Below are 56,412 nucleotides of genomic sequence, written 5' to 3'. Positions count from 1 at the left end.
GAGGAAGAGCAGTTCCACTGAGGTTGCCTTCAGACTCCCGCTGTCCGCGCGGTTTGCGACACCGTGCCTGTGGAAGTTCTCGCGGGGACCCGCTCTGGTCGGGTCCCCGCTCCGCTATAATGCGAGGCTGTTCAGAAATCAGCGCGCCCGCAGCGCATTTCCTTCGAACCTTCCCTCACCAAAAGCAGCACAGCCAGGCCAAGTGTCCTGGAGATGCCCAGGGCGCGCCCGTAACCAACGGAGTCCCCAGTGCTTTTGTCTCTCCAAGGCGCGCAACAACCGCAGCCTCCCGCCATCCTGGCGCTAGCAGACGGCACGGTCTTTCTCGGTAATTCCATCGGCGCTCCGGGTGCCACGATCGGCGAGGTGGTGTTCAACACCGCCCTCACCGGTTACCAGGAAATCCTCACCGACCCGAGCTACTGCCGCCAGATCGTCACGCTGACCTATCCGCACATCGGCAACTATGGCATCAATCCCGAGGATGTCGAAGCCGACAAGGTTCACGCCGCGGGCCTGATCATCAAAGACCTGCCACTTTTGGCGTCCAACTTCCGAAGCACGGAGACGCTGTCCCAGTACCTGGTGCGCGAGAAGACCGTGGCGATCGCCAACATCGACACGCGCAAGCTCACGCGCATCTTGCGCGACAAGGGTGCGCAGAACGGTGCCATCGTCGCGCTGAAGTCGGGCGAGTCCGTCACCCAGGCGTTGATCGACGACGCGATCGCGCGTGCCAAGGCCGCGCCCAGCATGGCGGGGCAGGACCTGGCGCAGGTGGTTAGCGTGGCGCGGCCCTATGAATGGACGCAGACCGAGTGGCAGTTGGGCTGCGGCTATGGCACGCTGGAACGACCCAAGTTCCATGTCGTTGCCTACGACTTTGGCGTGAAAAAGAACATCTTGCGCATGCTTGCATCGCGAGGTGTCAAGGTCACGGTGGTGCCCGCGCAGACCTCCGCCGCTGACGTGTTGAAGTACCAGCCCGATGGTGTTTTCCTTAGCAATGGCCCTGGTGACCCTGAGCCTTGCGACTACGCGATCGCTGCGACGACAGAGTTTTTGTCGCTCGGCCTGCCGACCTTTGGAATCTGCCTAGGACACCAGATCCTCGGACTTGCGCTTGGCGCAAAGACCTTCAAGATGAAGACCGGCCACCACGGTGCCAACCATCCGGTGAAGAACTTGGACACGGGCCGCGTGAGCATCACCAGCCAGAACCATGGCTTCGCCGTGGACCCCAAGACGCTGCCCGCTGCCAGCCGCGAGACCCATGTGTCGCTGTTCGACGGCACCTTGCAAGGTTTCGAGTGCACGGACAAACCGGCCTTTGGATTCCAGGGGCACCCTGAAGCCTCGCCCGGTCCGCACGACATCGCCTATTTGTTCGATCGCTTCGTCAAACTGATGGAAGCCCGCGCATGAGTTTCTATGGCGTCACCGACCTCTGGACCTATGTGCTGGGGGCGATCGGCATCGTCTTGCTGCCCGGTCCGAATTCGCTGTTCGTGTTGTCGGTGGCCACGGCGCGCGGCGTGCGTGTCGGCTACCAGGCCGCTTGCGGTGTGTTCCTGGGCGACAGCATCTTGCTGCTGTTCACGGCGCTGGGCGCGGCCAGCTTGCTGCGCAGCTATCCAGCACTGTTCATGGTGGTGAAGTACGTCGGCGCTGCTTACCTGGTCTGGGTGGGCGTGAACTTGGCCTGGTCGGCTTGGCGCAAATGGCGCGCGGTAGGTGCTGTCACCCCGACCTCTGACACGAAAGCGGAGACGGCAACGCAGCCAGCGCATTTGCGGGCACCTTTCCGGCGTGCGCTGGTCATCAGCCTGCTCAACCCCAAGGCCATCTTGTTCCTGCTGTCGTTTTTCGTTCAGTTCATCGACCCTGAGTACGACACTCCCGCGATTCCATTCTTGATTCTCAGTGCCATCGTGATGGCTTTCAGCGCCGTCTATCTCTCCGTGCTGATCGTCGCGGGGGCGCGCCTGGCCGATGCATTTCGCCAGCGTCGGCGCATCTCGGCCGGTCTCTCCGGCGCCGTGGGTGCCTTGTTCCTGTGGTTCGGCTCCAAGCTGGCCACGGCCAGCCTGAACTGAATTCTGAGTAAGCCATGCCCAAACGTACAGACATCCAAAGCATCCTCATCATCGGCGCCGGCCCCATCATCATCGGGCAGGCCTGTGAGTTCGATTACTCCGGCGTCCAGGCCTGCAAGGCCTTGCGCGAGGAGGGCTACAAGGTCATCTTGATCAACAGCAATCCCGCGACGATCATGACCGACCCGGCCACGGCCGACGTGACCTACATCGAGCCCATCACCTGGCAGACGGTCGAGAAGATCATCGCCAAGGAAAAGCCGGACGCCATTCTGCCCACCATGGGAGGTCAGACCGCATTGAACTGCGCGCTTGACCTGTGGCGCCATGGCGTGCTTCACAAGTACAAGGTGGAACTGATTGGTGCGACGCCCGAAGCCATCGACAAGGCCGAAGACCGCTTGAAGTTCAAGGAAGCGATGACGCGCATCGGCCTCGGCTCTGCGCGTTCTGGGATCGCTCACAGTCTGGACGAAGCGTGGGCAGTGCAGAAGACCGTGGGTTTTCCCGTGGTGATCCGTCCGAGCTTCACCTTGGGCGGCACGGGTGGCGGCATCGCCTACAACCCCGAGGAGTTTGAGACCATCTGCAAGCGAGGCCTTGAGGCCTCGCCGACGTCGGAGCTGCTGATCGAAGAGTCGCTGGTGGGCTGGAAAGAGTATGAGATGGAAGTCGTGCGCGACAAGGCCGACAACTGCATCATCGTCTGCTCGATCGAGAACCTGGACCCGATGGGCGTGCACACGGGCGACTCGATCACCGTCGCGCCTGCGCAGACCTTGACCGACAAGGAATACCAGATCATGCGCAATGCCTCCCTGGCGGTGCTGCGCGAGATCGGCGTGGACACCGGCGGCTCCAACGTGCAGTTCTCAATCAATCCGGCGGACGGCCGCATGATCGTGATTGAAATGAACCCGCGCGTGTCCCGCTCCTCCGCGCTCGCGTCCAAAGCGACGGGCTTTCCGATCGCCAAGGTCGCTGCCAAACTGGCCGTCGGTTACACGCTGGACGAGCTCAAGAACGAAATCACGGGCGGCACCACGCCCGCGTCCTTCGAGCCCTCGATCGACTATGTGGTCACCAAGATCCCACGCTTCGCCTTCGAGAAGTTCCCCACGGCCGATAGCCGCCTCACCACGCAGATGAAGTCAGTGGGCGAGGTCATGGCCATGGGTCGCACCTTCCAGGAATCCTTCCAGAAGGCCTTGCGCGGCCTTGAGGTCGGCGTGGATGGCATGAACGAGAAGACCAAGGACCGTGAGCTGCTCGAGAAGGAACTGGGTGAACCCGGTCCCGAGCGCATCTGGTACGTGGGCGACGCCTTCGCGGCTGGCTTCACGTTGGACGAGGTCCATGACCTGACCAAGATCGACAAGTGGTTCCTGGTACAGATTGAGCAGATCGTGAAGATCGAGCTGGACATCGACAAGCTGGTCGAAGCCAAGGGTGCGGGCGCCCTGGCTGCGCTTGATGCGAACACCCTGCGCGATCTGAAGAAAAAGGGCTTCTCTGACCGGCGCTTGGCCAAGCTGCTCAAGACGAACGAGCAGGCCGTGCGCGAAGCACGCCGCAAGCTGAATGTCCGCCCGGTCTACAAGCGCGTGGACACCTGCGCGGCGGAATTCGCGAGCAAGACCGCCTACATGTACTCGACCTACGAGGACGAGTGCGAGGCCGAGCCGACCAACAACAAGAAGATCATGGTGCTGGGCGGTGGCCCCAACCGCATCGGCCAGGGCATCGAGTTCGACTACTGCTGCGTCCACGCGGCGCTCGCCATGCGCGAAGATGGTTACGAAACCATCATGGTCAACTGCAACCCGGAAACGGTCTCGACCGACTACGACACCAGTGACCGCCTCTATTTCGAGCCGCTCACGCTGGAAGACGTGCTGGAGATCGTTGACAAGGAAAAGCCGCTGGGCGTGATCGTGCAGTACGGCGGTCAGACGCCGCTCAAGCTCGCGCTCGGCCTGGAAGCCAACGGCGTGCCCATCATCGGCACCAGCCCGGACATGATTGACGCGGCCGAGGATCGTGAGCGCTTCCAGAAGTTGCTGCACGAACTCAAGCTGCTGCAGCCGCCGAATGCAACTGCCCGCACCGAGGCCGAGGCGCTAGAGAAGGCCCAGGCCCTGGGCTATCCGCTGGTGGTGCGCCCGAGTTATGTGCTGGGTGGCCGCGCCATGGAAATTGTCCATGAGCAACGCGACCTCGAGCGCTACATGCGCGAAGCGGTGAAGGTCAGCAACGATTCTCCCGTGCTGCTGGATCGCTTCCTGAACGACGCCATCGAATGCGACGTGGACTGCGTGCGTGACAAGACGGGTCGCACCTACATCGGGGGCGTCATGGAGCACATCGAGCAGGCCGGTGTGCACAGTGGTGACTCCGCGTGTTCCCTACCGCCGTATTACCTGTCCAAGGCCACGGTGGACGAGCTCAAACGCCAGACGGCCGCCATGGCCCATGGTTTGCAGGTCGTGGGTCTGATGAACGTGCAGTTCGCGATCCAGCAGATCGAGGAAAACGGCACGACCAAGGACGTGATTTACGTGCTCGAGGTCAACCCGCGCGCCAGCCGCACCGTACCCTTCGTCAGCAAGGCCACGGGCGTGCAGCTGGCCAAGGTAGCGGCCCGCTGCATGGCTGGCCAAACGCTGGACCAGCAGGGTATTGGCGCTGAAGTCACGCCGCCTTATTACAGCGTGAAGGAGGCAGTGTTTCCCTTCGTCAAGTTCCCGGGTGTTGACACGATTTTGGGACCGGAGATGAAGTCGACCGGCGAGGTCATGGGCGTGGGCAAGACCTTCGGCGAAGCCTTCGTCAAGAGCCAGCTTGGCGCCGGCACCAAGCTGCCCAAATCCGGCCCTGGGGCCGGCAAGGCCTTCATCTCGGTAAAAGGCAGTGACAAGCCGCGTGCCGTCGAAGTGGCCCGTGGCCTGATCGAACAAGGCTTCACGATCGTGGCCACCAAGGGCACGGCGGCTGCCATCCAGGCGGCGGGCCTGGCTTGCGAAGTGATCAACAAGGTGACCGAGGGCCGGCCCAATATCGTGGACATGATCAAGAATGAGGAAATCGCCTTGGTCGTCAATACGGTGGAGGAGCGACGCAACGCGATCGCGGATTCTCGCCATATCCGCACCTCTGCGCTGCTGGGTCGCGTCACCACCTACACGACGATTGCCGGCGCGGAAGCGGCGGTCGAAGGCATGAAGTACATCGATAACCTCGACGTGTATTCCGTGCAAGAACTGCACGCTCAGCTGGGCTGATCGAACGGCTGGCCTGCACCTTGCGCTGCAGTGAGGACAACAGCCTGTAGCAGGCAGGGTTTGTCCGTCCTGCAAGCTTGCGCGCTGCCCTGGTTGGGGCATATGTGGGGCTTGTTTCGTTGGTCATTCGCGGCATAATCCCGCCTCGACACCGCCGAGTGGCAACGCCCGGCGGTTTGCTTTTTTCTTGATGAAAACGGAGTACGACGTGGCCACCATTCCGATCACCCTGCGCGGCGCGGAAAAGCTCAAGACCGAATTGCATCGCCTGAAGACCGTCGACCGCCCCGCCGTCATCAATGCGATTGCCGAGGCCCGTGCTCAGGGCGATTTGAGCGAGAACGCAGAGTACGAAGCCGCCAAGGACAGGCAAGGCTTCATCGAGGGCCGCATTCAGGAAATCGAGGGCAAACTTTCAGCCGCTCAGGTGATTGACCCAACGGGCTTGGATGCCGGAGGCAAGGTGGTTTTCGGTGCCACCGTGGAGCTGGAGGACGAAGCTTCAGGCGATAGCGTGACCTATCAGATCGTTGGTGAGGACGAGGCGGACCTCAAGCAAGGCTTGATCAACGTCAGCAGCCCGATCGCACGTGCGCTCATCGGCAAGGAGGAGGGCGACACGGCGGAAGTCCAGGCGCCTGGAGGCGTGAAGCGCTACGAAATCGTGGCGGTTTCGTACCGCTGAGTTCGTTCATAAGTCCCAACTCTCACGACATGCAACGCTTTCTGTCGTCCCTTCCGGTCTGGGTGGCTGCCCTGTGGTGGGGGAGTCTGACCACGATAGGTTTTCTGGTCGTTCCCCTGTTGTTCTTGCATCTCGACACGCCCGCGATGGCGGGACGCATGGCCGCGCATCTGTTCACGGCTCAGACTTGGTTATCCGTGATCTGTGCGCTTCTGCTACTGATAGGGTCACGGACCCCGGGACATGACAACGTGCCGCAATCACGGTCGGCACTCTTTTCCGCTCGTCAGCCCATCCTGGCCGGCTTGCTTCTTGCGCTGCTTGTTGAATTCGTGGTGGCTCCGCGCATCGTCGCTCGAGACAATCTGGCGGTCTGGCATCGCTTGGGGAGCGCTTTCTATTTCCTGCAATGGCTGTGTGCGGGATGGGCGTTTTGGCGACTGACCCGATCAGCGCCGTCCCGCGACTGAGACGACTGATCACCTTTGGCATCCTCGTGGAGAAGGTGCCCGCTTTAGCCTCAGGCAGCAGCTGACGTTCAGGCTTGGCTGCGCTTCTTGATGCTGGCGGGGCGGGGTTTCTTCGCCCGTTTGACCTTGCCGCCGGGAGTCAGTCGTTGGTTGCCGAGCACGCGCAGCACTTTCACTTCAGGACGCTGCCCGCCCTTTTTGCTGAACTTAAGCACTTTGACGTCGCGGGGGCCAGGCCGACGGTCTTCGTCAAGGGTTCTTTCTTTCTCAGGAATGGGGCGCCAGAGCACCAGCAGCTTCCCAATGTGTTGGATGGGGGCCGCATTCAGTTCCTCTGCCAAGGTGGTCAGCATGGTTTCGCGCTCAACACGCTCGTCCGAAAAGACCCTGACCTTGATCAGACCATGAGCCTTCAGCGCGGCATCGACTTCTTTTTTGACCGCAGGCGTCAATCCGTCCCCACCAATCATGACCACGGGGTCCAGGTGGTGGGCTTCGGCCCGGTATTCCTTGCGCTGCGAAACGGTGAGTTGAATGGCTGACATGGGGCTATTATCCCCCGGATATGAAAATACAGACCAAGAGCAAAAAGGTCAACAAGGCGTGGCTCAACGACCATGTGAACGACCCCTACGTCAAGCTCGCGCAGAAGGAGGGCTACCGCGCGCGCGCGGCTTACAAGCTCAAGGAAATCGACGAAACGTTGCGGTTGGTCAAGCCAGGTCAGGTCATTGTCGATTTGGGTTGCGCGCCTGGAGCCTGGAGCCAATATCTGCGGCGCCGCCTAGCGCCTCAAGGGGCTGCTGTGGGTGAGCTCAATGGCAGTGTGATCGGTCTTGATCTCTTGCCCATGGAGCCGATTGAGGGCGTCCAGTACATCCAAGGGGATTTCCGAGAAGCCGCCATCTTGGCGGAATTGGAGGCTCTCCTGCAGGAGCGACCTGTGGATCTGGTGGTTTCCGACATGGCGCCGAACTTGTCGGGCGTGGCCTCAGTCGATACCGCACGTGTCGAGGAACTTGTGACCCTGGCCATTGAATTCTGCCGAGCACATCTCAAGCCCACGGGCACATTCGTGGCCAAGGTGTTTCATGGCAGCGGGTACAACGAGTTGCTGACTTTGTTTAAAAACAACTTCAAAACCGTGAAGCCCCTCAAGCCCAAGGCTTCTCGTGACCGGTCATCCGAGACTTTTTTGATCGGTTCGGGTCTGAAATTGCATTGAACTACCCTAAAGGCACCTCTAACGCCCGGGGTAGCGCGCCATCGCTGAAAAAATGGGGAAATGAAGCCCCTGCGTTGCCAATGGCCGTCACAGGCACAGACTATCGGGCGACGGCTTGAAAGCCCTAAAATGAAACCAAAGTAAGTCTGCGCAGAATATCCCTCTCAGGAGTCACACTTGAACAATCAATGGTTTTCCAAACTTGCCGTCTGGCTGGTGGTGGCACTGGTGCTTTTCACCGTGTTCAAGCAGTTTGACTCTCGCGGCTCCGGCGCAGCGGCTTCGATGGGCTACTCTGATTTCCTTGAGGAAGTCAGGGCCAACCGCATCAAGAGTGCCATCATCCAAGAAGGTCCCAGTGGGACCGAGATCCTCGCCACCACGACCGATGACCGCAAGGTTCGCACCACGGCGACCTACCTTGACCGTGGCCTGATCGGTGACCTCATCAACAACGACGTCAAGTTCGACGTCAAGCCTCGCGAAGAGGGCTCCTTGCTCATGACCCTCCTCGTGAGCTGGGGCCCCATGCTGTTGCTGATTGGCGTATGGATTTACTTCATGCGACAGATGCAGGGCGGAGGCAAGGGCGGTGCCTTCAGCTTCGGCAAGAGCAAGGCTCGCATGCTCGACGAAAGCAACAATCAGGTGACTTTCGCCGACGTGGCTGGGTGCGACGAAGCCAAGGAGGAGGTGACCGAGGTGGTGGACTTCCTGAAGGACCCGCAGAAGTTCCAGAAGCTGGGCGGGCGTATTCCCCGCGGACTGCTGCTCGTCGGCCCTCCTGGCACGGGCAAGACGCTGCTCGCCAAAGGCATCGCGGGTGAGGCCAAGGTGCCGTTCTTCAGCATTTCTGGCTCGGATTTCGTGGAAATGTTTGTCGGCGTTGGCGCGGCCCGCGTGCGCGACATGTTTGAAAATGCCAAGAAGAATGCGCCCTGCATCATCTTCATCGACGAAATCGATGCGGTGGGTCGTCAGCGCGGCGCGGGTCTGGGTGGTGGAAATGACGAGCGCGAGCAGACTCTGAATCAGATGCTTGTGGAGATGGATGGTTTTGAAACCAACCTGGGTGTCATCGTCGTTGCTGCGACGAACCGCCCGGACATCCTTGACTCCGCTCTGCTACGGCCTGGCCGTTTTGATCGACAGGTGTATGTGACGCTGCCCGACATCCGCGGCCGCGAGCAGATCCTGAACGTCCACATGCGCAAGATTCCGATCGGTTCTGATGTGAAGGCTGAAGTGATCGCACGTGGCACCCCTGGCATGAGTGGCGCTGACCTCGCGAATTTGTGCAACGAGGCCGCGCTGATGGCTGCACGCCGCAACGCACGCACGGTCGAGATGCAGGATTTTGAGAAGGCCAAGGACAAAATCCTCATGGGGCCTGAGCGCAAGAGCATGGTCATGCCCGAGGAAGAGCGTAGGAATACGGCTTACCACGAAAGCGGCCATGCCTTGATAGGCAAGTTGCTGCCGAAGTGCGACCCCGTGCACAAGGTCACCATCATTCCCCGCGGCCGCGCACTGGGCGTCACGATGAGCCTCCCCGAGAAGGATCGCTACAGCTACGACCGCGACTACATGCTGAACCAAATCAGCATGCTGTTTGGTGGTCGCATTGCCGAAGAGGTCTTCATGAACCAAATGACCACGGGCGCCAGCAACGACTTTGAGCGGGCCACCCATTTGGCTCGTGACATGGTGATGCGCTATGGCATGAGTGATGCCTTGGGCCCCATGGTCTATGCCGAAAACGAAGGGGAAGTTTTCCTGGGACGCTCAGTCACCAAGACCACCAATATCAGCGAGCAGACCATGCAGAAGGTCGATGCTGAGGTGCGCCGCATCATCGACGAGCAGTACAAGTTGGCGCGCAAGCTGATTGAGGACAACAGCGACAAGATGCACGCGATGGCCAAGGCTCTGCTGGACTGGGAAACCATTGACACCGAGCAACTGGACGACATCATGGCTGGAAAAGAACCACGTCCGCCCAAGGATTGGACGCCCCGTGCGCCCAAGTCAGATGGTGGCGGTGACGCCGGGGGTAGTGCTGCGGTGGGTCAGCAGCCGGCGCCTACAACCGCCTGAGTTTCCTGTCCAGTATTTCTCCTGCCTGATCAGGCAGGGGGTGTCGGTCCAACGGCGATAATCGCAACGGGGCGGAGAACTTAGGTTCCCGCCCCGTTCATATTTCTCTCGCTATGTTTTGGCAGACTTCCCGTTTTCGCATTGATCTGTCCCGTCCGCTGATCATGGGCATCGTCAATGTAACGCCCGATTCGTTTTCAGATGGCGGTCGGCACGTGGATGCTCGCGCGGCACTCTTGCATTGCGAGCGCTTGCTGAAAGAGGGTGCTCATATCCTGGACATTGGTGGAGAGTCCACTCGGCCGGGCAGTCCTCCCGTTTCCTTGGAGCAGGAGCTGGCGCGCGTGCTTCCCGTATTGCGAGGGGCCGTGACTTTGGGTGTGCCTCTGTCCATCGATACCTACAAACCGGAAGTAATGCGGTTGGCCCTGGATCTGGGGGTCGACATTCTTAACGACATCTGGGCCTTGAGGCAGGATGGCGCCGAGGACTTGGTGGTGCAGCACCCCTCCTGTGGCGTGTGCCTGATGCACATGCACCGCGAACCCCAAACCATGCACACCACACCCATGCAAGGAGATGTTGTGCCTCAGGTGCGCGACTTTCTCGAGGGCGTTACTCGGAAGTTGCGCGCGCGTGGGGTGGCTCCTGATCGCATCGTTCTTGATGCGGGCATCGGCTTTGGCAAGACGGTCGAGCAGAACTTCGCGCTTCTGGCGCGGCAAGATGAACTACGGGAGCTTGCTTATCCTTGGCTCGCGGGCTGGTCGCGCAAGTCTTCCCTGGGTTCAGTGACCGGGGTGGAATTGGCGGCAGAACGTGTGGTCCCCAGTGTTGCAGCGGCCTTGTTGGCGGTGGAGCATGGTGTTGCCATCGTTCGCGTGCACGATGTGAAGGAAACAGTTCAGGCTTTGCAGGTTTGGAATGCGATGCGGGCGCAAAAAAACAAGGACATCAATGAGCAGTAGAAAATATTTTGGCACCGATGGCATTCGTGGCACGGTGGGTCAAGAGCCCATCACGCCAGATTTTGTCTTGAGACTGGCCCATGCCGTGGGTCGTGTGCTCAAGCGCCATGAGCCTGAAGCGGCCGCGCGCCCCGTGGTGCTGATCGGCAAGGACACCCGGGTCTCGGGGTACATGCTAGAAAGCGCGCTGGAGTCAGGGTTCAATTCCGCGGGCGTCGATGTGCTTCTACTCGGGCCTTTGCCTACGCCGGGCGTGGCTTATTTAACCCGTGCGCAGCGTGCGAGCCTGGGCGTGGTCATCAGCGCGAGCCACAATCCTTATCCTGACAATGGCATCAAGTTCTTCAGTGCCGCTGGTTCGAAATTGCCCGACGAGTGGGAGGCTGAAGTCGAGGCGGCTTTGGAAGAGCCGCCTCAATGGGTTGATTCTTCCCGCCTGGGGCGGGCGCGTCGTCTGGCGGATGCTGCCGGGCGTTACATCGAGTTCTGCAAAAGCACCTTTGCGGGCGATCTCACGCTCAAGGGCGTCAAGATCGTCGTGGATGCCGCAAACGGTGCGGCTTACCAAGTCGCGCCCAAGGTCTTCCATGAACTCGGTGCTGAAGTCATCACCATTGGTGTCAATCCCGATGGTCTGAACATCAACCAAGAAGTGGGGGCGACGCATCCGAAAGCACTGATCGCCGCCGTGCGGGCGCAGGGGGCGCAATATGGCGTCGCACTGGACGGAGACGCCGACCGCTTGCTGATGGTTGATGCGCAAGGTCGCTTGTACAACGGCGACGAATTGCTTTACCTGATGGTCAGCGAACGTCTGAGCCGTGGGGAACAAGTGCCTGGCGTCGTGGGAACGCTCATGACGAACATGGCGGTCGAGGTTGCTCTCAAGAGACGAGGAGTGCAATTCGTTCGCGCGCAAGTGGGCGATCGGTACGTGCTTGAGGAATTGCTTGCCCGTGGCTGGCTGCTCGGTGGAGAGGGCTCCGGCCATTTGCTGGCCCTCGACAAACAGACCACCGGCGATGGATTGGTCAGTGCCCTTCAAGTACTGCAGGCGTGCGCTCGCGGCAAGCAGCTTGCTGAGCTGTTGTCGGATGTGACGTTGTTTCCTCAGACACTCATCAATGTCCGGATGGACTCTGATCGCATGCCAGATTGGAAGACCGCATGGAAAGCCAACCCTGGCTTGTTGGCCACGCAGCGTTCGGTTGAGCTTGAATTGGGTGATTCAGGGCGCGTGCTCATCCGCGCAAGCGGAACCGAACCCCTGCTGCGCGTGATGGTTGAAGCCCGTGACGCCGCGCAAGCTCGCTCCTGCGCTGAGCGCATCGCGGCTGCGTTTCAGGTTTAACGGGCATCCACGCCATCGCTGAGTTTGATCGGCGAGGCGTCGGTGTCTGTCCGAGATGGCCGACAAGACGCATTCAGTCATGGGTCGGCTGCTCGGCACTCTTATGGAAGTTCCCGAAGAAAGCCGCACTGAGTTCGTCGCTCTTGAACGAACGGACGGATAACATGGTCTGCATTTCCGTCAGCCAGGAACTGATGTACTTGTAAGTGGAAACCTTGCCGTAGTCCTGTGCCATTTTCAGCAGTCCATGTCCATCGAACTTGTGGATCAATGCCCGGATGTCGCGCTGGATTCGGCTGCTGTCTTCGGTGAAAAAATCCATGTTGTTCAGCAAATCCACCAGCAGGAACTCGGGGGTGATCTGAGCAGGATACCGTGAGCGTCGACGGACATCAAAGGTCACCTCGCCCAAACGAAAAATGCCATGTCGTTTGCGGTTGTAGACCAAGTGCATGTCGAACTTGGGGGTCAGATTCAAACCCAGCGACAAATACTCTTGCCAAGGTAGCAACAGAAAATCGCCCATCCCCAGAAAGCCCTCCAGCAGAGATTTGCTGGTCAGTGGGGAGTAGTTTCGAGGAGATGTGCCTCGGTAGTGGTAAAGGCCCTGGGTGATTTTTTCCAAAGAGCCTTGTGCAACGAGCTGGCGAATACGGTGATCAGTGAAGACCAGATCACAAACAAGGTCTTCCCGACGGTAGACCTTGCCGGGTTCCAGTTTCTCTTCCACGTTTTTTTCGCTTCTGTCCATGGTGTGACGCTCCTTTCCCTGCGTGCAATGAAGTCGCGTGCCTGATGAAAGACACACGGCGGACACCAACGAACGACCTGCGAAAACTGTGGGCCAGTTTTTTGAGTATTCAGTTTATAAAACAGATGGGCATATCTGTTATCGATAGAGTAGCTGCGTGAGAACTTTTTAGCAACAACGCGGATGAATAACCCCCGGTCATCCGAATTCATCAGGATTGCGGAATTGTTTTTTGCCCTAATAGAAGATTTTTTCCGCAACTGATTCAGTTGTCTTTTTCTGATTCAGTGTTCGGTCGAAATTGTTTGGATGGGGCTGATCAGCTGACTGGAAAATGGGTACACCCGGGAATCGAAAACGGCATCGTTCCAATGCAGATCGAGGTGTCGATACCCCCTAGGGATAGCCCCTGACGGGGGACCGGTCAGCGAGGTGGCTGACCTGCGAACACCCGAGGTCAGGAGAGGGCTAAAACGTCAACGCATTCCGCGACGATGGCCAGAAGCGCTCAGGAAAGCTGTTTTTTTGCAACTCTGAGCTGAGCAATTTGGCCGCAGAGATAGGTCCAGACAAAGCTCGCGGCTGCTTGACTACTGAGCTCCGCATGGTCGTAAGGCGGGGATACCTCCACGCAGTCCATCCCGACGAAAGGCAGGTCAGCCAGTTCCTCCAGGATGCTCAAAACCTGTCGGCTGCTCATGCCGCCAGGCTCGGGCGTCCCCGTGCCAGGGGCGTAGGCAGGGTCGAGGCAGTCGATGTCCAGCGTCAGGTAAAGCGGAGGCTGGCCGTGCCGCTGCAGCCTCTCTCGGATGGCAGTCAGCAGAGGCGCCAACTGGTTTGGGCTTTCCAGCCCTCGCACGTCCCGTCCCGTGAAGATCAGTCCGCCTTGTTCACGTACGTATTCACGAGCGGCACGCTCGCCGGACGAGCGGATGCCGATCTGCGTGAAGCATTCGGGGATCACCAGACCTTCCTGTATCGCTTCATACACCCAGGTGCCATGACCGCTGGGTTCCCCAAAATGGTCTTGCCAAGTGTCGCAGTGAGCGTCGAAATGAATCACGGCCAGCGGTTGTCCCAACCACTCGCGGTAGGCGCGCAGCAAGGGCAGCGTGATGGAATGGTCACCTCCCAGCCAGCACATGTGGTGGGCGCGCAGCAGGGGCGCGACCAGCGGCATCATCGCCGCGCGCATGCCTTCCAAACTGGTGTTAGGCAGGGGCAAGTCACCCGCGTCTCCCAATGTGCCCAGCGGCGTGACATCGAAGTGGGGGTGGATCGCGTCACACAACATGTGGCTGGCTTCGCGTATGGCGCGGGGGCCAAAGCGGGCGCCAGGGCGGTTCGTTACCGCGCCGTCCCAGGCAATCCCGGCGATCGCGTAAGGGGTGCTCGCGTCGGCGGGCACCGCTTTCAAAAACGAGGTGTTCGAAAGAAAAGCAAAGTTCATGCTTGGGATTTTCGCAGCGTTCATGACTTCCGCAGACGTGCGATTCAAGATCTCAGCCTCGAAGGGCGGACGCAAAAAAGGCCACCGTTTGGTGGCCTTCTTGCTCAATCCAGTCGAGAGAACGTGCCGTGTCAGGCAGCTTGCTTCGCCTGCGCCTGGTTAGCCGCGAGCGTGGGCTTGATGCTGGCCTGAGCGTCAGAGATGGCCTTGGCCTTGACTTCAGGGCCCATGTTCACGCCCTCGGCACGCACGAAGCGCACATCGGTGATGCCGAAGAAACCGAACACGGCTTGCAGATAGCTCTCTTGGTGCTCCAGGGCACGGCCCATTTCACTGTTGGAATAGAAACCACCGCGGCTGGAAGCCACGATGACCGTCTTGCCTTTGGCCAAGCCCTCGGGACCCTTTTCGGTGTAGCGGAAGGTGCGGCCTGCCTGAGACAGTCGGTCGATCCAGGCCTTGAGCTGGCCGGGGATGGAGAAGTTGTACAGCGGCGCGCCCACAACGATCACGTCCGCAGCCAGGAACTGGCTCACCAGACGTTCGGAGACTTCGTCTTTGAAGCCGCCGCTCAGCACCTGTCCGTCCAAATGGCCGGGGGCGTTGACGGCCAAGTCCAGGTAGTCCACCGTGGTGGAGGGCTTGGCAGCCTTCCATTCGGCGACGATGGCCTGGGTCAGTTGGCGGGAGACGGAGTTCGCGCCGGTGATGGCGGAGTCGACATGCAGCAGTTTCATGATGGTTTCCTTGCGATGACGGGGGTAGCTAAAGGGGAGAATTGACGAGAGGTATTCTGCTGGTGTTGCCAATAATTGATAAGAAGGCAAAATCGCGATGGATTGTTCTGTAATTGAGACAATCAGATGAGAATTCGGTGGGGCAAGCGTCCGAACAACCCAAGAGGCTGTCCATGCAAGATCTGAACGACATGCTGTATTTCGCTGAGGTGGTCGAGCGCGGCGGTTTTGCCGCTGCCGGACGGGTGCTCGGTATTCCCAAATCAAGGCTGTCACGTCGCATTGCCGAACTGGAGTCGCGCTTGGACGTGCGTCTGCTGCAGCGAACGACCCGCAAGCTGTCGCTTACCCAGGCGGGCGAGCTTTATTTGCGTCATTGCGCAGCCGTCCGCGACGAGGCGCAGGCGGCGCAAGACGCATTGGCTGCCGTGCAGGTGGAGCCGCGCGGCGTGATCCGTGTGGCCTGCCCCATCACCCTCGCTCAGACCACGGTAGGGCATTTGGTGCCGCATTTCATGGCCCAGTACCCGCAAGTGAAGGTGGAAATGCGCGTGAGCAACCGAGTGGTCGATTTGGTGGAGGAGGGGGTCGATGTGGCTCTGCGCGTGCGCGCTTCACTCGAGGACAGTGGCAGCTTGGTGGTCAAGCACCTGGGAGAAAGCCGCTCGATATTGGTCGCTTCACCCGAGTTGTTGGCCCGGCAAGGACAGCCAAGGATGGTCCAGGACTTGGAGCGCCTGGACACCGTGGCCATGTCTGCCGTGGAGGGCCGAGCCAGCTTGCGTCTGTTGGGGCCCGAAACCAACGGAAAGAAAGCTGAGTATGTGTTGACCCACCAGCCGCGCTATGTCGCGGACGATTTGGTTACCCTGCAATACGCCGTACAGCGCGGCATCGGCATGACCGCGTTGCCGGATTACCTCTGCCATGCCGCGCTGTCCGATGGCCGTCTGGTTCAAGTGCTGCCCGGCTGGGCGCCGCAGGCGGGTATCGTTCACGCGGTATTTCCATCCAGGCGCGGCCTGAATCCAGCGGTCCGACGATTTTTGGATTTTCTTGGGGCCCATTTGAGGGGGCATGAGATCGTGATGGGCAATGAGGTCTGCGTGCCCTCAGTCGAGCATTCTTTGCCCCCCGACGCTGCGGCGCTGGACGCTGCAGCAGTCAGCCCCGATTGAGGTCGATCACGTTTTGGCAAACCTCTGGTCGCAGCAAGGTCTGAGCGCCTCGATTCAATCGCTCACAACCACGAAGGTAGTCCCTGTCCCGCCGAGGGCGTTGCATACCAGACCTGTTTGGCGGCAGCCACGACGCTGTCGATGAGTGGCACCTCGATGTGCTCTTGCAGCGAGGCCGCCAGGCCGCCCAAACCCGCGCCGCCCAAGATGATGGCGTCCACCCCGTGCTCAGACCGAGCTTTGCGACAGGCTTGCACCAGCAGCGCCTGGGCCGCAGCAGGGTCCGCACGAAGTTGCGCGCCCGTCAGTGCGACGGTTTCGATGGCGGTCACACGATCACCGCCATTCAGCGCGGGCAGCAGTTTGCGCAGCATGGGTCCCCAGGCCGCGCCTCCCGTCACGATGGCGCACCGAGCCTTGCCCGAGGGCACCTTGGCATCCATCAGGCGAACCGCTTCCTGAATCGAAGCTTCCGCCAAGCCCGTGACGGGGCAGTTGGCTGCTTCGCGCAACGCGAAGAGTCCGGGGTCGCCAAAGCAGCCAACGATCACGCCGTCGAAAGGCGTTGCACGCGCAGCGCTGGCCTGTTGCCAGACCTTCAGTGCGGCATGCGCCGCGACCGCATAGGCGGTTTCGTCGGAGATGTAGGGCGCGCCGAAGGTCGCCGTCACGGCATGGACGCGGACGTCGTCGTGGACCGTGCCTCGCACCAACGAGGTCAGGGTTTCCGTGATCAGGGTCGTCGTGTTGGGGTTGATCAGTAGCAGTTCGCGCATGGTGAACATCCTATCCTAGGGTTTCGCCTAGAACCATGGCGGCGCCGATGAACTGAACAATGGTCTCGCTCCATGACGAACGTGGAAGGAGACAGACCATGCAAGTGAAGTTCAAAGTCAACGGCATGCTCGCGAACGTTGACGTTCCTCCCAACACCTTGCTCGTGCATGCCTTGCGCGAGCACTTGCGTCTGACCGGCACCCATGTCGGCTGCGATACCGCCCAGTGCGGGGCCTGCACTGTGATCGCCAAGGGTCGTGCGATCAAGTCATGCAACACGCTTGCTGCGCAGCACGAAGGGTCGGACATCACCACCATCGAGGGCCTCGCACAGTCCGATGGCACCTTGCATCCCATGCAGGCAGCGTTCAAGGAGTGCCACGGACTGCAATGCGGCTTCTGCACCCCAGGCATGGTGATGAGCGCTGTGGACCTCTGTCGCCATCACCCCAAGGCCAGCGAAGCCGAGATCCGCGAGCTGCTTGAAGGCAACCTCTGCCGATGCACGGGATACCAGAACATCGTCAAGGCCGTGCAGCAAGGCCAGGCCGCGATGGCGGCCTGAGCCCCCACCCAACCCCGAGGAGACCAAACATGGGTGCCACCGACTTTGCCAAGCTGCCCCACATCGGCGAGGCCGTCCGCCGCAAGGAGGACTACCGATTCCTGACGGGCGCGGGCCAGTACACCGACGATGTCAACCTCGCGCACCAGGCGCAGGCCGTGTTCGTGCGTTCGCCGCATGCGCACGCTGTCGTCAAATCCATCAACGTCCGCAAGGCCGAAGCGATGCCGGGTGTCCTGAAGGTGTACACCGGCAAGGACATCGAAGGCAAGATGAATGGCCTGCCCTGCGGCTGGCTCATCACCAGCACCGATGGCACGCCGATGAAAGAGCCGCCACATCCCGTGCTCGCGCAAGGCAAGGTGCGCTATGTGGGTGACCACGTGGCGATGGTGGTCGCCGAGACGCTGCAGCAGGCCCGCGACGCGACCGAGGCCGTGGAGGTCGACTACGACGTACTGGACGCCGTGGTCGCCGTCGGGGACGCAAAGCAAGGCCCGGCGTTGCACGACATCGCGCCCGACAACCATTGCTACAAGTGGGCCATCGGCGACAAGGCGGCTGTGGACGCGGCCTTCGCCAAGGCGGCCCATGTGACCCGATTGGACCTGGTGAACAACCGCCTGATTCCCAACGCGATGGAACCGCGCGCAGCCATTGGCAGCTACAACCGCGCGACCGACGAATACACGCTCTACGTCGCCAACCAGAACCCGCACGTTGAACGGCTGCTGATGACGGCCTTCGTGCTGGGCCTGCCCGAGCACAAGGTGCGTGTGATCGCGCCGGATGTCGGCGGGGGCTTCGGCTCGAAGATCTTCCTCTATGCCGAGGACGTGGCCCTGACCTGGGCCGCAAGGCAACTGAACCGCAGCATCAAGTGGACGGCCGAGCGCGGCGAGGCGTTTCTGTCCGACGCGCATGGGCGCGACCATGTCAGTCATGCCGAGATGGCCATGGACAAGGATGGCAAGTTCCTTGCGCTGCGCGTGCACACCGACGCCAATCTGGGCGCCTACTTGTCGACCTTTTCGACTGCGGTGCCCACCATCCTCTACGCGACCCTGCTGGCCGGGCAGTACACGACACCGCAGATCTATGTGGAGGTCGACGCCTGGTTCACCAACACCGCGCCGGTCGATGCCTACCGGGGCGCGGGCCGCCCCGAAGCCACCTACCTGCTGGAACGCCTGGTGAGCCGCTGTGGCTGGGAGCTGGGTCTGGGTCAGGACGAAATCCGCCGCCGCAACTTCATTACCCAGTTTCCTTACCAGACGCCGGTGGCCCTTCAGTACGACGTGGGCGACTACCGCGCTGCCATGGACAAGGCGCAGAAACTGGCCGACGTCGCCGGTTACGCGGCGCGCGTCAAGGCCAGCGAGGCCAAGGGCCTGAAGCGTGGCATTGGCTACTCCTCCTACATCGAGGCCTGCGGCATCGCGCCTTCGAACATCGCGGGTGCCCTGGGCGCGCGGGCCGGCCTGTTCGAGTGCGGCGAAATCCGCGTGCACCCAACCGGCAGCGTCACGGTGTTCACCGGTTCCCACAGCCACGGCCAGGGCCATGAAACCACGTTCGCCCAGGTGGTTGCGGCGCGCCTCGGTATTCCCGTGGAGAACGTGGACGTGGTCCATGGCGACACGGGGCGCGTGCCTTTCGGCATGGGCACGTATGGTTCGCGGTCCATCAGCGTCGGGGGCGCGGCCATCATGAAGGCGCTGGACAAAATCGAGGCCAAAGCCAAGAAGATCGCCGCCCACCTGATGGAGGCCAGCGATGCCGACATCGAGTTCAGCGCAGGCGAGTTCAAGGTCAAGGGCACGGACAAAAAAATTCCCTTCGGCCAGGTCGCGCTGACCGCCTACGTGCCGCACAACTACCCGCTGGACAAGCTGGAACCCGGCCTCAACGAAACTGCCTTCTACGACCCGACCAACTTCACCTTCCCAGCCGGCACTTACATTTGCGAGGTCGAGGTGGACCCGGCCACGGGTGCGGTGCGGGTGGACCGTTTCACGGCGGTGGACGACTTCGGCACCATCATCAACCCGATGATCGTGGAGGGTCAGGTGCACGGCGGCCTCGTGCAGGGCATCGGCCAGGCGCTGTTGGAGAACTGCGTCTACGACCGGCAGACCGGTCAGCTGCTGACCGGCAGCTTCATGGACTACGCCATGCCGCGCGCCGACGATTTCCCGACCTTCCAGCTCGACACCATCTGCACGCCGTGCACGCACAACCCGCTGGGCACCAAGGGCTGCGGCGAAGCCGGTGCCATCGGTTCACCACCTGCGGTCATCAACGCCGTGTTGGACGCCCTGCGCCCCTTGGGTGTGCAAGAGTTCGACATGCCTGCCTCGCCCGCGCGGGTGTGGGAAGCCATCCAATCCGCCAAGTAAGGAGATGCCATGTACGCATTCACCTTCGAACGTCCGAGCACCCTGGCCGATGCCGGGCGACTTGCCACCTCGGGCGCCAAACTGCTCGCTGGGGGACAGACCCTGCTACCTTCGATGAAATTGCGGCTGTCCGACCCGGGCAAACTGGCCGATCTCGGCGCGGTGCGCGAGCTGGCGGGCATCCGCAAGGAGGGCCAGGCCCTGATCATCGGCGCGATGACGCGCCATGCCGAGGTCGCCGACAGTGCCGAGGTCCGCGCGGCCATCCCGGCCCTGGCCGATTTGGCCGCGCACATCGGCGACAAGCAGGTGCGCGCCCTGGGCACCTTGGGCGGTTCGGTGGCCAACAACGACCCGGCCGCCGACTACCCCGCGGCGGTTCTGGGCTTGGGTGCCACCGTGCAGACCACGAAACGACAGATTGCGGCGGACACCTTCTTTCAGGGCCTGTTCGCCACGGCGCTGGATGATGGCGAGATCATCACCGGCATCCGCTTCCCGATCCCCAAGCGCGCGGCTTACATGAAGTTCAAGCAGCCAGCGTCACGTTTTGCCCTGGTCGGTGTCTTCGTCGCGCAGACCGACGCAGGCGTGCGCGTCGCCGTCACGGGGGGAGGCAATGGGGTTTTTCGTCACGCGGGGCTGGAGGCCGCGCTGGGCAAAAGCTTCACCCCCGAAGCGGCTGCCAAGGTGGTGATCGACGCCGCCGAGTTGAGCGGAGATCTGCATGGCTCAGCCGACTACCGCGCCCACCTGATCGGCGTGTTGGCGCAGCGTGCGGTGGCTCAGGCCTTGGCATAGCCGAGTGCACTCCGTGTGTGTGAGTTGATGCGCAGAGACCCAGACCCGTCATTTTGCGGTCCTGACCACAGCGGCGACGTCAGATCGATGCTGACAGGTGGGCAGGACACGCGATGATGGCCGAGGACGCGGCTCCTTGCACGTCGATCGACGCGGTGCTGGCGGGCCTCCGGGGCCGTGGCTATCACGCAGACCGACGACTGGCCGCTGCCGTTTTCCTGGCCTTGCGTCTGCAGCGGCCCCTGCTGCTGGAAGGCGAGCCGGGCGTCGGCAAGACGGAATTGGCCAAGGCGCTGGCTGCCTTCTTGGGGCGTCCACTGCTTCGCCTGCAGTGCTACGACGGCTTGGAGTTGCGCGATGCCTTGTACGAGTGGAACTACGCTGCGCAGCTTCTGCACCTGCGCGCTGTCGAGGGCGCAGGTCCGGACGCGCAAAGGATCGAGCACGAGGTCTACCAGGAGCGCTACCTGATCCGGCGTCCCTTGTTGCAGGCCTTGCAGGCGCCGCCGCCCGGCGCGGTGCTGTTGGTCGACGAAGTGGACCGCGCCGACGAACCCTTCGAGGCCTTTTTGCTTGAGTACCTGGGCGAGTACCAAGTCAGCATCCCCGAGCTCGGCACGGTGCGCGCCGCCGTCACACCGGTCACTGTGCTGACCAGCAACCGCACCCGCGAACTCAACGATGCCGTCAAGCGCCGCTGCCTTTACCACTGGCTGGACTATCCCGAGCGCGAGCGGGAACTGGCCATCGTGCGCGCGCAGGTGCCCGAGGCCAGCACCGCCTTGTCGGCGCAAATCGCGGCCTTCGTGGGGCGTCTGCGTGAGCAGCCTTATGCCAGCGCTTTCCAGCGCGCGCCGGGCGTGGCCGAAAGCGTGGAATGGGCCCGAGCCCTGGTGGCGCTCGATACGCTCGCGCTCGACCCCGAAGTCGTGAGCGACACCGCTGGCGTGCTGTTCAAGCAGCGCGAAGACGTGGCCGCGCTCACGCCCGAACTGGCGCGAGAGCTGCTGGCTCCGCAAGACGCTTGAGAGAGTGTCCAAGCCCAATCTGAGATTGACAGGGAGCCTGCGACGATGAAGCACAGGGGCATCACCCAGGCGAACAGGTCCGGCGAGCGCGGTGAGTCTTCAGCTCCGGAGCACGGACATGCTGCTCGGTGACGCCCGTCGCGGCAAGCTGCCGGAGAACATCGTGGGCTTTGGCCGGGCGCTGCGGCGCGCAGGGGTGCGACTGGACAGCGCCCGCATCGCGTTGGCCTGCGAGGCTGCGCGCTGGGTGGATGTCGCGCACAAGGCTGACCTCGGTGCCGCGCTCGAGACCGTGCTGGTGTCGCGCGAGCAGGACCGCGCGGTTTTCCGTGAACTGTTCGATGCCTACTTCCGCGATCCGGAGGTCGCGCACAAGCTGCTGGCGCAGATGCTGCCCAGCGCCGAGGGGCGGGCCGAACCCACGAAGCGCCGCCCCCGTGTGCGTGAGGCCTTGACGCCGCAGCGGGTCTTCGGCAGCCAGGCGCCTCGACCCGCAGAGGACACCGTGGAATTCGACGCTGCGATGACGGCCAGCGATCTTCAACGCCTGCGTCAGGCCGACTTCAACGCACTGAGCGCCAGCGAATACCGCCTGGTCGAGCGACTGGCCCGAGATATCCCCTTGCCTTTGCCGCAGGTGTCGGCACGCCGCTTGCGGCCCGATGACCGAGGCACGCGCTTGAACTGGCGCGGCGCTTTGCACGAAGCCACACGCACGGGCGGTGAACTGATGCAACTGCCGCGCCTGAGTCGACGTGCCGAACCTTTGCCCTTGCTGATCCTGGTGGATGTGTCGGGCTCGATGGAGCGGTATGCCCGTCTGCTGCTGGCATTCCTGCACGCGGCGACGCGGCAGGTCGGGGGACGACGGGTTCGACGCGACCTCTTTGCCTTTGGCACCCATTTGACCGATCTCACGCCGGCCCTGCGCTTGGCCGACACGGACGAAATGCTGGGCGCTGCCAACACCCTCATCGACGACTACGGCGGCGGAACCCGCTTGGGGGCGTCTCTGACCACCCTGCGTACCCAGTACGCGCGGCGCCTGGTCGGCCGGCGTACCCTGGTGCTGCTGGTCAGCGATGGATTGGACACGGGCGAGCCCGAGCATCTCAACGCTGAGTTGGCCTGGCTGCGCCGCCATTGCCGTCGTCTGCTCTGGCTCAACCCGCTGTTGCGCTACGAGGGCTACGCGCCGCTGGCGCGGGGCGCGGCGGCGCTGCACCGCCATGCCGACGGCATGCTGGCCATCCACAACCTGAGCCGACTTGAAGATCTGGCGGGCAGCCTGGCCACGCTGATGACATCACGATGAAGACCGAGAGAGGAAGACGACCATGGACATGCAAGGCAGCCGACAGCTCGCCGTCACTCAGCAACAGGCTTGGGACGCGCTCAATGACCCGGAGGTTCTCAAGCGCTGCATTCCGGGCTGCGACAAGGTTGAGGCCACGGGCGAGGGGCAGTACGCCGTCGGCCTGAGCCTGAAGATCGGTCCGGTGTCGGCCCGCTTCGCGGGCAAGATCACCTTGTCTGATTTGCAGCCACCCTCTGGCTACACCCTGCATTTCGACGGTCAGGGTGGCGTGGCGGGTTTTGGCAAGGGCAGCGCCCAGGTCAGCCTGACGCCCGCCGATGGTGGCACGACCTTGGCTTACACCGTGCACGCGCAGGTCGGCGGCAAGGTCGCTCAGTTGGGGCAGCGCTTGATCGATGGCGCGGCACGCAGCCTGGCCGAGGATTTTTTCAAGCGTTTCGACGAGGAGATGCAGGCGCGGCATGGACGCACGGCCGAGCCGTCGGGTGGCACAGGTGCTGTGGCAGACAAAGCGGTCAACACACCCTCCAAGCTTCCAGCCTGGGCCTGGACTGCCGCCGCCTTCGTGGCGATCGCCATCGTTTGGCTCGTCAGTTGAACCGGCTTCCATGGACAACTTGGACGTTCGTGTGTTGCGTTGCCTGCGCGATTGGCGTCAGGCGGGACGGCACGCGGTGCTGGCCACCGTGGTGCGCACCTGGGGTTCGTCGCCTCGGCCGATCGGGTCCATCATGGCCTTGGCCGACGATGGCGCCGTGGTCGGTTCAGTGAGTGGCGGTTGCATCGAGGACGACCTCATCGCCCGCTACACCGGTGCCGCATCGGCCTCCGATGCGCCGCTGTTGCCTGTTGGGCCCACGGGCTTCGTCAAATACGGCATCACCGCCGACGAGGCGCACCGCTTCGGCTTGCCCTGCGGTGGCACGCTGGAGTTGCTGCTGGAGCGTGACCCGGACCCCACCCATCTGCAGGCCTTGGTGGAGGCCTTGGATGCCGGACGTTTGATGCGACGCACCGTGCGACTGGCCGATGGGTTGGCAACGTTGGATGAAGCGGCCACGCCCGAAGCGTTGCGCTTGGATGACGTGGTGCTCGTCAACACCTTCGGCCCCGAGTACCGCATGCTGCTGATCGGGGCCGGGCAACTGACCGAGTATCTGGCGACCATGGCCTTGTTCAACGGCTTTGCCGTGACGGTCTGCGACCCGCGCGAGGAATACCGGGGCGGCTGGCGGGTGCCGGGCGCGACCGTGACGGGCGAGATGCCGGACGATGTGGTGCGTGCCTTCCGCCCGGACCGCCGTTCCTGCGTGCTGGCCCTCACGCACGACCCGAAGCTGGACGACATGGCCTTGTTGGAAGCTCTGGGCACCGAGGCGTTCTACGTGGGCGCGATAGGTAGCCGCCGCAACAACGAGGCCCGGCGCAATCGCCTATCCACGCATTTCGGCCTGACCCTCGCTGACCTCGCACGCCTGCGCGGACCCATCGGCATCTACATCGGCAGCAAGACCCCGAGCGAGATCGCGGTCAGCGTGATGGCGGAGGTGCTGGCGGTGAAAAACGGTGTCACCCTGCCGCGCGACATGGACGTGGCCCAGGCCAAGTGCGCACGTGATCAGGACGTGGACGGCCCGGGCGGTAGCGTGCCTGCGGGGTCGGCGGGACGGGTGTGCGGCGCCTGAGCCCTCAGGACTTGCGCCGCCGCCCCAGCCACGAAGCCAGCGCCACGGTCACTCCCATCACGAGCAGAGAGACCACGGTGGTCAAGGTGCCCAACGCGTAGATGGCCGGCGTCGTGACGGTGCTGGTCAGGCCTTGCAGTTCCAGGGGCAGGGTGTTCACGTCGCCGATGGCCTGCGAGGTGCGGGCGATCTCGTCCCAGCTCAGAGTGAAACCAAACATGCCCACGCCCACGACCGAAGGTCCGATCAGTGGCAGCACCACGTGACGGAAGGTCTGCCAGGGCGTGGCGCCGAGATCGCGCGCCGCTTCTTCATAGGCCGGATTGAAGCGGTTGAACACCGCGAACATGATGAGCAGGCCGAAGGGCAGGGTCCAGGTCAGGTGCGCTCCCAAGGCCGAGGTCATCAGGCCCAGCGCGGTGCCGTAGTTGTCCAGTGTCTCTTGCGCATACTGGCTGTGCTCGCCCAGGATCGTGAGCAGCCATTTCAATCCGCCGTCGAGCAAGCGGAACTCCAGGCCAATGCCCAAGGAAATGATGATCGAGGGCATGATCAGGCTGGCCACGCTCACATAGAAGAGCGCATCGCCCCCGCGCAGCTTCTTGCGAAAGGCCAGGCCCGCGAGCACGGACAACACCACGGTCAGCCCCATCACCACGGTTCCCAGGAGCAGGGAGCGGCGCAGCGCGGCCGCGATGTCCACCGTGCCCAAGCCTTCGGCGAGCTGGCGGAACCAGTGCAGCGAGAGACCGCGCAGCGGAAAGGTCAGGCCACCCTCCGGGCCCTGGAAGCTCAGCACGAAGATCGTGACCATGGGGCCGTAGAGAAAGATCACGAAGAGTGTGAAGACCAGGGCCAGGGGCCAGAAACCGGCGCGACGAGGTTCGCGATTCATGGGTCAGAGTTCCTTGCGCAGGTCGACCAGACGCGTCAGGCCCCAGATGATCATCAGCACCACGGCCAGCAGGATGACCGCGTTGGCTGCCGCGAGCGGGAACTGCAGGTACTGCGTCTGCACCTGGATGATCTTGCCGACGCTGGCGATTTGTTGGCCGCCCATGACGCCAATCGTGACGAAGTCGCCCATCACGATGGTGATGACGAAAATGGAACCGATGAGAATGCCGGTCTTGGACAGCGGCACGACCACGTTCCACAGGGTTTGCCAGCCGGAGGCGCCCGCGTCGCTCGCGGCCTCCAGCAGGCTGCGGTCAATGCGCATCATGCTGTTGAAGATGGGCACGATCATGAACATGGTGTAGAGGTGCACGAAGGCCAGCACCACCGAGAAATCAGAGAACAGCAGCCATTCGACGGGGTGATCGACCAGCCCGAGGCCCGTCAGCATCTGATTGACCAGGCCGTTGCGTCCGAGCAGCGGGACCCAGGAAATCATGCGAATCACGTTGGACGTCCAGAAGGGCACCGTGCACAGCACGAACAGCACTGTCTGCATGCCCGGCGAGCGCACATGGAAGGCCAGGAAGTAGGCGATGGCGAACCCCAGCACCAAGGTCGTCAGCCAGACCAGGAAGCAGAATTTCAGCGTGGACAGGTAGGTGCTCAGCGTGACGCAAAAATCACCCTGGTCGGTCAGGCTCGAACAGCCTTCGAAGACGGTGAGGTAGTTGTCCAGCGTGAAACCGGGTATCAGCTCGTATTCGCTGAAATGCCAGAAGCTCACCGTCAGCACAAGGGCGAGCGGAATCAGGAAGAAAAGAATGAACACCGTCGCAAATGGTCCCGCCTGCCACCAAGCGGGAATGGTTCGCGTGGAAGTGATGGTGTTCGTACTCATGGAGACAAAAGATGGGACCAAAGTGAGCGCAGCGAAGCCGTTCCAGGGCTCCCGTGGAACTGGCTTTGCCAGGCCACCGGGAGCGTCCCCCCGCCACCGAAGGATGAGCGGGGGGAAGGCGCGAAGCGACTCAGGGGGGCGGACTACTCCTTCACGCCGCCACAAATTCGTTCCATTTTCTGACCATGTACGCGTTCTCGTCCATGATGGCGTTCCAGCAGGCGATGCCGCCCATGCGCTGCTCGTAGCTGCCGCCGTCGCGCACGCTGCCGGCCTTGGCGATCACCGCGCCTTGCGGGCTCTTGATGTCTTGCGCGGCGGGCTTGCCTTCCATCCAGTAAGCCCACTCGTAGGCTTCCATCTGCGCCTTGGCGGTGTCGAGCACGGCGCTGTAGTAACCCTGGCGATTCAGGTAAGCGCCCGCCCAGCCGTCGAGGAACCAGTTGATGAAGACGTAGGCCGCGTCCAGCTTCTTGCCCGACAGCGTGGCCGGCAGGCCGAAGCCAGCGGCCCACGCGCGATAGCCTTCCTTGAGCGGCTGGAAAGTGCAGTCGATGCCCTTGCTGCGCACGGCGGTGACCGCTGGGCTCCACATCGACTGGATGACCACTTCGCCGGACGCCATCAGGTTGACCGACTCGTTGAAGTCTTTCCACAGCGCGCGGAACTGTCCGGCTTTCTTGGCTTCGATCAGGGTCTTGATGGTCAGGTCGATCTCGGCCTTGCTCATATTGCCCTTGTCCTTGTACTTGTGGATGCCCTTGGCTTCCACCACCATGGCCGCGTCCATGATGCCAATCGAGGGAATGTTCAAGATGGCGGCCTTGCCCTTGAACTCAGGGTTCAGCAGTTCGGCCCAGCTGTTGATCGGACGCTTGATCAGGTCGGGGCGGATGCCCAGGGTGTCGGCGTTGTAGACCGTGGGGATCAGCGTCATCCACTGCGTGGGCGAGGTCGCGAACTTCTTGCTCTTCTCGCCTTCCAGGAAGATGACTTTCTTGGGCGCGGTGCCTTGGTCGCCCACCTTCTTGCCGGCGACTTCACCTTTGGTGAAGAGCGTGGTGATTTTGTCGGCGTTCTTGATCTTTTTCGCGTCAATGCCCTTGAGGTTGCCCGTGGGCACGATGTTCTTGAGCGAGAAGTACTCGGTGTCGATCAGGTCGAAGCTGTTGGGTGCGGTGACGGCGCGCTTGGTCACGTCGTCGGTGGTGACCGCCACGTATTGGATCTCGATGCCGGTGTCGGCTTTGAACTTGTCCGCGATGGCCTTGTCCTGGTTCACCGCCGTGCCGAGGTAACGCAGCACGACTTTCTCCTGCGCATGGATGGCGGGGGCCATGCCAGTGGCCAGGATGCCCCCGACACCAGCCAGCAAATGGCGTCGGCTCAGGCCGGATTGAAGGTCGCTTTGAGGTTCCAGGGTTTCGGACATAGTGCAGCTCCTTGGGTGAGGTTGAAGTGCGTTGGAGGAAAGGGATTGGAGGTAAAAAGTCAGGTGACCTTCAAAGCGGATGCGCCGCATGCCAGTTCAGGCGCACGGACTCGCCTGGCGCATAGGGGCGGGCTTGGAATTCGGCCTCGGGCAGCATGGCGGACACATCGGCACGCCGGTCCACGCCGTCGACCGTGTAGCGGGCGTCCAGTCCCAGCAGCACGTACGTGCCCTGGTACTCCACATCGGTGATGGTGGCGGGGATGCCTTGTTCGTTGCTCGCGGGCAAGACCCGGAGATGGTCGTTGCGCACGGCCACTTTGCCCTGCGCCGTGTCCAACACGTTATGCCCGCCCATGAAGCGCGCGACGAACTCATTGACGGGGCGGTTGTAGACCTCGTTGGGCGCGCCTGCTTGCTCAATCACGCCGTGGTTCATCACCACCATCAGGTCGGCCAGAGCCATGGCCTCTTCTTGAGAGTGCGTCACATGGATGAAGGTCAGCCCCAGCTCCTTCTGCCAGCGCCGCAGCTCGGCCCGCATCTGCACGCGCAGGAAAGGATCGAGCGCCGACAGCGGTTCGTCCAGCAGCAGCACCTTGGGGCTCGTGATCAACGCGCGCGCCAGCGCTACCCGCTGCTGCTGCCCCCCAGAGAGTTCACCTGGCTTGCGCTGGGCCAGGTGGCCGAGCGACACGCGCTCCAGCAGCTCTTGGGCCTTCGCATGCCGTTCGGCCTTGGCCATGCCTTTCATCTTCAGGCTGAAGGCCACGTTGTCGAGCGCGCTCAGGTGCGGAAACAGCGCGAAGCTCTGGAACATCATGGCCGTGCCGCGCGCAGCGGCGGGCAGGGTGGTGATGTTGCGGTTGTCCAGCAGGATGTCGCCGCCGCTCACGGTTTCGTGCCCGGCGATCATGCGCAAGGTGGTGCTTTTGCCGCAGCCCGAAGGCCCCAGCAGGCAGCAGTAGCTGCCGCTTTCAATCCGCAGATCGATGGCGTCCACCGCGACATTGCCCGAGGCATAGCGCTTGCTCAAAGCGATCAACTCGATGCCGACGGGCCTGGGACGGGCGTTTTCGGTCGGAGCGGTCAGCGCGGCGTTCATGGGGACACCGACTTGCATCAAGCATGCCAGCTCGGCGTGCCTCGGAATGCACGCGCCTGAGCTGGCGCGCTTCGATTGCGCACCACTTTGTATGCAATCCTGGGTGCATTCCTGGCCCATGAGGGAGGGCTTCGCGCCGAGTCGGTGCATGGGAGACCGCTCGCCGTCCAGCCGTGCACGCCGTCGCGCCCGAGGACTGGGCACAATGCCGCCCATGCAATTGCAGGACATTTTGTTTGGACAGGGTTTTGGCGCCCGCCGGGTCTGCGCGGGCTTGGTGCAGCAGGGGCGGGTGAGCGTGGCGGGTGCCGTGTGCATCGATCCGCTGGCCGAGTTCGAGCCTGAGGGCTTGCCGCTGAGGGTGGAGGGGCTGGAGGGGCGCACTGGCTTGCGCGACGGTGGCCTGGACTGGGTCTGCCACCTCTCGGCCCTGATCATGCTGAACAAGCCCGCAGGCTACGAATGCTCGCAAAAGCCTTCCGCTTGGCCCAGCGTCTACACCTTGTTGCCACTGCCGCTGCGTCAGCGCCCGGCCCAAGGCAAGAAAGGAGCGACGGCGGGGGTGCAGGCGGTCGGACGACTGGACCAAGACACCACCGGATTGCTGCTGCTGACGGACGATGGACAACTGATCCATAAACTGGCGTCACCTCGGCACAAGGTGCCCAAGGTCTATGAGGTGGGCTTGAAGCACCCCGTGTCGGATTCGGCGCAGCCAGCCTTCGTGCGACGCCTGCTCGATGGTGTCGTGCTGGATGACGACCCACAACCGGTGTGCGCGGCGGCCTGCGAACTGCCCACGCCCCTGCATCTGCGCCTGACGCTGACCGATGGCAAGTACCACCAAGTCAAGCGCATGGTGGCCGCCGTGGGCAACCGCGTCGAAACCTTGCACCGTTCACGGATTGGCGCGCTGCAACTGCCCGACGATCTGGCACCGGGCCAATGGCGCTGGCTGGAAGTCACCGACCGTGCCTTGCTGGGACTTTGATCTGTGTCATTCCATGCGCAGTTGAGAGGGATTTCGGTATGCGGGAATGGATACACTTGGTCATTCCCGCTTTGTCCTGGATTCATGGTCTTTCTGCCATTCCCCCGCCTCGCTTCCCCCGGTCCTCAACTGCAATCCCGCCCAGCGTGGACTGCGCGCCAAGCCTGGGCGGGACTGTGTCTGGCACTGCTGCCCCTCTTGCACGGACTGGCGCGCGCGGCCGGTGACGAGCCGCCGATTTTCGTGCTCAACTCCAAGGACGCGGACGTCAGCGTGATTGATCCGAGCACCTGGGAGGAGATCAAGCGCATTCCGACCGGCAAGGAGCCGCACCATCTCTACCTCACGCCAGATGAAAAGTCCCTCATCATCGCGAATGCCTTTGGCGATTCTTTGACTTTCATTGATCCCCGCACGGCCGAAGTGCAGCGCACCGTGCGTGGCATCCTGGACCCTTACCAGCTGCGCTTTTCGCCGGACATGCAGTGGTTCGTGACCGCGGCCAACCGGCTCAACCATGTGGACATCTACCGCTGGGATGGCGAGAACCTCACGCTGGCCAAGCGCATTCCGACCCGGCGCACGCCCAGTCACATCTGGATCGACGCGGCCAGCACCACGGCCTACGTCACCATGCAGGACAGCAGCGAGTTGGTGGCGATCGACATCCCGACGCAGAAGCTTCTCTGGCGCATCCCCACGGGCACCTTGCCGGCCGACGTGTATGGCACGCCCGATGGCCGCTATCTGCTGATCGGCCTGACCGGCGGCGATGGCGTGGAGATCTACGCCCTGGGCGCTTCGTCCGACGTGCCGCCCAAGCTGAAGCAGACCTTGCCCACGGGCGCGGGCGCGCATGCCTTCCGGGTGGTGGGTGATGGCCGTCACGTGCTGGTGAGTAATCGGGTGGCGAACACCATCAGCAAGATCGATTTCGTGAATCTGGCGGTGGTGGACGAGTACCCCGGCCCCAGCGGACCGGATTGCATGGATTTGACGGCGGATGGCCGTTACATCCTGCTGAGCTCGCGCTGGGCGGGCAAGCTCAGCGTGATCGACACGCAGACCCGCAAGGTGGTGCGGCAGGTGAAGGTCGGCAAGTCGCCGCACGGCGTCTGGACCCTGGACCATGCGCCCCGCCAGTGAGTGGCTGCTCGCGGGCTGCCTTCTTTTTTCTGTCGCCACGGTTCAGGCTGACGATTGCGCCAAGCCGGTCTATCTGACGCTGGACACGGGCCACATGGGCGTGGCAGAGCAGATCGCGCAGGTCCTGCAGCGCCAGCAGGTGCGCGTCACCTTCTTTGCTGCCAACGAGCGCACGAAGGAGGGTGACGGGAGCCTGGGGGAGGGGCCACAAGCCCATTGGGCTGCCTGGTGGCGTGCGCGTGCCGCCGAGGGCCACGCTTTTGCCTCACACACCCTGAACCACACCTACTGGCGTGCTGACTTGCCGCAGCCAGATGGCACTGTGCGCTTTCGCGTGCGCGCTTCGTCCGGTCCTCGGGCCGGGCAGGACCAAACCTGGGACGCCGCGCGCTACTGCGCCGAAATCCAAGCCGCGGACACCCGTCTGCGCGAAGTCACGGGGATCGCGACGCTGCCGCTGTACCGCGCTCCCGGCGGCAAGACCTCGCCGGCCTTGTTGGCTGCCGCGCGCCAATGCTCGGGCGGTGGATTCCTGCATGTGGGCTGGTCGGACGCCGGTTTCCTCGGAGATGAATTGCCGAGTGACAAGTTCCCCAATGACCTGTTGCTGCGCAAGGCCCTGCGCGACATCCGCCCTGGAGACGTGTTGATGGCCCACCTGGGCATCTGGTCTCGGCAGGACCCTTGGGCGCCTGCTGTGCTGGAGCCGCTGATCGAGGGGCTGAAGCAGCGCGGGTTTTGCTTCCGAACCCTGCGCGATCACCCGGATTTCCGGGCCTGGATCGCGGCCCATCCCTTGGCTGGGAAATAATCTCGGCATGGACTGGTTCGTGCACGCTTTCGACCTCGCACAGCAATGGCTGTTCGAGACCGTGGTGCAACCGATCGCCTTCATGGCGGGCTTGGGCAACTTCCTGGAGGACGCCTACGACGGCACCGGGTGGCTGCTGGTCGGTTTGATCCAGCTGGCGGTGATGGTGCTGTTGATCGCGCCGCTGCAACGGTGGCGCCCCGTGGAGCCGGTGAAAGATCGCCAGGCTATTCGCCCCGACGTCATCTACACGCTGATTCATCGACTGGGCTTGTTCCGACTGGTGCTCTTCTTCACGTTGATGCCAGTCTTGGACGACGTCATTGGATGGCTGCGCGTGCATGGCATGCCGACCTTCCACCTCGATGACCTCTGGCCCGGCGTGACCGACCACGCCGTGGTGAGCTTTCTGCTCTATCTCTTGGTCTTGGATTTCTTCGATTACTGGCTCCACCGTGGCCAACACCATTTCGAATGGTGGTGGCGCTTGCACGCTTTGCACCATTCTCAGCGTCAAATGACGGTGTGGAGCGACAACCGGAATCACCTGTTGGATGACTTGATCCGAGATGTGCTGCTGGTCACGCTGGCCCAGATCATCGGCGTCGCGCCAGGGCAGTTCGTCGCCATCGTCGCCATCACCCAGCTCAGCGAAAGTCTGCACCACGCGAACCTGCGAGTCTGGTTCGGTCGCTGGGGGGAGCGTCTGTGGATCAGTCCGCGCTTCCACCGACGCCATCACAGCATCGGCATCGGGCATGAAAAGCAAATCAAGCTCGACGCGGCCACCTTGAGCGCCGCCGGGCCGTCCCAAGGCGCGAAGGCCCCCTCGGGGGGCAGCGAACCTCGCGCAGCGGGGAGCGTGGGGGTGCCGCATCTGAGCGCCGCCGGGCCGTCCCAAGGCGCGAAGGCCCCCTCGGGGGGCAGCGAACCTCGCGCAGCGGGGAGCGTGGGGGTGCCGCATCTGAGCGCCGCCGGGCCGTCCCAAGGCGCGCAGGCCCCCTCGGGGGGCAGCGAACCTCGCGCAGCGGGGAGCGTGGGGGCCGAATTGGGCGGATGCAACTTCGGCGTGCTCCTGCCTTGGTGGGACATGCTGTTTGGCACGGCGAACTTTGAATTGCGTTACGACCCCACGGGCATCCGCGATCAGGTGGAGCAGGGGCGGGATTACGGGCGTGGTTTTTGGGCGCAGCAATGGCTGGGCCTGAAGCGGCTCGCGGGCAAGGCATGAAACATCCAGGCATATGACAACGTTCAGTCTCATCCTCATTGGCGACGAAATCCTGTCCGGCAAGCGCGCGGACAAGCACTTGCCCAAGACCATCGAGCTGTTGGCCGAGCGCGGCTTGCAGTTGTCGGGCGCGGAGATCGTGGGTGACGACCCGGCTCGCATCACCGCGGTCTTGCGCCAGGCCTTCGAACGCGCGGCCTCGGGTGAAGTGGTTTTCTGCTGTGGCGGCATCGGTGCCACGCCGGACGACCACACGCGGCAATGCGCGGCGGCGGCCTTGGGGCGTCCCTTGCGTCTGCACCCCCAGGCCGCTGAACTGATCCATGAGCGTGCGCGGGACATGGCGCGTGAAAAGGGCGTGTCTTATGACCCGGACCAACCCGACAACGTGCATCGCCTGAACATGGGCGTGTTTCCCGAGGGGGCTGACATCCTGCCCAATCCCTACAACAAGATCCCCGGGTTCAGCATCACCGTGGCCGGAGGCGGTGCGGCCGCGGCGTCAGGTGCCGTGCACTTCATGCCGGGCTTTCCCGTCATGGCCTGGCCGATGATGGAGTCCTTGCTGGACAAGACCTATGCGCATCTGCATGCGCGCGGTGCCTGGGGCGAGCGATCGATCATCGTGTACGGCGCGATGGAAGCCGTGCTAACGCCCTTGATGGAGGCCATCGAGGCGGGGCACCCGGGGGTCAAGGTCTTCAGTCTGCCCAGCGTCGATCATCCCGAGCACGGCCGCCACATCGAGCTGGGGGTCAAAGGGGTGCCCACACAGATGGTGCCCGCCTACGAGGACATGCTCGCCGGTTTGCGGACCATGGATTGCCGACTTGGCCCTGAATTGGTGCGTACCGTTTGAATTTCGCGGATTGATATCCCCATATCACGCAGTCAGTCCCATTTTTGGTGCGATCCCTGGAGTTCTATCTGCATTGAAATGGGGCGTTTTGACCCGGCAAGGGCGCACAATAGAGGTTGAGAGTCCCCAAGGCGCCGATGGCGGCTCCGGATGAGTGCCCGACACGCACCGGAATTGGCACAAAAACTGCATCGATCCAGCGCTGCTTACAGCTTTCAGTCCAACGATTTTTCAACCAACCTTCCTAGCAGGAGTACCCAGATGGCCAAGACCGTCGCAGACGTGATGAAGATGGTGAAGGAGAACGAGGTCAAGTTCGTTGACTTCCGTTTCACCGACACCCGTGGCAAGGAACAGCACGTCAGCGTGCCCGTTTCCCACTTTGACGAAGACAAATTCACCTCGGGCCACGCCTTCGACGGTTCCTCCATCGCTGGCTGGAAGGGTATCGAGGCTTCGGACATGCTGCTCATGCCCGATCCGAACACCGCGAACATCGACCCCTTCTTCGAAGAGACCACGCTGTTCCTGTCCTGCGACGTGCTGGAGCCGGGTGATGGCAAGGCCTACGACCGCGATCCGCGTTCCATCGCCAAGCGTGCCGAGTCCTACCTGAAGGCCTCTGGCCTGGGTGACACCGCTTACTTCGGTCCGGAACCCGAGTTCTTCATCTTCGACAACGTGCGCTGGGGTGCCGACATGTCCGGCTCCTTCGTCAAGATCGAAGAGTACGAAGCGCCCTGGAACAGCGGTGCCAAGCTGGAAGGCGGCAACCGTGGCCACCGTCCCACCGTCAAGGGTGGCTATTTCCCGGTGCCCCCGGTCGACAGCACGCAAGACATGCGCGCCGAGATGTCGCTGATCCTCGAATCTCTGGGCATCCCCGTCGAAGTGTTCCACCACGAAGTGGCGGGCGCGGGCCAGAACGAAATCGGTACCAAGTTCAGCACGCTGGTGCAGCGCGCCGACTGGACCATCCTGCTGAAGTACGTCGTGCAGAACGTCGCCAACGCCTACGGCAAGACGGCCACCTTCATGCCCAAACCCATCGTGGGTGACAACGGTTCTGGCATGCACGTGCACCAGTCCGTGTGGAAGGATGGCAAGAACCTGTTCGCTGGCGAAGGGTATGCCGGTCTGTCCGAGTTCGCGCTGTATTACATCGGCGGCATCATCAAGCACGCTCGCGCGCTGAACGCCATCACCAACCCTGGTACCAACAGCTACAAGCGCCTGGTGCCTGGCTTCGAAGCTCCGGTGAAACTGGCTTACAGCTCGCGCAACCGTTCTGCCTCGATCCGCATCCCCTTCGTGGCCAACCCCAAGGGCCGTCGCATCGAAGCCCGTTTCCCGGATCCGACCGCCAACCCCTACCTGGCCTTCTCGGCGCTGCTGATGGCCGGTTTGGATGGCGTGGAAAACAAGATCCATCCGGGCGAAGCCGCCACCAAGGACCTGTACCACCTGCCGCCGGAAGAAGACGCGAAGATCCCGACCGTGTGCCACAGCCTGGACCAAGCGCTGGAGTACCTGGACAAGGACCGCGCCTTCCTGACCAAGGGCGGTGTCTTCACCGACACGATGCTCGATGCCTACATCGAACTCAAGATGCAAGAAGTCACGCGTTTCCGCATGACCACGCACCCGATCGAGTTCGACATGTACTACTCGCTGTAATCAGCAGGCGAGTGGTTCCGCGGCACCTCACGCCATTTGTTTCAGCCCGTCGCTCAGGCGGTCTGTCCGAAGGCAGGTGGATGAAGGTGTCGCACGATCAAGGGACGGCCTCGCGCCGTCCCTTTTTACTGGGACTGTTGTTGGACAGGAAGTGGGCCTCGCATGAATCTTTCGCACCCTCGACCGCATTCGCATCCCGAACTGCGGCGAACGACCGCCGCACACAAGCCCTCAGGCTTTCTGTCCATTGCCTGAGAGCGCCGATCCACCCGCTTCGATGAACGCCATGACCGTCAGCTTGCCGCAAAGCCGCATGAGCGCGGAGCAACGTTTCCAGGCCTTCGACTTGCTCGCGACCCTGGTGGCCGTGGTGCGCAGCGATGGCGAATTGCTCTACGCCAATGCCGCCCTGGAGGATGTTCAGGGCATCTCGCGCCGCAGCATGGGCGAGGACAACTTTTCCTCCTATTTCGCTGAGCCCCGTGTGCTGCTGCAAGCGCTGGAAGGCGTGCGTGCCAACGAATATTCGACCTTGCGTTACGACGCCAGTCTGAGGCGTGTCGGTCGCGACTTGCTGCCTGTGCATGTCAATCTGACGCAGACCGATGTGCCCGAAGAGATTCTGGTCGAAATGATGCCGCTGGAGCAGCAGGCGCGCCAGGAGCGCGAGGAACGCTTGCTGGATCAGGCGCAGGCCAACAAAGAGCTGATACGCAATCTCGCCCACGAGATCAAGAACCCCCTGGGTGGCATACGCGGCGCGGCGCAACTGCTGGAAATGGAAATCGATCCACAGCTCACCGAGTACACGCGCGTCATCATCCACGAGGCTGATCGTCTGCAGACCCTGGTGGATCGTTTGCTTGCGCCGCACCGCAGGCCCCACGTGGTGGGCGATGTCAACATCCATGAAGTTTGCGAGCGCGTGCGCTCGCTGGTGCTGGTGGAGTTTCCCCGGGGCTTGCGCGTGGTCCGAGACTACGATACTTCCATCCCGGAGTTCCGAGGTGATCGTGAGCAGTTGATTCAGGCCGTGCTGAACATCGCGCACAACGCCTGCCAAGCCTTGGCGGAGCGCATCGCGTCAGGGGATGCGCGTTTGACGTTTCGTACACGCATTGCGCGCTCCATCACCTTCGGCAAGCAGCGATACAGGTTGGCACTGGAATTGCATGTCATCGACAACGGGCCCGGTGTGCCGGACTCGATCAAGGACCGCATTTTTTTCCCGCTGGTGTCGGGGCGTGAAGGTGGTTCAGGCCTGGGGCTGACGCTGGCGCAAACCTTCGTTCAACAACATCATGGTCTGATCGAGTGTGACAGCGAACCGGGCCGGACTGATTTCAAAATTCTGATTCCGCTGCCTTGAGCTTGAAGAGCGCATGCAAACAAAGGGAGGCGGTGTGAACACGACGACCAAGGACTACGCCGAGATGAAGCCGATCTGGATCGCAGACGATGACCAATCCATACGCTTCGTGCTCGAGAAGGCGCTTCAGCGCGAGCAACTTCCCACGCGCAGCTTCACCAATCCCAAGGACGTGCTGGCTGCGCTGGACGAAGAGAACGAAGCACCGCAGGTGCTGGTGAGCGACATCCGCATGCCCGGCGGCACGGGCCTCGAACTGCTGGAGAAAGTCAAGGCGCGGTACCCGGGTCTGCCCGTCATCATCATGACGGCGTTCAGCGACCTGGATAGCGCCGTTTCCGCCTTCCAGGGGGGTGCCTTCGAGTACCTGCCGAAACCGTTTGACTTGCCCAAGGCGCTGGAGCTGATCCGTCGCGCCGTGGAGGAAAGCCAACGCGAGGAAGTGGCGCAGGAAACACTGGCCGAAACCCCCGAGATGCTGGGCCAGGCTCCGGCCATGCAGGACGTGTTCCGCGCCATCGGGCGCCTGTCTCAAAGCAATGTGACGGTGCTCATCACGGGCGAGAGCGGTTCCGGCAAGGAGCTGGTGGCGCGCGCCTTGCACAAGCACTCGCCGCGCGCGCAAGGCCCCTTCGTCGCCATCAACACGGCGGCCATTCCGAAGGACCTGCTGGAAAGCGAGCTCTTCGGACACGAGCGTGGCGCTTTCACCGGCGCGCAGACCATGCGGCGTGGCCGCTTCGAGCAAGCCGAAGGCGGCACGCTGTTCCTCGACGAGATCGGCGACATGCCCTTCGATTTGCAGACACGCCTGCTGCGTGTGCTGAGCGACGGGCACTTCTACCGTGTGGGCGGGCACAGCGCCGTGAAGGCCAATGTGCGCGTCATCGCGGCCACCCACCAGGACCTGGAACAGCGCGTCAAGGAAGGTGTGTTCCGCGAGGACTTGTTCCACCGTCTCAACGTCATCCGTTTGCGCCTGCCTGCGCTGCGCGAGCGCAAGGAAGATGTGCCCATGCTCACGCGGCACTTCCTGCAGCAAAGCGCGCGGCAACTGGGTGTGGAGCCCAAGCGCATCTCCGACGCGGCGCTCGAGAAGCTTAGCCGCTTCAGCTTCCCGGGCAATGTGCGCCAACTGGAAAACGTTTGCCACTGGCTCACGGTCATGGCGCCAGCCCAGGTGATCGAGCCCAAGGATTTGCCGCCGGAGGTGATTCAGGTGGTGGACGGCACCCCGGCAGCGACGGCCGTGGCGCCCCTGCAAGCATCTGCCTCGCCAGTGCCAGCACAGGCCACCGTTGTGGACGCTCCGACAGCGGTGGGCGAGCGCGCCGTGGCCGAGGCGGCGGCCTCGGTGGTGGTGGCCGCGCCCGCTGCTGCGGGCGATTGGGAAAGCAGCTTGCAGCAAGAAGCCCTGAGCCTTTTGCAGTCCGGGCGGGTGGATGTGTGGGACGAACTCAGCCGCCGTTTCGAGCGCAAGCTGATCCTGACGGCCTTGGACACCACGCGCGGTCGGCGCATCGAGGCCGCGCACAAGCTGGGCATCGGTCGCAATACCATCACGCGCAAGATCCAAGAACTCGGGCTGGAAGAAGGCTGAGCGCCGTCCCTCGGTCCTGGCTGCAACTAAGCCGGGATCGCCATCGAGATCGCGATCAATGTCGAGCGATGAACTCGGCGACCGTCTGGACCACCTCTCGGTCATGCAGCACGCGGTTATGGCCTAGGCCCTGGCTCCAGTGCAGCGCCGTTCCCGCGCGCAGGCGCGCCAGGTAGCGGCTGTTTTCCGGGCTGGCCTCTGAGTCATCCTGGTCGTGGACCAGCAACGCACGGCCCCGCAGCCGAGGCAGATGGTGGTCCAGAGAATAGTCGCGCCACCAGCTTGGGCCGAAGACATCCGCGAAGGTCCTTTCCAGTCTGGCCAACAGATCCGGACTCAGGCCCAACCTTTGTTGGAAGGTCCGCAACACGCTCTTGAGATTGGCCGTTGGTGCAACGCCGACGTAAGTGGCCGGGCTGTCCAACCGGTTTAGCGCCATGGCCATCGCCGTGGCGCCCAGCGAATGCCCAATCACCGCGTGGACATCGCCCGCATGCAGGATCACGTCGTGCAACAGCTGGGCGTACTGGTCGAGTCGGTAGGGCCTCGGTCTCTGGCCACCATGCCCTGGCGCGTCCAAGAGCAGCACGCGGTAGCCCGCCGACTGCAGCACAGGCACGAAGCTGCCCAGCTGCGCGCCATACGCGCCCCAGCCATGCGCGAGCAAGACCGCCGGACCGTTCCCCCAGCCATGGACCAGGGCGCCGCCCTCGCCCGAATACACCTCGAAGCGGTGCTCCACCGTCGCCAGCAGATCGCGCGCACGCTGGTTGGGGTGGGTGTGTGGCGGCGTGAACCAGAGCCGCCAGAGCCATTGGGTGGCGGGGCCGGGGAAAAGTCTCCCCAACAGGTTCACGGCGTGCCCCAGGCGGCGCTGTCGCTCCCTGTCCAGCGAGCTTGGGCTTGGCAGGAAACTGGCTTGCTGGGCGTAGGCGACGGGCGGCGGCGCCTCGTCGTCAGAGGCTGAGGTCGGGCTGGGAGCGGCAGAAGTCAAGGCAATCGTCATGGCAGAACCCTGGGCAAGTTGAAATGCATGGGATGGGATGTTCCGCTTGCCAGCCGGGTCGTCCAAGTGGCAATATTGACACTATGAATGCCAATAGTGCCAACTCTGCCAGTGCCGCCAGCTCCGTGAATTCGGAGACCGCGCCCCCTCTGCGCATCGCCCTCGTGCTCACCCCCCAATGCGTGGTGTCTGGTGTGCTGGGTGTGATGGACATGCTGAGCACGGCGAACTACGTGGCGCGCAAGTTCCCCGGGGTCGACGTTCGGTTCTTGCCCACGCTGGTCTCAGCGGATGGCGAGCCGGTGGTGACCATGAATGGTGTGAGCATGCCAGCCCAGTCGGCCTTGCCCGACCCCCGTTCCGTGGCTGTCGCCTTCGTGCCCTCCGGCCCCCCCGCGAACTTCAACGCGGCGCGCATGCGACAGACTTTGGCGGGGCAGCAGACGCTGATCGCCTGGCTGCGGGCCGTGCACGATGCCGGCGGGTTGCTCGCGTCCTGCTGCACCGGCAGTTTTCTGCTCGCGGCCACCGGCTTGCTGGATGGTCGACTGGCCACCACGCATTGGCGGGGCGAAGAGGCTTTTCGCGCGTTGTTTCCTCGCGTGGAACTGCGCATCGACAGCTTGCTGGTGGAAGGGGAGCGGCTGCTGTGCGGGGGCGGCGCGCAGTCTTTCTCCAGCACCGTGTTGCGCTTGATCAGTCAGTTGCAGAGCGAGTCCGTGGCGGCGCAGACGGCACGCCTGATGCTGGCCGATGGCCACACCAGCGGGCAGAACGCCTACCGGCTCTGGGTGCCGCGTCGTGACCATGGCGACGAGGCCATCGCCCTGGGTCAGCAATGGCTGGAAGCCCACTACCGTGAAGCATTTGACATGGAGGGCCTCGCTGCGCAACTGCGGCTGACTCCGCGCACGCTGATGCGTCGTTTCCGCGCGGCCACGGGCATGACGCCCTTGCAGTACCAGCAGCGATTGCGCATCGAGGAGGCCAAGGCGCAGCTCGAAGCGTCGCGCACTTCGGTGAATCAAGTGGTCTGGCAGACCGGCTACGAAGACGCCAGCTCCTTTCAGCGCCTCTTCAAGCGCGAGACGGGGCTCACGATGGCGGAATATCGGCAGCGTTTTGGGCAGCGCCGCTGGCGGGCCGACGGTGGGGGTGGTGCGGACGCGCTGTTCGCAGGCCCGGTCTGAGGCGCGGGACCGATCGCGCGCACGGACCTGCCGTGGCGAAAGCCGAGCTGAGGCCCGCGCGGCGGGCTTCAGTCGAACAGTCCCGGTCCGCCGAAACGCGCGCCTTCAAGTTCCAGCAGTTTGAGCTTGGTCTGCATGCCGCCGTGGGCGGAGAAGCCGACCCCTTGGGTACCGACTCCGTTCGTCCCGGCCCCCAGTACGCGATGGCAAGGCACCACCGGAGCGTAGGGGTTCGATCCCATGGCCTGGCCCACGGCGCGCGCCGTGCCGGGCGCACCCAGTTGCTCGGCCACCTCGCCGTAGGTCAAGGTCTCACCCGGCGGGATGCGTCGCACCCGCGCGTACACACGCTGGTGGAAGGGCGGCACGCCGTCCATGTCCAGCACGAGATGCGTCAAATCCCTGGGCGGCTTGGGATGCCCCTCGAGCAGCGCGGTGATGGCGTCGATGGCCGCCTGCGCGGCGAGGGATGGGGTGATCTCCGGGGCAGCAGGAAAACGCCGCCGCATGCGCGTCCGCGTGGCCGCCTCGTCAGCTTCTGGGAGCTGGACGCCCGTCAACCCGCGCTCACTCCAAGCCAGGCCGCAGTGACCCAGCGGTGTCGCGAAGAGGGCATAACCCAGGGTGTCCAAGGCGACTGCGAGGAGGAAGCGTTGGGCTTAGAAGCCTTGCAACTCGAGCACCACCGGCGCGTGGTCACTGGGTTGCTTGTTCTTGCGGGGCAGACGGTCGATGGTGCAGCCCTGCACGGCGGGCTTCAGCGCCTCGCTGACCAAGATGTGATCGATGCGCAGGCCGCGGTTCTTCTGGAAGCCCAGCATGCGGTAATCCCACCAGGAGTAGCTTTTCTCCGGCTGGTCGAACAGACGGTAAGCATCGTGCAGGCCCAGCGCCAGCAGGGCCTTGAATTGCTCACGTTCCTCGGTCGTGTGGTGGATCGTCTCGCGCAGTCCCACGGGGTCGTGGGAGTCACGGTCGTCTGGTGCGATGTTGTAGTCGCCCAGCAGCACCAGGCGGGCATGCGTCGCCAGCTCCGCCTGCACCTGCGCGCGCAGCGCGTTCATCCAGCGCATCTTGTAGGCGAACTTCTCGCTGCCCGGCTCTTGCCCGTTGACGAAATAGCCGTTGACGATGCGCAGCGGGCCTTGCGGCGTGTCCAGCGTGGCCCCAATCACGCGCGCCTGTTCGTCCTCGAACCCCGTGATGTTGCGCGTGACTTCACTCAGGGCGGGCCAGGACAGGCGGGTCAGTAGCGCCACGCCGTTGTAGGTTTTCTGGCCGAAGGCCTCGGCCCGGTACCCCGCGGCCTCGAACTCGGCGTGCGGGAACTTGTCGTCCGTGAGCTTGAGCTCTTGCAGCGCCAGCACATCAATGGGGGCGCCACCCGCGGCCTGCGCGGCCAGCCAGTCCAGCACCTGAGGCAGGCGCACGCCCAGCGAGTTCACGTTCCAGGTGGCGAGTTTCATGGTGCGGCGCCCGGGTTCAATAGTGGAACAAGGCCAGCACGCCGACGGCGACGCCCACCACACCGCCCACCGCCATCAGGTATTCCAGCCAACGCTTGCGCGTGAGCAGCGCGATGGCCGCGATCGCGATCGCGACCTGCAGCACGGTCGTGGCCTGGGCCCAGCGGTGGTGCAGGTGCATTTCCTCGTCGCTGCGATGGTCCCAGGCCTGGGCCTCGGCTTCCAGCTTCTCGGCTTGCTTGCGGATCTCTTCCTTTTCGGTCTCGTAGCGCTCGATCTTGGCTTGGTACTTGGCCTTCTCCGCCGGGTTGGGCGTCAGGTCACGCGAGACCTCGGCCAAGGACTGCTTGGTGCTCTTGGACTGGAAGTAGTTCCATTGGTTGGAGGCCTCGGTTTTCTTGATGGCGGCGTTGTTCTTGTAGAGACCCGCGTTGGCCTGGGTGGCGCCACCCATGTAGGAAAAGATCGCACCGACCGTCGCGATGATGGCCGTGAACATCGCGATCTGGTTGGTCAGCCCGCCTCCTTGCTTGCCGTGACCGGCGGATTCGGAGGCGTGTTGAGCGGCGTGTTCGAGTTCGTGGTCGTGAGGACCGTGCACGTGGAAACCTTGTCCAGACATGATGAAATGGGCTTGTAATGAATGAAAAGAAAAGGCGGAAGGAAAACGCGAAATGGGAATTCGCGGAACCGAACTGTAGCGAAATGCCGTGACCGACTTCTGACGCCATGCACCGAGTGCGGGGCCGTCTCGGTCCACCGCGCTGGTGCCACGGGGTGGTCGGTTTCTAGGGCTCAGGCCATCGTGCGATGGGTGTAGGTCACGAAGCTCAGTCTCAAGCCATTGGCTGCGACCAGACGCTCTCGACCCGTCTCCACCCACGCCGGTCCCAGCTCTGGGGCATGCGCGTCGCCTTCGAAGTCCGCCTCGATCTCCGTCACCACGGCCGTGCTGGCCAGCGGTAGGGCCTGCGCGTAAATCTGCGCGCCACCGATGATCCAGGCATCGTTCGCGCCCTCGCACAGCCGCAGGGCTTCGTCGAGCGAGTGCGCCACGGCGGCCTCGCCGTGCACGCCCTCGGCCTTCCAGCCGGTCTGGCGTGTCACGACCACGTTGCGGCGCCCCGGTAGCGGCCGAAAACGTGGCGGCAGCGAATCCCAGGTCTTGCGGCCCATGATGACGGGCGCGCCCATCGTCGTGCGCTTGAAGTGCGCGAGGTCTTCGGGCAGATGCCAGGGCATCACGCCGTCCTTGCCGATGACGCCATTGGCGGCGCGGGCGTAGATCAAGTGCAATTTCACGGGGTCTCCAATCGGCGTTTGGGACGCAGCAGACCGGGGGGCAACAGCACCGCAGCGATCGCCGCCGTCACGCAGACGATGGCGGCCCAGTCTTGCCAATGCGGTGTCTCTCCGATCAGCAAGGCGGCGCTGAGCGTGCCCACCAGCGGAATCGCCATCACGCTCATGGCGCTGGTGGCGGGTGGCAGGTGTCGCGCCAGTCCGGCCCACAGGGTCTGCGCGAAGCCGTAGTTGATCAAGGCACCATAGGCCAGGGCGAGCCACATGGCTGCGCTGAATCGCCAGTTCGGCCAAGGCTCGCTCGCGAACGCGATGACCCAGAGGCAGACGCTGGAGAGGATCATGCTCCAAATGGTCAAGGCCTCCAGGGGCAGGGTGAGTTGGGCCCGGCGCAGCAACAGGGTGCCGATGGCCCAGCACAGGGCCGCGAGCATCATCCACGCGATGCCTTGTGGACGACCGCTCAGCGCACCGATTTCGCTCGAGGTGAGCAAGGCCACCGCAGCGGCCACGGCGATGACCGCGAGCACCGTGCGGCGAGTCAAGCGTTCACCGAAGAAAAGCGCGCCCAGCAGCACGGTCCAGATCGGCATGGTGAAACCAAGAACGGCGGCGCGGCCCGAGGCGAGCTCCTTGACGCCGAGGATGGACAGGGCGTGCCAGCCCAGGATGTTGGGCGCCCCAATGACCACGATGGCGCGCCACTCGCCCGCGCGGGCGTCCCAGCGCGGCCACAGGCGCAGGCCGCGAGCCCGATACCAGGCGTACAGAAACAGGGCGCCGCAGCTCATGGTGAGCGCGCGGAAGTACAAGGGCGAGAGTTCGCGCAGGGAGAACTTCATCATCGGCCAGTTGACGCCCCACATCAGCGTGAGGAGCACCAGGGCCGCCAATTGCCGGGAAGAGATCACGGACGCACCGACGGACTACGCTTCACACCGCGACCGGCGCCTTGATGGCCGGGTGGCACTGGTAGTCCAGCACCTCGAAATCCTCAAACTGGTAGTCGAAGAGGGAGTCGGGTCGGCGCTTGATGTTCAGCACCGGGTAGGGATAGGGTTGGCGGCTCAATTGCAGTTCCACCTGCTCGTGGTGGTTGCTGTAGATATGGCAGTCGCCACCGGTCCAGATGAAGTCACCCACGCCCAGCCCGCACTGCTGGGCCACCATGTGGGTCAGCAACGCATAGCTCGCGATGTTGAAGGGCACGCCCAGGAAGATGTCGGCGCTGCGCTGGTAGAGCTGGCAACTCAGCTTGCCCGGCTCGCCCGCGATCTGCGAAGGTGCGACGTAGAACTGGAAGAAGGCGTGGCAGGGCATCAGCGCCATCTTGTTCAGCTCGGCCACGTTCCAGGCGCTGACGATGATGCGGCGCGAGTCGGGGTTGCTTTTGAGCGTCTTGATGACTTCCGAAATCTGGTCGATGTGCCCGCCGTCCGGCGTCGGCCAGTTGCGCCACTGCACACCGTAGACCGGACCCAGGTCGCCGTCCTCGCGCGCCCATTCGTCCCAGATGGTCACGCCGCGTTCCTTGAGCCAGTTGTTGTTGCTGGAGCCCGTGAGGAACCACAGCAGTTCGTGGATGATGGACTTGAGGTGCACCTTCTTGGTTGTCACCAGCGGAAAACCTTCGTTCAGGTCGAAGCGCATCTGGTGGCCGAACACGCTTTTCGTGCCGGTGCCGGTGCGGTCGGATTTGGCGACGCCATGTGTGTAGACATGGCGCATGAAGTCTTCGTACTGGCTGCGCACGGGGCGCGTCACTGGCGCGGGGGCATTCATGGTCAGTGGTTCTCGGTGTGCAGGAGTTTGCCCGGGTTCATCAGGTTCAAGGGGTCCAGCGCCCGCTTGATGTTGCGCATCAGGCCCAGCGCGACGGGCGATTTGTGTTCAGGCAGCTTGTCGATCTTGAGGCTGCCAATGCCGTGCTCGGCGCTGATGGAGCCCCGATAGCGGTCCACGACCTCATAGACCACGGCGTTCATCGGTGCTTCTTGCTCGGCGAGGAAGCGTTTTTGGTCCACGCCCTCCGGCGCCTGCACGTTGTAGTGCAGGTTGCCGTCGCCCAGATGCCCGTAGGTCACGAGGCGGGCGCCGGGGAATTTTTGCTCCAGCAAGGCATTGGTCTCGGCCACGAAGGCCGGGATGCGCGAGACATTGATCGAGATGTCGTGCTTGATGTTGAGCCCTTCCTGGGCCTGGGCCAGCGGAATGCTCTCGCGGATGTGCCACAACGCCTTGGCTTGGGCCAGGTTCTCAGCGATCACCGCGTCGGTCACGCAGCCCGCTTCCATGGCGGCTTCAAGCAGGCGCTCAAACTGCGCGCGGGCGTGCTCTTCGGATTCGTTGTCGGAGTTCTCCAGTACGACGCACCAGGGGGACTCCTGCCAGAAGGGCACGCGTTGCTGTGGGAAGTGCTTGTTCACCAGACTCAGCGCGAACTGGCCCATGACCTCGAAGCCCGTGAGGCCCGCGCTCAGGTGTTCGTGCGCCAGGCCCAGCAGTTGTACCGCCGCTTCCAGCGAGGGCAGGGCGGCGAAGGCGGTGAGTTGGCTCTTGGGCATCGGGTAGATCTTCATCGTCGCGCCGGTGATGATGCCCAAGGTGCCTTCGCTGCCGATGAAGAGGTGGCGCAGGTCGTAACCGGTGTTGTCCTTGCGCAGACCGAGCAGGCCGTCCCAGATTTCGCCCTGGGCGGTCACGACTTCCAGGCCCAGGCAGAGTTCACGCGTGTTGCCGTAGCGCACGACCTGCGTGCCGCCCGCGTTGGTGCCCAGGTTGCCGCCGATGGTGCAACTGCCTTCGGAGGCCAGGCTGAGCGGGAACAGGAAGCCCGCCTTCTCGCATTCCTCTTGCAGCGTCTGCAGCACGCAGCCTGCGTCCACGGTGATGGTCATGTTGCCCGCGTCGAGCTGTCGCACTTTGTTCAGCCGCGTGAGACTGAGCACGACCTGGGTGCCGCTGGTGTCGGGCGTGGAGCCCACCACCATGCCGGTGTTGCCGCCTTGCGGAATGATCGGGGTGCGCGTGGCCGCGCAGGCCCGGACGACTTGGGCCACTTCCTGCGTGGAGGCAGGCCGGACCACGGCCAGCGCCTTGCCACGCTCGCGGCCGCGCCAGTCCAGCTCCCAGGCACGCAGGTCCGCGCCGTCGTCTTGCGTGAGTACATAGTCCTGGCCGACGATGCGGCGCAGTTCGGCGATCAGCGGTTGGGTCGATGCTGCAGTCATGGCGCTGTGGAAGCTGTTTCGGACGGTCGAGCCTCGCGTGCGTCGCGCAGGCGCAGGCGGATGTGCAACACGCAACCCGTGAAAAGGGCCAGGCCCAACAGGATTTCGGCCAGGGCCAGCACCACGACGCGCGCAGGCTCGCCACTGGTGGCGCGGACCAGACCTTCGAGGATATAGAGCCACACCAGCAGGCTGAGCCAGCGGTAGGTGTACATGCGGTTCTTCAGCAGCCCGGCCAGCGGCAGACACAGCGGCAGCACCTTCAGGGCCAGCGTGCCCCCGCCGATCGGGGCCAACCAAAGCTCCCAGGCCAAGCCGAGCGCGATGAGCGCCAGCAGGCTGGCCACGGTCAAGCGGCGGCTGAGCCGCACATGGGCTTGAGGCACCGAGGCCGGGGGGGTATGCAGCGCATGCGCGTCACGGGCTGTTACGGAATCGCGAGGATGTGCGTGGGGTTCGTCCATGGAGGCTGGCATGATAGCGGCATGCATGCACTCGTTCTTTTCTTCTCCAAATGGCAGCGCCGGGTGCGGGCCTTCATCCGAGGAGTGGCTGGTTTTCCTTGGCGCGCCACGGCCTGGACCTTGCGCGAACGTTTCCGCGAAGACCGTCTGGGTCAGACCGCGGGCAGCCTCACGTTCACCACCACCATTGCCTTGGTGCCTCTGCTGACCGTCGCGCTGGCGCTGATCACGGCCTTCCCGATGTTCGCGAAGTTCCAAGACGTGCTGCAGAAGTGGCTGATCGAAAGCTTGGTGCCGGAGAACATTTCACGCCAGGTGCTGGCTTACATCAGCCAGTTTTCCCGCCGGGCCGGGCGTCTGGGGTGGACCGGGCTGGCCGTGCTGTTCCTGACTGCGCTGGGGTTGATTTTCACCATCGACCGCACCTTCAACGCCTTGTGGCGCGTGCAGCGCCCGCGCGCCTTTGGCCAGCGCTTGCTGGTGTATTGGGCTGCCATCACCCTGGGGCCCATGCTGGTGATGCTGAGCCTGCTGGGCACGTCCTACCTGGGGCCGACCGCCAATTTGTCGCCAGGCTTGCGGCTGGCGCTGGATCTCTTCGAGTCCTTGTCCGCGGCGCTGGCGTTGGCCGCGGTTTACCACTACGTCCCCAACACGCCCGTCAAGTGGATGCATGCGTGGACGGGCGCCCTCTTGGCAACCCTCGCGCTGGAAGCGGCCAAGAGGCTGCTGGGCTTTTACCTCAAGGCCGTGCCCACCTATTCCGCCGTGTACGGTGCCTTCGCCACCGTGCCGATTCTGTTGATCTGGATTTACATGGCCTGGGTCATCGTGCTTCTGGGGGCGGTCATCACCGCTTACCTGCCCAGCCTGCTCGCCGGAGTGGCGCGCAGGGCGCCCGAGCCCGGTTGGCAATTCCAGCTCGCCCTGGAGATGGTGCGGGCCTTGTCGTCCGCGCGGCAGTCGGCCGACCACGGCCTGACCTTGATGCAGCTGTCACGCAAGTTGCGGGTCGACCCGCTGCAGTTGGAGCCTCTGGCCGAAGTGCTGGAGCGACTGAATTGGGTGGGCCGCTTGGCCGGTGGCATGCGCGGCGAGCCCATGCGCCTGGTTCTCTTGATCGACCCGGATCGCGCCTTGCTGGCCCCGTTGGTCGATGCGCTGTTGCTCCCGCGCCGGGCGGGGCTTTGGCGCAAGACGAAGCTCGATGAGTTGAACCTGCGAGACGCCTTGACTGCGGCGCGTTGAGGCGCCCCGGTCGCTGAGCGACCCACGTCGGGACTCCTCCTCCCGGCGGATACGCGTCCCGCATCACGTGGTCATTGACCTGCCCATGCCTCTGAAGTTGCCCTTCCTCGCTTTACCTCCTGTCCGCCACGCCGATCGGACACGAACGGGCACGCACGCGTCAGACGCCTCTGCAGGCGTCGAGGCCGCGGCATGGCCGCGCCGGGCTCCCCTCCTGGGCTTGTGTGCTGGCGTGCTGGCCGCGATGGTGGTGTTCGCCCCTGCCCGCTGGCTCGCGGCGGGCGTGGCGTCCCTGACCGGTGGCCGGGTGTTATTGACAGAGCCCAAGGGGCAGGTCTGGGCCGGCCAGGCGGGCTTGACCTTGTCGGCTGGTCCGGGGGCGTTTGAAAAACGTGCCTTGCCGCAAGGGGTGAACTGGCGCCTGCGTCTGGGATGGAGTCGTGGCTCGGCCCATGGTCAGAGCCCATCATGGCTGGGTGAGCCGGTTCTGCGCGTCGACATCACCGCGCCTTGCTGTGCTCCCGAGCCGCTGCGCTTGAGCATCGGTAGCCTGTTCTCCGGGACTCCTGCGGTGGTGCTGGAGGCGCACCGCAGCGAGTGGCCCGCCAGCTGGTTGGCCGGCTTGGGCGCCCCCTGGAACACCCTGGCGCTGCAAGGCCAATTGATGCTGACCACGCCTGGCCTGCGTTGGCAGGAGCAGCGCTTGGAGGGTGAATTGGAGGTTCATGCCCTGCATGTTGCTTCGGCGCTCTCCACCCTCAAGCCGCTGGGCAGCTATCGACTGCACGTTTCGTCATTCGGAACGGATTCGGGGGGTGTTTCCCGGTCTAATGCAGACTATGGCCGAAACCCCGCCCAGGACAATCTGGGCGCGGGCAGCACAATCTACTTTGTGCTCACCACGCTACAGGGTGACTTGCAACTGAGCGCCCAGGGCCAGTGGCGGGGAGGTCGTCTGCGTTTGCAGGGTCAAGCCGAAGCCGCGCCAGACCGCATCGACGCTTTGTCCAATCTCTTGAACATTCTGGGTCGGCGTGACGGTTTGCGGTCTTATTTGACGCTGGGTTGAGTTTGCTGAGGGTCGGGTTCGTGTCGTGTTTCTTGCTTGATTGGGGTTGTCGGATGCGTCTCGTGCTTGCCTTGCCGCAGGCGCGACGCCTGATCGTGTCCGGGATGCTGCTGACGGTCGGATGCTTGTCCATCGCCACCATGGCCGCGCGGGCCCAGACACTTTCAGGCCCACAAGCGGCACGCGCCACGAGCGCAGGCACCATCACGCTCAATTTCGTCAATGCGGAGATCGATGCCGTGGCGCGCGCCATGGCCGCGCTCAGCGGACGCCCCGTGGTGGTGGACCCGCGCGTGCGCGGCACCATCAACCTGCTGAGCGACCGGCCCGTGGGCGCGGCCGTGGCGATGGAGCAGTTCGCCGCGGAGCTGCGCGTGCGTGGCTTCTCGCTCGTCGAAGGTGATGGGGGCATGTACAAGGTGGTGCCCGAGGCCGATGCCAAGCTGCTCAGCGGCTCGGTGCAGGTCGGCGCGGACGGGGCCAGGGGCCAACAGGTGGTCACGCAAGTATTTCGCTTGCGCCACGAGAACGCCAACAATTTGGTGGCGGTGTTGCGCCCGCTCATCAGTCCCAACAACACCATCAACGTGAGCCCTGGGGCCAACGCCTTGGTCATCACGGACTACGCGGACAATTTGCGGCGCATCGCGCGCATCGTCGCCGCGATGGACGACGCGGGAGCCGAGTCCGCCGATCTCGAGGTTCGGCCATTGCGACACACCTTGGCGGGCGACATTGCCCCCCTGGTTCAGCGCCTGCTGGACGGCGACGCCACGGCGGGCAACGCGGCGGGCGCAGGCCAAGCCTTGCGCACCGTGGTGCTGGCCGAACCGCGCAGCAACGCGCTGCTGTTGCGGGCATCCAGCCCAGCCAGGTTGGCGCTGGCGCACACCTTGATCAACAAGCTGGATCTGCCGCCCGCTTCCGATGCGGCGGCAGGCAACATCCACGTGGTGTACTTGAAGAATGCCGAGGCGGTGCGTCTGGCCGAAACCCTGCGCGCCGTGATGTCCGCCGACAGCGGCTTGGTTGGCGGCACCGGCACCGGCGCCGCCGCGGGCGGTTCCGCCACGCGATCCGGGGCGACGCCTCGCCTCACGTCCGGCTCGTCCACTCCCGCATCGGGTGGAGGCGCCGGGGCGGGCAGCGCCACCGGAGGGCAGATACAGGCGGACGTGCCGACCAACTCCCTCATCATCAGCGCGCCCTTGCCGCAGTACCGGCAGTTGCGCGCGGTGATCGACCAATTGGACATGCGCCGTGCCCAAGTGTTCGTGGAGAGTCTGATCGCCGAGGTGAACGCCGACGTCGCCAACGACTTTGGCATTCAGTGGCAGGGTGGCGTCCCCTCCGGTTCCAGCAGCAGCGTGGTGGGGTTGTTGGGGACCAACTTCGGCTCTGGCGCGGGCAATATTTTCAATTTGGCGTCAGGCATCTCCAGCGGCCAGCCCACGGCGCCCGGCGCCGGGTTCACGGCGGGTGTGGGCGTGCAGCGTGGCAACAGCGGGGTGGCGCTGGGCGTGCTGGCCCGTTTCCTTGAAACCAATCGCATGGGCAACGTGCTGTCCACCCCCAACTTGATGACCTTGGACAACGAGGAAGCCAAGATCGTGATTGGGCAGAACGTGCCCTTCGTGACGGGTCAGTACACCGCCAACAACAGCTCCACGGGGGCGGTCAATCCCTTCCAGACCATCGAGCGGCGCGACGTGGGCCTCACGCTGGCCGTGCGCCCGCAGATCAGCGAGAACGGCACCGTGAAGATGGTCATATCGCAGGAAGTCAGCAGCGTGGACCCGACCTCGCTGACCAGCGCGGCCGGGTTGCGCACCTCCAAGCGCTCCATCGATACCAGCGTGCTTGTGGAAGACGGTGCCATCATCGTGCTGGGCGGCTTGCTGCAGGACGAAAGCAGTGTCAGCGAAGAAAAAGTGCCCGGCCTGGGCAGCATTCCTGGCTTGGGTTGGTTGTTCCGCAGTGAGGGCAGCAGTCGCAAGAAAACCAATCTGATGGTCTTTCTGCGACCGGTGATCGTGCGCAGCACCCAGGACAGCAACCGCGTGTCGTTGGACCGCTACGACCTGATGCGCGCCGTGCAGGCGCAGCAGCAACCCGCTCGCGTGGGCAATGGTCCCGTGCTCAATGCCGACGAATCCGCCGTGTTGCCGCCAGCGTCTCCCGCCACGGCCGTGGTGCCGGGGCAGACGCCGCGCGATGATCAACCGGACACCGAGCCCGACGCGCAAGGCACCGAACCCGTGGCGCAGTGACGTTCTTGGCCATGAGCGAATCTCCGCCGTCCCCCGCTCCCCACCCGATCGCGCGTCGCCTGCCTTATGCGTTCGCGCGGCAGCATGGCCTTCTGCTGACGCCTGACCAGGACGGTGGCGCTCAGGTGCGCATCGGACTGGAAGCCGGAACGGGCGCTAGCGCCAGCTTGCTCGCAGCCTTGGCGGAGGTGACCCGTCATCACGGGGCGCACCTGACCGAGATGGAACGCTGGGGCTGGCACCTTGAGTCTCCACAGGCGCTGGCCGGTCGCTTGAGCGCCGCGTATGCCAGCCAGGGTGACGCCAGCGCGGCCGATGTCGTGAGCGAAGTGCAGAGCGACGCGGACCTGGGCCGCATCATGCAGGAGCTGCCCGCCATCGAAGACCTGCTCGAAAGCGCCGACGACGCGCCCATCATCCGCATGCTCAACGCCTTGCTCACGCAGGCCGCGCGCGATGGCGCGAGTGACATCCACATCGAACCCTACGAGCGTCTTTCCAGCGTGCGTTTCCGCGTGGATGGCGCCTTGCGCGAGGTGGTGCAGCCCAACCGGGCCTTGCACGCGGCGCTGATTTCACGGCTGAAGATCATGGCCGAGCTGGACATCGCGGAGAAGCGCCTGCCGCAGGACGGCCGCATCAGCCTGCGGCTCGGGGGGCGAGCCATTGATGTGCGCGTCTCCACCCTGCCTTCGGCCCATGGTGAACGGGCCGTGCTGCGCTTGCTGGACAAATCGGGCTCGCAACTCACCCTTGAGGCCGTGGGCATGGGTGGCGAAACACTGGCGCGCTTCGAGCATCTGGTGGCACAGCCGCACGGCATCATCCTTGTGACCGGCCCCACGGGTTCCGGCAAAACGACGACGCTGTACGCCGCCTTGCAGAGGCTGGACGCGACGCGCAGCAACATCATGACGGTCGAAGACCCCATCGAGTACGAGCTGCCCGGCATCGGCCAGACGCAGGTGAACGCACGCATTGAGCTCACCTTCGCCAAGGCCTTGCGCGCCATCCTTCGGCAAGACCCCGATGTGATCATGATCGGCGAGATCCGTGATTTCGAGACCGCGCAGATCGCCATCCAGGCCTCCCTCACCGGACACTTGGTGCTGGCGACCTTGCACACCAACGATGCCCCCAGCGCCGTCACCCGCCTGATGGACATGGGCGTGGAGCCCTTCCTGTTGTCGAGTTCGCTCTTGGGTGTGCTGGCCCAACGTCTCGTGCGCAAAGCGTGCGGGGCATGTCAGGGCCAGGGCTGCCCGACCTGCGCGCACAGCGGTTACGCGGGCCGCACCGGCATTTTCGAATTGCTCACGGCGGACGACGAGTTGCGTGCCCTCATTCACCAACAGGCCCCCGAGGCGGACCTGCGGGCGCATGCCCAGCGCAATGGCATGCGACCCATGCGCGAAGACGGCCAGCGTCTGGTCGATGCGGGCGTGACCACGATGGAAGAGTTGCTGCGCGTCACGAGGGACTGAGGGCCGTCACGCGTCCATTTTTGTCCCAACGATTGCTCCCCTTCATCCGCCGGACGCACCATGCCTGCCTATTCCTACGAAGCCGTTGACGCCAACGGACGCAGCCAGCGTGGCGTCTTGCAGGCCGACGCCGCGCGTGCCGCCCGAGCCCAGTTGCGCGCGCTGGGACTCACGCCCCTGAACGTGGAACCCGTGGGGGGAGCGAGTGCGCCTGCAGTTGGCTCGGCCAGCCGTTTCAGCTTGCAGCGCAAGGCCTTCAATGCCAGTCAGTTGGCGGTGTGGACGCGTCAGCTGGCCGGCCTTGTCGAGGCAGGCCTGCCGCTGGAGCGGGCCTTGGCGTCCTTGGCCCAGGATCTGTCGCAAGAATCTGGCAGCCCGGAGCAGCAGCGCTTGATCGCGCAGCTGCGCGATGAAGTCAATGGCGGTTCGACCTTCGCGCGGGCGCTGGGTCAGCATCCCCGAACGTTCGACGACAGCTACGTGGCCGTTGTTTCCGCCGGAGAGCAGGGGGGGCAACTGGGGCAAGTGCTGGACCGCTTGGCCGACGAGTTGGAGGGGCAGGAGGTGTTGCGGGCCAAGCTCATGGGCGCGGCGCTATACCCGCTCATTGTCAGCGGCTTCTCATGCGTGATCGTTGCCTTCTTGCTGACTTACGTGGTGCCCCAGGTCGCCAGCGCCTTCAGCAGCGGCAACCGGGCCTTGCCCGCGCTGACTGTTTTCATGCTGGCCTTGAGCGGTTTTTTGCGCGCTTGGGGCTGGGCCTTGCTGTTGCTGTTGGCCGCCGCAGCCCTGGCCGTGTTCGTCTTGCGCCAGCGCCCGGGTGCCCGACTTCGGATGGATGCGCTGTGGCTGCGTTTGCCCGTGCTGGGGCGGCTGGCCGTCGGCTACAACGCCGCGCGCTTCGCGGCCACCCTGGCCTTGCTGGCCAATGCGGGGGTGCCCATCTTGCGAGCGCTGCAAACCGCTGCCGATACGCTGCACAACCGGGCCTTGCGCGCGGATGCCCAGACCGCCCTGCATCTGGTGCGGGAGGGCGCCCCACTGGCGGCCGCCTTGTCAGCCCAGCGCCGCTTTCCGGGATTGCTGACGGTGTTCGCGCGCCTGGGCGAGCAGACCGGTCAATTGCCCGCCATGCTTCAGCGCGCCGCCTCGCAACTGGGCGCGGACGTTCAGCGGCGGGCCTTGCGCTTGGCGACCTTGTTGGAGCCCTTGCTCATCGTTGGCATGGGCTTGGTCGTCATGCTGATCGTCTTGGCGGTGATGATGCCGATCGTGGAACTGAATCAGTTGGTGCGTTGAAGGGATGAGCGCTTCGCTCAGCTTCCCCCCAGCACGATGCTGCCCTGCCACGCCACTGGGTTGCCGCTGACGCGCTGAAAGTCCGCCGTCTGGGGCAGCAGACGCGCCTGTTGCCGCGTGGCTTGCAGCCAGACGGCGAGGGCTTCGGGCGAGACCTTGTCAAAGCGCACGCTGTAGTTGCCCGGCGCGATCTCGTTGACCTGAGCACCGGCATCGCCCGCGGCCAGGGTGAGGGCTTGCAGCACTTGCATGGTGGATTGCCCGCGCGCGGCCTTGGCGGAGGCCTCGGCCCCCCGCTGACGCAAGGCCAGTGCCTGCGCCCGCAGGACTTGCACCTGGTTCCATTCCGCCTGGGCCTGCTGCTGTTGTCGCGCGGTGTCGCGCAGGCTGTTCAAAGGCATGGCAATGCCCACCTGCCACATGACGAAGACGGCCAAGACAACGCCCATCACACTGAGGGCGCGTCGCTCGCGGGGCGACAGTCCTTTCCACCAGGCTTGCAGGGGCGAAGGTTGTTTCATGGTGGGGCTCTGTCGTGGGGCGTCGTCGGGTTGTGGAGCGCGGCCGATGGGCTCGGTCGCGTCAGTTGCGCTTCAACACACTGTCCGTTTGGCCAGATGTGCCGCTGGATCCGGGCTGAACGATCCAACCCTGCCGCGTGGCCGCGGCGGTCAGCGCCTCGCGCAGGGGTGCGCCAGGGGCGTGACGCAGACGCGTTTCGCGCGGGGTATAGCGCAGGCTGTCCATTTGCAGGCCGCTCAGCGCCGGATCGGCCCCCAAGGCGTGGAGCAGGCTCTCCAGATCGGCAGGTCCGAGTTCTCCGGCGCCGTGGCGCAAGGCGTCCAGTTCCCGTTGCATCTGACGCGGGGCGTCCAGCACGACGCTGAGTTGGGGAAAGGTTTGCGTCGCGACCCGCTGGGTGTCCATGCGCAATTGGCGCAGCTGCGAGCGTTCTTGCCATGCCAGCAGGTGCAGTCCGGCGACTTGCACCGCGAACAACGCGACCAAACCCCAGCGCAGGGGCCGCCAGCGCGGGGCTTGCCACAGCGGGCGCAGCCATTCCAGCAGCGCTTGTCCGCGGCGCGCGCCCATGGCATCGCGCAGGTCGAATTGCGCCAGATCCCAGCCACTGTTGACGCCGCGCAGCCATTGCTGCGTCATCGTTTCAGTTCTCCAGGGCAGATCGGGCAGGCTGGTTTGCGCACTCGCCATGGCGTCAGGCGTGGCCGTGCAATTGGATGCCGACGGGCTCTCGGCTCCGTCCTGGCCTTGCGCCGCGCTCAGCAGCGAGGCCAGCAAACCGTCCGTGGCCGTGTAAGCGGACAGGGGCAAGCCAACGACCCCCTCCGGCCCGGCGATGTGCAGCCAGGGGCTGCCGGTCTCCGCACTGACCCACAGAAGGGATGCCGACGCGTCGACCAAAGGAGGGAATGCGGGGCAGATGCGGGTCGCGGGCCGGCCCGCCGCGCGCAGGGCGGACAGGCAGGCGGTCAGCCAGGCGCG

The 56,412-nt window shown here is 63.7% G+C and carries 52 protein-coding genes (1 of these 52 only partly in view); 32 read left to right on the top strand and 20 right to left on the bottom strand.

Going from position 1 to position 56,412, the window contains the following annotated elements:
- The 6 genes from aceA to ACLBKS_RS12255 form a co-directional block, all read left to right on the top strand.
- Positions 1–21, top strand: partial view of an isocitrate lyase gene (aceA, locus tag ACLBKS_RS12280; protein WP_410193100.1) — the 3' end only. It extends 1,299 nt beyond the left edge of the window; 21 of the gene's 1,320 nt are visible here — the last part of the coding sequence; its start codon lies beyond the left edge, outside the window; the stop codon is at positions 19–21.
- 228 nt (positions 22–249) lie between these two features.
- A complete protein-coding gene (carA, locus tag ACLBKS_RS12275; protein WP_410193099.1) occupies positions 250–1,425 on the top strand; it encodes a glutamine-hydrolyzing carbamoyl-phosphate synthase small subunit in 1,176 nt (391 codons plus the stop codon).
- Positions 1,422–2,096 carry a leucine efflux protein LeuE gene (gene leuE, locus ACLBKS_RS12270; protein ID WP_410193098.1) on the top strand — a complete coding sequence of 225 codons (675 nt, stop codon included), beginning with the start codon at positions 1,422–1,424 and terminating at the stop codon, positions 2,094–2,096. Before carA ends, leuE begins: the two co-directional genes overlap by 4 nt.
- A 14-nt stretch (positions 2,097–2,110) precedes the next feature.
- Positions 2,111–5,377 carry a carbamoyl-phosphate synthase large subunit gene (gene carB, locus ACLBKS_RS12265; protein ID WP_410193097.1) on the top strand — a complete coding sequence of 1,089 codons (3,267 nt, stop codon included), beginning with the start codon at positions 2,111–2,113 and terminating at the stop codon, positions 5,375–5,377.
- A gap of 208 nt (positions 5,378–5,585) precedes the next feature.
- Positions 5,586–6,062: a transcription elongation factor GreA gene (gene greA / locus ACLBKS_RS12260; RefSeq protein WP_410193096.1), complete on the top strand. Its 477-nt coding sequence runs from the start codon at positions 5,586–5,588 to the stop codon at positions 6,060–6,062.
- 29 nt (positions 6,063–6,091) lie between these two features.
- On the top strand, positions 6,092–6,532 hold the full coding sequence (locus tag ACLBKS_RS12255) for a DUF4149 domain-containing protein (protein WP_410193095.1): 441 nt from the start codon (positions 6,092–6,094) through the stop codon (positions 6,530–6,532).
- 68 nt (positions 6,533–6,600) lie between these two features.
- Here the strand turns inward: ACLBKS_RS12255 and ACLBKS_RS12250 are convergent, their stop codons facing one another.
- Entirely contained in the window at positions 6,601–7,077 is a 477-nt protein-coding gene (locus ACLBKS_RS12250; RefSeq protein WP_410193094.1) for a YhbY family RNA-binding protein, read from the bottom strand.
- A gap of 20 nt (positions 7,078–7,097) precedes the next feature.
- On the opposite strand from ACLBKS_RS12250, the gene ACLBKS_RS12245 reads away from it, so the two are divergent.
- The 4 genes from ACLBKS_RS12245 (at position 7,098) to glmM (ending at position 12,173) form a co-directional block, all read left to right on the top strand.
- Complete coding sequence (locus ACLBKS_RS12245) at positions 7,098–7,757, top strand: RlmE family RNA methyltransferase (RefSeq protein ID WP_410193093.1); 660 nt, start codon at positions 7,098–7,100, stop codon at positions 7,755–7,757.
- Positions 7,758–7,934: 177 nt separating this feature from the next.
- Positions 7,935–9,854 carry an ATP-dependent zinc metalloprotease FtsH gene (gene ftsH / locus ACLBKS_RS12240; protein ID WP_410193092.1) on the top strand — a complete coding sequence of 640 codons (1,920 nt, stop codon included), beginning with the start codon at positions 7,935–7,937 and terminating at the stop codon, positions 9,852–9,854.
- A 113-nt stretch (positions 9,855–9,967) separates the two neighbouring features.
- On the top strand, positions 9,968–10,822 hold the full coding sequence (gene folP / locus ACLBKS_RS12235; protein ID WP_410193091.1) for a dihydropteroate synthase: 855 nt from the start codon (positions 9,968–9,970) through the stop codon (positions 10,820–10,822).
- Complete coding sequence (gene glmM / locus ACLBKS_RS12230; protein WP_410193090.1) at positions 10,812–12,173, top strand: phosphoglucosamine mutase; 1,362 nt, start codon at positions 10,812–10,814, stop codon at positions 12,171–12,173. The genes folP and glmM overlap by 11 nt, the downstream gene beginning before the upstream one ends.
- A gap of 73 nt (positions 12,174–12,246) precedes the next feature.
- Here glmM and ACLBKS_RS12225 read toward each other — a convergent pair whose 3' ends face one another.
- The 3 genes from ACLBKS_RS12225 to ACLBKS_RS12215 form a co-directional block, all read right to left on the bottom strand.
- Positions 12,247–12,924 carry a hypothetical protein gene (locus tag ACLBKS_RS12225; RefSeq protein WP_410193089.1) on the bottom strand — a complete coding sequence of 226 codons (678 nt, stop codon included), beginning with the start codon at positions 12,922–12,924 and terminating at the stop codon, positions 12,247–12,249.
- 508 nt (positions 12,925–13,432) lie between these two features.
- Positions 13,433–14,374, bottom strand: a complete 942-nt coding sequence (gene speB, locus ACLBKS_RS12220; RefSeq protein ID WP_410193088.1) for an agmatinase — start codon at positions 14,372–14,374, stop codon at positions 13,433–13,435.
- Positions 14,375–14,505: 131 nt separating this feature from the next.
- Positions 14,506–15,111: an FMN-dependent NADH-azoreductase gene (locus tag ACLBKS_RS12215; protein ID WP_410193087.1), complete on the bottom strand. Its 606-nt coding sequence runs from the start codon at positions 15,109–15,111 to the stop codon at positions 14,506–14,508.
- 173 nt (positions 15,112–15,284) lie between these two features.
- Here ACLBKS_RS12215 and ACLBKS_RS12210 point away from each other — a divergent pair, with 173 nt between their 5' ends.
- Complete coding sequence (locus tag ACLBKS_RS12210) at positions 15,285–16,289, top strand: LysR family transcriptional regulator (RefSeq protein ID WP_410193086.1); 1,005 nt, start codon at positions 15,285–15,287, stop codon at positions 16,287–16,289.
- A gap of 62 nt (positions 16,290–16,351) precedes the next feature.
- Here the strand turns inward: ACLBKS_RS12210 and ACLBKS_RS12205 are convergent, their stop codons facing one another.
- Positions 16,352–17,065: an aspartate/glutamate racemase family protein gene (locus tag ACLBKS_RS12205; RefSeq protein ID WP_410193085.1), complete on the bottom strand. Its 714-nt coding sequence runs from the start codon at positions 17,063–17,065 to the stop codon at positions 16,352–16,354.
- 98 nt (positions 17,066–17,163) lie between these two features.
- Here ACLBKS_RS12205 and ACLBKS_RS12200 point away from each other — a divergent pair, with 98 nt between their 5' ends.
- From ACLBKS_RS12200 to ACLBKS_RS12170, 7 genes are all read left to right on the top strand, one after another.
- Positions 17,164–17,631 (top strand): (2Fe-2S)-binding protein, encoded by a 468-nt coding sequence (locus ACLBKS_RS12200; RefSeq protein ID WP_410193084.1) that lies wholly within the window; start codon positions 17,164–17,166, stop codon positions 17,629–17,631.
- A gap of 29 nt (positions 17,632–17,660) precedes the next feature.
- Positions 17,661–20,030, top strand: a complete 2,370-nt coding sequence (locus ACLBKS_RS12195; RefSeq protein ID WP_410193083.1) for a xanthine dehydrogenase family protein molybdopterin-binding subunit — start codon at positions 17,661–17,663, stop codon at positions 20,028–20,030.
- 9 nt (positions 20,031–20,039) lie between these two features.
- Positions 20,040–20,831 (top strand): FAD binding domain-containing protein, encoded by a 792-nt coding sequence (locus ACLBKS_RS12190; protein ID WP_410193082.1) that lies wholly within the window; start codon positions 20,040–20,042, stop codon positions 20,829–20,831.
- Between the two features lie 113 nt (positions 20,832–20,944).
- Entirely contained in the window at positions 20,945–21,859 is a 915-nt protein-coding gene (locus ACLBKS_RS12185) for an AAA family ATPase (protein ID WP_410193081.1), read from the top strand.
- A 118-nt stretch (positions 21,860–21,977) separates the two neighbouring features.
- Complete coding sequence (locus tag ACLBKS_RS12180; protein ID WP_410193080.1) at positions 21,978–23,174, top strand: vWA domain-containing protein; 1,197 nt, start codon at positions 21,978–21,980, stop codon at positions 23,172–23,174.
- A 22-nt stretch (positions 23,175–23,196) separates the two neighbouring features.
- Positions 23,197–23,775, top strand: coding sequence for an SRPBCC family protein (locus tag ACLBKS_RS12175; RefSeq protein WP_410193079.1), 579 nt, complete (start codon positions 23,197–23,199; stop codon positions 23,773–23,775).
- Between the two features lie 10 nt (positions 23,776–23,785).
- Positions 23,786–24,862, top strand: a complete 1,077-nt coding sequence (locus tag ACLBKS_RS12170; protein WP_410193078.1) for an XdhC family protein — start codon at positions 23,786–23,788, stop codon at positions 24,860–24,862.
- Between the two features lie 4 nt (positions 24,863–24,866).
- Here the strand turns inward: ACLBKS_RS12170 and ACLBKS_RS12165 are convergent, their stop codons facing one another.
- The 4 genes from ACLBKS_RS12165 to ACLBKS_RS12150 form a co-directional block, all read right to left on the bottom strand.
- Positions 24,867–25,757 carry an ABC transporter permease gene (locus ACLBKS_RS12165; protein ID WP_410193077.1) on the bottom strand — a complete coding sequence of 297 codons (891 nt, stop codon included), beginning with the start codon at positions 25,755–25,757 and terminating at the stop codon, positions 24,867–24,869.
- Positions 25,758–25,760: 3 nt separating this feature from the next.
- Positions 25,761–26,660, bottom strand: coding sequence for an ABC transporter permease (locus ACLBKS_RS12160; RefSeq protein ID WP_410193076.1), 900 nt, complete (start codon positions 26,658–26,660; stop codon positions 25,761–25,763).
- A 151-nt stretch (positions 26,661–26,811) separates the two neighbouring features.
- Positions 26,812–28,092: a PotD/PotF family extracellular solute-binding protein gene (locus ACLBKS_RS12155; RefSeq protein WP_410193075.1), complete on the bottom strand. Its 1,281-nt coding sequence runs from the start codon at positions 28,090–28,092 to the stop codon at positions 26,812–26,814.
- Between the two features lie 70 nt (positions 28,093–28,162).
- Complete coding sequence (locus tag ACLBKS_RS12150; protein ID WP_410193074.1) at positions 28,163–29,197, bottom strand: ABC transporter ATP-binding protein; 1,035 nt, start codon at positions 29,195–29,197, stop codon at positions 28,163–28,165.
- A gap of 214 nt (positions 29,198–29,411) precedes the next feature.
- Between ACLBKS_RS12150 and ACLBKS_RS12145 the strand changes: the two genes are divergently transcribed.
- The 8 genes from ACLBKS_RS12145 to ntrC all read left to right on the top strand — a co-directional run bounded on the left by ACLBKS_RS12145 (position 29,412) and on the right by ntrC (position 38,881).
- Complete coding sequence (locus ACLBKS_RS12145) at positions 29,412–30,188, top strand: 16S rRNA pseudouridine(516) synthase (protein WP_410193073.1); 777 nt, start codon at positions 29,412–29,414, stop codon at positions 30,186–30,188.
- 84 nt (positions 30,189–30,272) lie between these two features.
- Positions 30,273–31,334 (top strand): YncE family protein, encoded by a 1,062-nt coding sequence (locus ACLBKS_RS12140; protein ID WP_410193072.1) that lies wholly within the window; start codon positions 30,273–30,275, stop codon positions 31,332–31,334.
- Entirely contained in the window at positions 31,318–32,145 is an 828-nt protein-coding gene (locus ACLBKS_RS12135) for a polysaccharide deacetylase family protein (RefSeq protein WP_410193071.1), read from the top strand. Before ACLBKS_RS12140 ends, ACLBKS_RS12135 begins: the two co-directional genes overlap by 17 nt.
- A gap of 7 nt (positions 32,146–32,152) precedes the next feature.
- Entirely contained in the window at positions 32,153–33,376 is a 1,224-nt protein-coding gene (locus ACLBKS_RS12130) for a sterol desaturase family protein (RefSeq protein ID WP_410193070.1), read from the top strand.
- Positions 33,377–33,389: 13 nt separating this feature from the next.
- Positions 33,390–34,235, top strand: coding sequence for a competence/damage-inducible protein A (locus tag ACLBKS_RS12125; protein ID WP_410193069.1), 846 nt, complete (start codon positions 33,390–33,392; stop codon positions 34,233–34,235).
- A gap of 261 nt (positions 34,236–34,496) precedes the next feature.
- Positions 34,497–35,912 carry a type I glutamate--ammonia ligase gene (gene glnA / locus ACLBKS_RS12120; RefSeq protein WP_410193068.1) on the top strand — a complete coding sequence of 472 codons (1,416 nt, stop codon included), beginning with the start codon at positions 34,497–34,499 and terminating at the stop codon, positions 35,910–35,912.
- Between the two features lie 277 nt (positions 35,913–36,189).
- Positions 36,190–37,281 carry a nitrogen regulation protein NR(II) gene (glnL, locus tag ACLBKS_RS12115; RefSeq protein WP_410193067.1) on the top strand — a complete coding sequence of 364 codons (1,092 nt, stop codon included), beginning with the start codon at positions 36,190–36,192 and terminating at the stop codon, positions 37,279–37,281.
- 64 nt (positions 37,282–37,345) lie between these two features.
- Positions 37,346–38,881, top strand: coding sequence for a nitrogen regulation protein NR(I) (ntrC, locus tag ACLBKS_RS12110; protein WP_410193316.1), 1,536 nt, complete (start codon positions 37,346–37,348; stop codon positions 38,879–38,881).
- A gap of 55 nt (positions 38,882–38,936) precedes the next feature.
- On the opposite strand, the gene ACLBKS_RS12105 is transcribed toward ntrC, so the two are convergent.
- Positions 38,937–39,887: an alpha/beta fold hydrolase gene (locus ACLBKS_RS12105; protein WP_410193066.1), complete on the bottom strand. Its 951-nt coding sequence runs from the start codon at positions 39,885–39,887 to the stop codon at positions 38,937–38,939.
- Between the two features lie 83 nt (positions 39,888–39,970).
- On the opposite strand from ACLBKS_RS12105, the gene ACLBKS_RS12100 reads away from it, so the two are divergent.
- A complete protein-coding gene (locus ACLBKS_RS12100; RefSeq protein ID WP_410193065.1) occupies positions 39,971–41,077 on the top strand; it encodes a GlxA family transcriptional regulator in 1,107 nt (368 codons plus the stop codon).
- 68 nt (positions 41,078–41,145) lie between these two features.
- On the opposite strand, the gene ACLBKS_RS12095 is transcribed toward ACLBKS_RS12100, so the two are convergent.
- From ACLBKS_RS12095 to ACLBKS_RS12060, 8 genes are all read right to left on the bottom strand, one after another.
- Positions 41,146–41,709, bottom strand: a complete 564-nt coding sequence (locus ACLBKS_RS12095; protein WP_410193064.1) for a methylated-DNA--[protein]-cysteine S-methyltransferase — start codon at positions 41,707–41,709, stop codon at positions 41,146–41,148.
- 27 nt (positions 41,710–41,736) lie between these two features.
- Positions 41,737–42,543: an exodeoxyribonuclease III gene (xth, locus tag ACLBKS_RS12090; protein ID WP_410193063.1), complete on the bottom strand. Its 807-nt coding sequence runs from the start codon at positions 42,541–42,543 to the stop codon at positions 41,737–41,739.
- Between the two features lie 16 nt (positions 42,544–42,559).
- Positions 42,560–43,165: a DUF4337 domain-containing protein gene (locus ACLBKS_RS12085; RefSeq protein ID WP_410193062.1), complete on the bottom strand. Its 606-nt coding sequence runs from the start codon at positions 43,163–43,165 to the stop codon at positions 42,560–42,562.
- Between the two features lie 173 nt (positions 43,166–43,338).
- Complete coding sequence (locus tag ACLBKS_RS12080; RefSeq protein ID WP_410193061.1) at positions 43,339–43,845, bottom strand: dihydrofolate reductase; 507 nt, start codon at positions 43,843–43,845, stop codon at positions 43,339–43,341.
- The gene (locus tag ACLBKS_RS12075) at positions 43,842–44,756 is read right to left on the bottom strand and encodes a DMT family transporter (RefSeq protein ID WP_410193060.1); all 915 of its coding nucleotides are present in this window, start codon (positions 44,754–44,756) and stop codon (positions 43,842–43,844) included. Before ACLBKS_RS12075 ends, ACLBKS_RS12080 begins: the two co-directional genes overlap by 4 nt.
- Before the next feature lie 22 nt (positions 44,757–44,778).
- Positions 44,779–45,627, bottom strand: a complete 849-nt coding sequence (locus ACLBKS_RS12070) for a thymidylate synthase (RefSeq protein ID WP_410193059.1) — start codon at positions 45,625–45,627, stop codon at positions 44,779–44,781.
- Positions 45,628–45,629: 2 nt separating this feature from the next.
- Positions 45,630–47,075, bottom strand: coding sequence for an FAD-binding oxidoreductase (locus tag ACLBKS_RS12065; protein ID WP_410193058.1), 1,446 nt, complete (start codon positions 47,073–47,075; stop codon positions 45,630–45,632).
- Complete coding sequence (locus ACLBKS_RS12060) at positions 47,072–47,566, bottom strand: DUF2069 domain-containing protein (RefSeq protein WP_410193057.1); 495 nt, start codon at positions 47,564–47,566, stop codon at positions 47,072–47,074. The genes ACLBKS_RS12065 and ACLBKS_RS12060 overlap by 4 nt, the downstream gene beginning before the upstream one ends.
- Between ACLBKS_RS12060 and ACLBKS_RS12055 the strand changes: the two genes are divergently transcribed.
- The 5 genes from ACLBKS_RS12055 to gspF all read left to right on the top strand — a co-directional run bounded on the left by ACLBKS_RS12055 (position 47,561) and on the right by gspF (position 54,909).
- Positions 47,561–48,787 (top strand): YihY family inner membrane protein, encoded by a 1,227-nt coding sequence (locus tag ACLBKS_RS12055; RefSeq protein ID WP_410193056.1) that lies wholly within the window; start codon positions 47,561–47,563, stop codon positions 48,785–48,787. The genes ACLBKS_RS12060 and ACLBKS_RS12055 overlap by 6 nt on opposite strands.
- A gap of 85 nt (positions 48,788–48,872) precedes the next feature.
- Positions 48,873–49,856 carry a type II secretion system protein N gene (gene gspN / locus ACLBKS_RS12050; RefSeq protein ID WP_410193055.1) on the top strand — a complete coding sequence of 328 codons (984 nt, stop codon included), beginning with the start codon at positions 48,873–48,875 and terminating at the stop codon, positions 49,854–49,856.
- A 53-nt stretch (positions 49,857–49,909) separates the two neighbouring features.
- A complete protein-coding gene (gene gspD, locus ACLBKS_RS12045) occupies positions 49,910–52,126 on the top strand; it encodes a type II secretion system secretin GspD (protein WP_410193054.1) in 2,217 nt (738 codons plus the stop codon).
- Positions 52,127–52,173: 47 nt separating this feature from the next.
- Positions 52,174–53,610: a type II secretion system ATPase GspE gene (gene gspE, locus ACLBKS_RS12040; RefSeq protein WP_410193315.1), complete on the top strand. Its 1,437-nt coding sequence runs from the start codon at positions 52,174–52,176 to the stop codon at positions 53,608–53,610.
- Between the two features lie 60 nt (positions 53,611–53,670).
- Positions 53,671–54,909: a type II secretion system inner membrane protein GspF gene (gene gspF, locus ACLBKS_RS12035; RefSeq protein ID WP_410193053.1), complete on the top strand. Its 1,239-nt coding sequence runs from the start codon at positions 53,671–53,673 to the stop codon at positions 54,907–54,909.
- A gap of 17 nt (positions 54,910–54,926) precedes the next feature.
- Here the strand turns inward: gspF and gspM are convergent, their stop codons facing one another.
- Both gspM and ACLBKS_RS12025 read right to left on the bottom strand, forming a co-directional pair.
- Positions 54,927–55,430, bottom strand: a complete 504-nt coding sequence (gene gspM, locus ACLBKS_RS12030) for a type II secretion system protein GspM (RefSeq protein ID WP_410193052.1) — start codon at positions 55,428–55,430, stop codon at positions 54,927–54,929.
- A 61-nt stretch (positions 55,431–55,491) separates the two neighbouring features.
- A partial coding sequence (locus ACLBKS_RS12025) for a GspL/Epsl periplasmic domain-containing protein (RefSeq protein WP_410193051.1) occupies positions 55,492–56,412 on the bottom strand: 921 nt, incomplete at its 5' end.

This window comes from Hylemonella sp. W303a (assembly GCF_046452315.1).
GTDB lineage: Bacteria > Pseudomonadota > Gammaproteobacteria > Burkholderiales > Burkholderiaceae_C > Hylemonella.
Note: the sequence above shows the minus strand (reverse complement) of the source record. Positions and strands in the feature narration are given on the sequence as shown.

What these genes read in the sequence shown, in the direction of transcription:
- ACLBKS_RS12060 (WP_410193057.1), bottom strand. Translation starts at nt 47,566, where the DNA reads ATGCATGCCGCTATCATGCCAGCCTCCATGGACGAACCCCACGCACAT.
- ACLBKS_RS12245 (WP_410193093.1), top strand. Translation starts at nt 7,098, where the DNA reads ATGAAAATACAGACCAAGAGCAAAAAGGTCAACAAGGCGTGGCTCAAC.
- ACLBKS_RS12180 (WP_410193080.1), top strand. Translation starts at nt 21,978, where the DNA reads ATGCTGCTCGGTGACGCCCGTCGCGGCAAGCTGCCGGAGAACATCGTG.
- ACLBKS_RS12070 (WP_410193059.1), bottom strand. Translation starts at nt 45,627, where the DNA reads ATGAATGCCCCCGCGCCAGTGACGCGCCCCGTGCGCAGCCAGTACGAA.
- ACLBKS_RS12190 (WP_410193082.1), top strand. Translation starts at nt 20,040, where the DNA reads ATGTACGCATTCACCTTCGAACGTCCGAGCACCCTGGCCGATGCCGGG.
- ACLBKS_RS12085 (WP_410193062.1), bottom strand. Translation starts at nt 43,165, where the DNA reads ATGTCTGGACAAGGTTTCCACGTGCACGGTCCTCACGACCACGAACTC.
- ACLBKS_RS12200 (WP_410193084.1), top strand. Translation starts at nt 17,164, where the DNA reads ATGCAAGTGAAGTTCAAAGTCAACGGCATGCTCGCGAACGTTGACGTT.
- ACLBKS_RS12130 (WP_410193070.1), top strand. Translation starts at nt 32,153, where the DNA reads ATGGACTGGTTCGTGCACGCTTTCGACCTCGCACAGCAATGGCTGTTC.
- ACLBKS_RS12135 (WP_410193071.1), top strand. Translation starts at nt 31,318, where the DNA reads ATGCGCCCCGCCAGTGAGTGGCTGCTCGCGGGCTGCCTTCTTTTTTCT.
- ACLBKS_RS12145 (WP_410193073.1), top strand. Translation starts at nt 29,412, where the DNA reads ATGCAATTGCAGGACATTTTGTTTGGACAGGGTTTTGGCGCCCGCCGG.
- ACLBKS_RS12100 (WP_410193065.1), top strand. Translation starts at nt 39,971, where the DNA reads ATGAATGCCAATAGTGCCAACTCTGCCAGTGCCGCCAGCTCCGTGAAT.
- ACLBKS_RS12165 (WP_410193077.1), bottom strand. Translation starts at nt 25,757, where the DNA reads ATGAATCGCGAACCTCGTCGCGCCGGTTTCTGGCCCCTGGCCCTGGTC.
- ACLBKS_RS12170 (WP_410193078.1), top strand. Translation starts at nt 23,786, where the DNA reads ATGGACAACTTGGACGTTCGTGTGTTGCGTTGCCTGCGCGATTGGCGT.
- folP (WP_410193091.1), top strand. Translation starts at nt 9,968, where the DNA reads ATGTTTTGGCAGACTTCCCGTTTTCGCATTGATCTGTCCCGTCCGCTG.
- ACLBKS_RS12155 (WP_410193075.1), bottom strand. Translation starts at nt 28,092, where the DNA reads ATGTCCGAAACCCTGGAACCTCAAAGCGACCTTCAATCCGGCCTGAGC.
- gspD (WP_410193054.1), top strand. Translation starts at nt 49,910, where the DNA reads ATGCGTCTCGTGCTTGCCTTGCCGCAGGCGCGACGCCTGATCGTGTCC.
- ACLBKS_RS12205 (WP_410193085.1), bottom strand. Translation starts at nt 17,065, where the DNA reads ATGCGCGAACTGCTACTGATCAACCCCAACACGACGACCCTGATCACG.
- ACLBKS_RS12160 (WP_410193076.1), bottom strand. Translation starts at nt 26,660, where the DNA reads ATGAGTACGAACACCATCACTTCCACGCGAACCATTCCCGCTTGGTGG.
- ACLBKS_RS12150 (WP_410193074.1), bottom strand. Translation starts at nt 29,197, where the DNA reads ATGAACGCCGCGCTGACCGCTCCGACCGAAAACGCCCGTCCCAGGCCC.
- ACLBKS_RS12250 (WP_410193094.1), bottom strand. Translation starts at nt 7,077, where the DNA reads ATGTCAGCCATTCAACTCACCGTTTCGCAGCGCAAGGAATACCGGGCC.
- ACLBKS_RS12125 (WP_410193069.1), top strand. Translation starts at nt 33,390, where the DNA reads ATGACAACGTTCAGTCTCATCCTCATTGGCGACGAAATCCTGTCCGGC.
- ACLBKS_RS12225 (WP_410193089.1), bottom strand. Translation starts at nt 12,924, where the DNA reads ATGGACAGAAGCGAAAAAAACGTGGAAGAGAAACTGGAACCCGGCAAG.
- ACLBKS_RS12105 (WP_410193066.1), bottom strand. Translation starts at nt 39,887, where the DNA reads ATGACGATTGCCTTGACTTCTGCCGCTCCCAGCCCGACCTCAGCCTCT.
- glnA (WP_410193068.1), top strand. Translation starts at nt 34,497, where the DNA reads ATGGCCAAGACCGTCGCAGACGTGATGAAGATGGTGAAGGAGAACGAG.
- ACLBKS_RS12215 (WP_410193087.1), bottom strand. Translation starts at nt 15,111, where the DNA reads ATGAAACTGCTGCATGTCGACTCCGCCATCACCGGCGCGAACTCCGTC.
- ACLBKS_RS12140 (WP_410193072.1), top strand. Translation starts at nt 30,273, where the DNA reads ATGGTCTTTCTGCCATTCCCCCGCCTCGCTTCCCCCGGTCCTCAACTG.
- ntrC (WP_410193316.1), top strand. Translation starts at nt 37,346, where the DNA reads ATGAAGCCGATCTGGATCGCAGACGATGACCAATCCATACGCTTCGTG.
- xth (WP_410193063.1), bottom strand. Translation starts at nt 42,543, where the DNA reads ATGAAACTCGCCACCTGGAACGTGAACTCGCTGGGCGTGCGCCTGCCT.
- ACLBKS_RS12210 (WP_410193086.1), top strand. Translation starts at nt 15,285, where the DNA reads ATGCAAGATCTGAACGACATGCTGTATTTCGCTGAGGTGGTCGAGCGC.
- ACLBKS_RS12255 (WP_410193095.1), top strand. Translation starts at nt 6,092, where the DNA reads ATGCAACGCTTTCTGTCGTCCCTTCCGGTCTGGGTGGCTGCCCTGTGG.
- speB (WP_410193088.1), bottom strand. Translation starts at nt 14,374, where the DNA reads ATGAACTTTGCTTTTCTTTCGAACACCTCGTTTTTGAAAGCGGTGCCC.
- leuE (WP_410193098.1), top strand. Translation starts at nt 1,422, where the DNA reads ATGAGTTTCTATGGCGTCACCGACCTCTGGACCTATGTGCTGGGGGCG.
- ACLBKS_RS12185 (WP_410193081.1), top strand. Translation starts at nt 20,945, where the DNA reads ATGATGGCCGAGGACGCGGCTCCTTGCACGTCGATCGACGCGGTGCTG.
- gspM (WP_410193052.1), bottom strand. Translation starts at nt 55,430, where the DNA reads ATGAAACAACCTTCGCCCCTGCAAGCCTGGTGGAAAGGACTGTCGCCC.
- glmM (WP_410193090.1), top strand. Translation starts at nt 10,812, where the DNA reads ATGAGCAGTAGAAAATATTTTGGCACCGATGGCATTCGTGGCACGGTG.
- ACLBKS_RS12175 (WP_410193079.1), top strand. Translation starts at nt 23,197, where the DNA reads ATGGACATGCAAGGCAGCCGACAGCTCGCCGTCACTCAGCAACAGGCT.
- ACLBKS_RS12195 (WP_410193083.1), top strand. Translation starts at nt 17,661, where the DNA reads ATGGGTGCCACCGACTTTGCCAAGCTGCCCCACATCGGCGAGGCCGTC.
- gspN (WP_410193055.1), top strand. Translation starts at nt 48,873, where the DNA reads ATGCCTCTGAAGTTGCCCTTCCTCGCTTTACCTCCTGTCCGCCACGCC.
- ACLBKS_RS12055 (WP_410193056.1), top strand. Translation starts at nt 47,561, where the DNA reads ATGCATGCACTCGTTCTTTTCTTCTCCAAATGGCAGCGCCGGGTGCGG.
- glnL (WP_410193067.1), top strand. Translation starts at nt 36,190, where the DNA reads ATGAACGCCATGACCGTCAGCTTGCCGCAAAGCCGCATGAGCGCGGAG.
- gspF (WP_410193053.1), top strand. Translation starts at nt 53,671, where the DNA reads ATGCCTGCCTATTCCTACGAAGCCGTTGACGCCAACGGACGCAGCCAG.
- carB (WP_410193097.1), top strand. Translation starts at nt 2,111, where the DNA reads ATGCCCAAACGTACAGACATCCAAAGCATCCTCATCATCGGCGCCGGC.
- ACLBKS_RS12065 (WP_410193058.1), bottom strand. Translation starts at nt 47,075, where the DNA reads ATGACTGCAGCATCGACCCAACCGCTGATCGCCGAACTGCGCCGCATC.